The sequence below is a fragment of the Bacillus sp. BC08 genome (genome assembly GCF_054326875.1).
The window spans coordinates 173,014-230,346 of record NZ_JBTGPA010000027.1 but is presented as its reverse complement, the minus strand read 5'-3'; the positions used below and the strand labels follow the sequence as shown (position 1 = coordinate 230,346).

Here is a 57,333-nt window from a genome sequence, read left to right as displayed (position 1 = left end):
TTAGAAATTAGTAGTTATATTAAAAATCAAGTAGGGATGTTTTCGTACTTAAAGTCTTATCATCGCTTTGTGGTGGCCGCAACATTAGATATTCACTTTACAGATTATAAGAAAGCTTTTCGGAAGTTTTTAGATTTATATGAAAAATTGGTTGCTGGTGGTTTTAGCCGAAGTATATTTACTTATCTCGCAGCAGCTGTCCTTTTAACAGAAGAGAATGAACAGCATGGCACGCACATTCAGCGTTCGATGCAAGTATATAAACGTATGAAAGAGGATCACCTTTTTCTTACAAGTGCAAATGATTATCCACTCGCGGTTTTACTAGCAGGACAATCAGAGAATGTAGAAACACTTATGGATCGTGTAGAACGTCTGTATCAGAAACTAGCGAAAGCTGGTTTGCGCAAAGGGAATGATCTTCAGTTTTTAAGTCATATCCTTTCACTAAAGAGAGATGTCCGTGAAGAAATGTTAGTTGCAACATGCACAAATATATGGAATTTGTTAAAACAAGAAAAGGTAAAAGTGAAACAGATGCATTATCCAGCAATCGGGTTACTAGCGTTACTTGAGGATGGAGAAAAAGAGGTTCATGCTATTAAAGCATTGATTGAAAAGTTGCAGGGGGAGAAATTATTCCGTTGGCATACAGATGCGAATATTCTTATTGCTATTCAATTGTTCGTAAGTCAGAAAGGTGAGGAAAGTAAAGCTACCAACACAGGTTTACAAACTATGATAGAAGTCCTCATACAAGCACAACAGGCAGCTATGATGGCAACGATTGCCGCTTCGTCTGCAGCAACCTCTTCTGCTAGTAGTAGTTCATAATGTGTAACTGCTTTAATAAGTAAGGTGAAAAAGCCCATCACTTTCTAATGAGTGATGGGCTAACTATTTTTACATAATCAGTATTATCTTTTCGACGCCTTCATATGTTTAAGTTGTGTAACAATCATAATGCTAATAACAACGAGTAAAAACCATGAGCTAATTTTGCTTAAGTGAACGAGATTCCATGCTTCCCGTTGATTTGGATATTGCCATGCCCCGAAAAATGTTGCGATGTTCTCTGCAATCCAAATAAAGAAACCGATAAGGAAAAAGGAGAGAACGAGTGGCATTTTATATGTAACGCCTCGTAATGAAAATGCCACAAATGTGCGAAAGAAAACGATGAATAATAGTAAAGTTAATACACATCTAAAGTCATATAGAAAATGATGGGTGAAAAAATTGAAGTAAATCATTGCTCCTAGCGGTACGGCAAAAATAGCCCTCGGCCAATGGTGCATTTGTAAATGCAATCTTCTCCACGCTTGGCATATGTAACTGGCAACACTTGCATACATAAAACCACTGTAAAGCGGAACTCCAAAAACTTTTGAATATGCTTCTTCCGGATAACTCCATGAACCGAAATGTACTTTATATATTTCTAGTAGAAGGCCGATGAGATGGAAGACAGTAATTACTTTTAATTCGTCTTTCGTTTCAAGTCCAGTTTTGTACATAATCCACTGCATAAGAAGACATACAATGAGTATGAAATCGTAGCGGTATAACCCTGGAATCGATATGATTTTTGAAAGGGCTAGTGTTAAAAAAATAACGATAGGGAATAAACAGGATAATGCTTGTTCATAAGTAAAATAGAGTAGTTGTTTTACATAAAACATGTTTTCACCTTCTAGGATTTCTTATTTTGATTGAATAATCTGAAGAATAATTAAGTATACTATAGTTCTAAATGATAGAAAACTATAATTAGTTTGTTTGAAAAAACAAAAAAATGTAAAATGAAGTTAACTTAATGCAGAGGAGATGTGCCAATGTCAGCGCTTATTGTATGTATCCCGTTTATAACGCAGTTTATGGAACAAGGGGATAAATAGGCTAAAATAAGTATCCCCGTTATTAAAAAAGGGGGAGTTTGAAATGACAATGAAACTTTTTCAAAATAAAACGATGAAATTAACAGCTATGAGAGAAAACGATGCTGAAGTAATGGCCAAATGGCAAGAAGATAGTGAGTATTTAAGAAATGTCGATACAGATATAGCATTCCCGCAATCTTTACAGGAAATAGCAAGTGATGGTCTATTAAAGGGACGGAGATCGAATAGTGTTTCTTTCATGGTAAGGACAGCTCAAGAAGATCGCTTAATTGGTTTTGTTGCAATTCATGGCATAGAGTGGAATAACAGGACGGGTTTATTAGCAATTGGTATAGGAGATGCAAATGATAGAGGGAAGGGATATGGAAGAGAAGCGATCTACCTTATCTTAAAATATGCTTTCTATGAATTGAATTTACACCGCGTCGGTCTGGATGTTATTTCTTATAATAAAGCTGCTATTGAGTTGTATAAAAAAATGGGTTTTCAGATGGAAGGCTGTATGAGAGAAGCAGTTCAAAGGGATGGGAAGAGTTTTGATCGTATCATTATGGGGATATTAAGGGATGAATGGATCGAGCTGCAAGGTTAAAAAGTACATTCGAAATTATATATGTAGTATGCAGGAGATATAATGATAATTGGCGAAAATTTACAGTGTACTGATTGAATTTATAAGGAGTTATGCAAAATGAATTTAGAAAAAGCAAAACCAGTAAATGAAGAGGTCGCTGAATTAAAGGAACTAATTAAAGAATTACACGGAAGTGTACATCAATTGCAAAGTGAAGTGCAGCAACTAAGGCACGAAAGACCGGTTGTTGAAGTGAGAAAAGGTGTTCAATTATCGCCAGCAATCGTTGGACAAATTGGCGGTATGATTTTAGGTGGTTTAGCAATTATCGGTATATTTTGGTGATGAAAAAAAGGTATGCAGCATAGTGCTGCATACCTTTTGTATTTGACGATATAATTTCACGCACTACAACTTTTACATTAAATAACGTAAATAAATATAAGCGTGTGATAATAGTAATGCAATGATAGTTAACGGTAAACCAATTTTTAAGAAATCCATATAAGAGAAAGCATGTCCTTCACGTTTTGCAATACCAGCAACGACTACGTTTGCGGATGCTCCGATTAATGTTCCGTTTCCTCCTAAGCAAGCTCCAAGTGATAACGCCCACCATAGTACTTCGATTTGCGGAGAATCGACAGATAATCCAAGTCCTGTAGCTAAGTCTTGAATAAGTGGGATCATCGTTGCGACAAAGGGGATATTGTCAATTGTCGCAGATGCGATGCCTGATACCCACAAGATAAGTATCGCAGCGAAACCGATATCGCCATTTGTTACGTCGAGTACTTCTGTTGCAAGTGAAGAAATAAGTCCGATATCAATTAACCCGCCAACGAGAATGAATAGTCCAGCGAAGAAGAAAATGGTTACCCATTCAACGTGGGCAAATACATCTTCAATATCATGTTCTTTTACTCCGATTAGCATAAGAAGTGTAGCGCCTGTCATCGCGACAACCGCAGCGTCTACATGAATAACAGAATGAAGTATAAAGCCTAAAATAGTTAGTCCCAAAATCGTAATTGATTTTAAAAGGAGGCTTTGATCTTTAATGTAATCTTTTTCGTTTAATACCATAAGTTTTTCGATTTGCTCAGGTGTTGTTTTTAGTTTATTGCGATACATAAAGTAAATAATGCCAAGTGTAACAATAGAGATAATAATTACGATTGGAGCTAAGTTCAGTAAAAAGGCATTAAAATCTAAATGCTTATTTGCTGATCCAATCATAATGTTCGGTGGGTCACCAATTAATGTTGCTGTTCCGCCTATATTTGAAAATAGCACTTCTGAAATCAAATAAGGAACAGGATTTACTTTTAAAATACGTGTAATGGATAGTGTAACAGGTACGATTAATAAGACGGTCGTTACGTTGTCCAAAAATGCTGATCCGACAGCAGTTAATAGGGATAGCAATAATAAAATGCGGATTGGTTTTCCGCCAGCTGCTTTTGCCGCTTTAATGGCCACAAATTCAAATACGCCTGATTGACTCGTAATATGTACGAGAATCATCATCCCAATTAAAAGGGTGATCGTTTCCCATTGAATATGTGATGTGAAAGCAGTATGTAAATCTACAACTCCAAAAATAATCATAATAGCAGCACCGAATAGTGCGATTACAGCACGATTCAATTTCTCAGAAATAATAAATCCGTACGTGATTAAAAATACGGCAATTGCAAAATAATATTGCCAATTTGCTACTTCATGTGCTGATTGTTCCAATCATGTCACCTTCTTTAAAGTATGTATTCAATTGTTGAAATGTATCTCGCTGTATTAATACGGGATAAAATATATTGTAGCAAATTCAAAAAAGAAAGAAAACTATTTAACGAAGTGAAGGAAAAAATGATGATTTTACATATGATATAAAGTGAAACTTTAATCAGTGGGGTTTTTGTTCATCCCCACTGATTATTAGTTGAACCAATCGGGCATTTAGGGATAGTTGATTTTCCACATAGCTGACGTGCATTTGCTGGATTTTAAGGTGGAAATCTTACTATCCGTTAATGCGGGGTAAAAAAATAAAGAAACACAGTGCAAATTATTAGGAAAAGTGGGCGCTGTCCTCTAATATAGAGATAGCAATTTACATTATTTTTGCGTAAAATGGTTTAAAGAGGTGAATTCCGATGGAAATAGTAAAAGATAGTTCTCTTATTCAAAATGAAATTGAACGTTTTGTAAATAAAGATGTATATATTCATTTAGAAACAACGAACGGAGCGTATGCGTCACACTTTAATGAAAAGATGATGACAGTTGGAGCATTCATTCGAAATGCAATTATTCGCTTTGAGCGTGGGAAGATTACTGGAACGAATCCATACCGAGTTGGTTTGAAAATGGATCATGGCTGGGTATATGCAGAAGGTATTACGCACTGGGAAGTAGACGATAAAGAGCGTTTATTACTTGCAGGGCACGATAATCAAGGTCGCTTAGCAGTTGCACTTGAGTTAAGCTTAACACCATTTAAGTAAGAAGGAGGGAAACTTATGGAGAGACATGTACTTGTTGTATTTCCGCATCCAGATGATGAAGCATTTGCGGCGGGAGGAACAATTCGCTTATTAACAGATCAAGGAGTACCTGTAACGTATGCGTGTGGTACTTTAGGACAAATGGGACGTAACATGGGGAAAAATGTATTTGCTAACCGTGAAACGATTCCAAATATCCGTGAAAAAGAATTAAAAGATGCATGTGAAGCGATGGGAATTCAAGATTTAAGAATGCTTGGTTTCCATGATAAAACGTTAGAATTTGAAGATGTTGATTTCGTTGCAGATAAAATTGAAGCAATCATTCAAGAAGTAAATCCATCTCGAATTATTACATTTTATCCAGAGCACGGCGTACATCCAGATCATGATGCATTTGGCCGCGCAGTTGTTCGCGCTGTATCACGTATGCAAAAAGAAGAACGTCCAGTCATTCATGCAGTTGCAATTACGAGAAATCGCGAAGCTGTATTAGGTGAGCCGGATGTTGTAAATAATATTAGTGAAGTATTCGAGCATAAATTAGCTGCACTAGGTGCGCATCGTTCACAAACAGAAGCGATGTTAGAAGAAACACATGCAAAAATCAAAAACAAAGATGCAGCAACATTAAAATGGCTGCAACTTGAACAATTTTGGACTTATAAATGGGAGTAGGCTAGAAGGGAACCTTCTAGTAGCTCTTACATAGAAAAAGCACCGTCATTTGTGACGGTGCTTTTTTAGTGAATCATTTTTATTCTTCCGCTATTTGCGAGTAGCCTTCACTTTATCCCGCATTAACGGGCAGTAAGCCTACCACCTGGAAATTCAAAAAAAGCAAAGAAGATAGGTGGAGGCGGACTGCCCGTAAAAGCCCAATTGGTGAGGGCTGATAATCAGTGGGGATGAACAAAACCCACACTGATTAAAGTTTCACTTTATCTCGTACTCCATTCTTTTGCGAATTCATCATGATATGCTTCGCTCCAATGGTATGGCTGCAACTCTTTTAACGGTTTAAAAATAACATCTTGTTTAGAATTTGTAATGGCGCATAGTACTTCTGGTCCCCAATAAAATAAACGTTCTTGGCATACACCACAAGGTGATAATACTTTTAACTCAGAATGCTCATTTTCTCTTGCAAGACAAATCGAATGTGTAACTTTCTTATGGAATTTATGTGCTTCTAAAATAGCACCTGTTTCCATACAAAGTTCTGTTGAAGCGTTTATTACGTCTGGGGCAACACTTGTATAAATGGATCCATCTTCTACACGAATTGCTGCAGCTCCGCCCCAATTATGCGGATACCTTTGTTCAATTAAATTTTTCACTGCATCATATAATTGTTGTTCAATGCTCAATTGTAGTCCTCATTTCTGCTTAAATTTTGATTCAATGACAGTTATTTTTTTAGTTACACGGCTAAAAAAGAATAGACACTCAATTTCAAACTATAAATGCAAGAATTATTTTTCATCTGCATACTTTTCCTCTAAGGCAATTAATAGAGGAATTGATATAGTTACAAGAATGATTAAAGTGGTTATAAAAGATTTAGAAAGAGAAAAAGAACCTTCAATTAAAGGTGATAAAAACTTGAATGAAAGTATACTTGTTATTAAGGAAACTACTAAAAAGCTAAAAAGAGACACATTTTTATTTTTGATAGATGTTTCTATAAAATCTTTAAGACAGCTTATGACGACAAATATAGTTAATATAATAAGAGAAATAAAATAATGTGTTACATTTGTCATACTAATAGTAGGATTGTCTATTATGTAAGCAAGTAATTTAGATACTAACATACCTCCAAATAATAAAATAATAAAAGCAAGTAATCCTTCCGACGTATAAGTGCTGAAATTATCTTTCTTGTTAAAGAGTTTATAATTCAGAGTAGATTGGCTTATTTGAATTAGGAATAGGGTAATAATCCACACATAATATACAATTGGTAATTCTCCTGAGAATAGAGCAATTAGGAAATTTATTACTGTCCTTAAAATTTCAATCATTACAAAAATCCTCCTGTTTGTAAGCTTTGCGAAATTAGAAATATGCTAGTCTATCGTTTAATAATTAGATCTATTAATTCAAACTATTTCTAATTATTCCACAAAAAGGTGGTTGCTTCAAGTTATCCTTTTAACAAATTCTTCAAGGCTCCACACTAGAAAAAGAAACACAATATGTAATATAATTGAAAAAGTATATATTAAAATCAATGTTAATATTACCCTCCTATAAGTATTAACATACGTAATTGAGGTGTTTTCTTTGTTATTTTATGATCGTATTTCTATAATGGCCCCTCCTGTTCCGTAGCTAAGGAAAGTCTTTTTATTTCTGAGATTTTCAAAGTTATAGGAGGGTATGAAAAATGAAAAAAGTCTCAGTACCATCACTTTTGTTAATGATCATTCTTGTCGCATTTCCGCAAATTAGTGAAACGATTTACACACCGTCTTTACCTGATATTTCAAAGGCGTTACACGTAAGTAATAATGAGGTGCAGTTAACACTTAGTGTGTATTTTGCTGGATTTGCTTTAGGTGTATTTTTTATTGGATGGTTATCAGATATAGTTGGTCGTCGACCGGCAATGTTATTTGGAATTGTAATATATGGCGCTGGAAGTTTCTTATGCTTTATTGCAAATTCCATTGAAGTTTTATTGCTAAGCCGTTTTATTCAAGCGTTTGGAGCAAGTGCTGGCTCTGTTGTGACACAAACGATTCTTCGTGAAAGTGTAGAAGGGCATAAGAGGCATGTTATGTTTGCTCAAATCTCGGCAGTCATTGCTTTTACACCAGCGATAGGACCGTTAATTGGTGGCTTTCTTGATCAAATGTTTGGATTTAAAATCGTATTTTTAAGTTTAGTAGTTATGAGTATCGGGATTTTTCTGTATACGTTTGTTTCTCTTCCAGAAACAAAAACGGACTCAGTAACGAATAAAATAAATGTGTTTTCTGTTTTAAAACGGTTGGTTACAAATCCGAAAGTAGTAACATATGGGTTATTAATTGGGGGAGCGAATGGTGTTTTATTTAGCTATTATGCAGAAGCGCCGTTTATCTTTATTGAATACTTTCAGTTATCGCCTAGTATGTATGGGTTTTTAGGAATTGTTGTTGCTTCTGCTTCTATTATTGGAGCGAAAGTTTCAAAACGATTGCTTGCTACTTATAAACCAGAGAAGATTATATATATCGGTTGTCTCATAATGACGGGGGGAGCTATCCTTTTATCTGTTATTACTTCATTTGGATCAAATCCAAACATAATATATATGATAGGATTTTTAATAGCGATGTTTATATTGCTATTAGGAATTGGAGTAGCGTTACCTAACTGTTTAAGTTTAGCATTAGTAGATTTTCAAGAGGTTATTGGTACAGCAGGAGCATTGTTTAGCTTAGGGTACTATGTAATTGTAACGATGACAATTTGGGGAATGAGCCAGCTTCATACGGGATCGTTACTCGTGATGCCACTTTATTTTCTAGCTATAGTAGTTATCATGATGGTGTTTACTAAAGTGTTTATTTTAGGGAAACAAACTTCAAAAATGATTTAAATATGAAATGGTAAAAGAGTCTCATTTTTTAATGAGACTCTTTTATATGTTATGAAAATGATTAGTGGATATACGAACAAAAATTAAAGGTATTGTTGATTGATTTAAGTGTAATTATATTTTTCTTAAAGTAGGAGATGGAATAAATAAGAGATGTAGAAGCCAGTGACTTTGTAGTTCTATTAATATATTAAATTTCTGCGTGGTTCGTTAATTGCATGTGTAAGCAATTACAGTACAAACTATAATTAGTGAAATAACCGAGGAGGATAGGATATCCTCGGTTATTTATATTGTAATAATATTCATGACGGAATCATATTGAATAGATGTATTTTATTGTTAATTTAGTTAAAAATTAATCAGACTTATGTATAATAATTTATCGAAAAAATAATTGAACTTTTCAGATAAATGAATTAATATAAGGTAAGTAATTTTAAGATTTATAGAATATTGGAAGGTGAAAGGTTTTGAGAATTTTGTAAGAGGCAAAAAACGATTTTAGGATAGCTTTAAAGCTAGTGTAAAATGACGTTTGCTTCATCATTTTCAGGGCCGAAAGGAATTAGGGGAAAGCATCTTGTTTTAAAATGCGGCTATGAATCATCTAAGAGGGGGAAGTGAAGTGGCAAACAAAGAATTGAAAAGAGGCTTAGAAGCACGTCATATTCAAATGATCGCTTTAGGTGGAACGATTGGTGTTGGTTTGTTTATGGGGTCAGCCAGCACAATTAAATGGACAGGTCCGTCAGTAATGCTTGCGTATGCAATTGCAGGTATTTTTATTTTCTTTATTATGCGTGCGATGGGTGAAATGTTGTATATGGAACCAAGTACAGGTTCATTTGCGACGTTCGGTCATAAGTATATTCATCCGTTAGCTGGTTATATGACAGCGTGGAGTAACTGGTTCCAGTGGGTTATCGTTGGGATGTCAGAAATTATTGCAGTTGGAGCGTATATGCAATATTGGTTCCCAGACTTACCAGCTTGGATACCAGGTGTAATCGCGATGGTTATTCTTGGCGCAGCTAACTTAATTTCTGTTAAGTCATTTGGTGAATTTGAATTTTGGTTTGCGATGATTAAAATCGTTACAATTCTATTAATGATTATTGCGGGATTTGGACTTATTTTCTTTGGAATTGGTAACGGCGGAGAAGCGATTGGCATATCTAATCTTTGGTCAAATGGCGGTTTCTTTACAGGTGGTTTTTCAGGATTCTTCTTTGCATTATCACTTGTAGTTGGTGCATACCAAGGTGTGGAATTAATTGGTATTACTGCTGGTGAAGCGAAAAATCCGAAGAAGACACTTACAAGAGCAATTCAAAGTACAATTTGGCGTATTTTAATTTTCTATATTGGTGCTATTTTCGTTATTGTAACTGTGTATCCGTGGGATCAATTAAGTACAATTGGTAGTCCGTTCGTAGCAACTTTTGCGAAGGTTGGTATTACGGCAGCAGCTGGACTTATTAACTTCGTTGTTATTACAGCGGCGATGTCTGGTTGTAATAGTGGTATTTATAGTGCGGGGCGTATGCTGTATACGTTAGGTGTAAATGGACAAGCACCGAAATATTTCACGAAACTTTCTGGAAATGGTGTACCTTTATTCGGTACAGTTGGTGTAATTATCGGTTTAGCGGTTGGTGTTGTATTAAGTTATATTGCACCGAAAAACTTATTCGTATATGTATATAGTGCGAGTGTACTTCCTGGTATGGTGCCATGGTTCGTCATTTTAATTAGCCAAATTAATTTTAGAAAAGCAAAAGGGGCAGAGATGAAAGATCATCCGTTCAAAATGCCATTTGCTCCTGTTACAAACTATTTAACAATTGCCTTTTTAATTATGGTATTAATCGGAATGTGGTTTAACGATGATACGCGTATTTCACTAGTTGTAGGTATTGCTTTCTTAGCTATCGTAACAATTAGTTTCTATGCTTTCGGAATAGGGAAACGACCTCCGTTAGATATTCCAAATGATCAAGAGATTTCAAGTAAATAAAGATAGTAAAAAGTCCGATTTCTCATTTGGAAATCGGACTTTTTATTATTAAAACTTTTCTAAAACGATTTTCCCAATTGTACTTCCGCTTTCAAGCAGGGCATGTGCTTTTTTTATATTTTCAGCGTTAATTGGTGTTAATGTTTCATTTAATGTAGTTTTTAAAATGGCTTCATCTAATAGTTCGCTTACTTTATTTAATAGTTCATGCTGCGTGATCATATCGCCAGTTTCATACATCGCTTTTGTGAACATAAACTCCCAAACGAATGTAGCACTTTTGCTTTTTAAAATACCCATCTCAAGAGGGTGCTCATTTTCTACGATAGAGCAAATTTTTCCTTGTGGTTTAATAAGCTCACATATTGCTTGCCAATGTTGATCTGTATTGTTTAAGCAGAAAATATAATCTACATCTTTTATCCCGAATTCTAATATTTGATCTTGTAAAGGTTGGTGATGGTTAATAATATAATCAGCACCGAATTTTTCAACCCAGTGTATCGTTTCAGTGCGGGATGCAGTTGTAATTACATTCAGTCCAGCCCATTTTGCAAGTTGAATGGCAATCGAGCCAACACCACCAGCTCCGCCAATAATTAAAATGTTTTTGAATGTATTCTCATCTCTTTTATTATAATCAATACCTAAGCGTTCAAATAAACCTTCCCAAGCCGTAATAGCTGTTAAAGGAAGTGCTGCAGCTTCAGCATCACTTAACGTTTTAGGTTTCTTGCCAACGATTCTTTCGTCAACTAGGTGGTATTCACTATATGTACCTTGTCTCGTAATACTTCCAGCGTAAAATACTTCGTCGCCTTCTTTAAATAACGTACAACCTTCGCCAGTTTGCACGACAACACCACTAGCATCCCAGCCAAGTATTTTCGCTACATCTTCTTTTTTATCTTTCGGAGAGCGGACTTTGGTATCGACTGGGTTAACGGAAATAGCGTTAATTTTAACGAGTATATCTCTTCCTGTAGCAACAGGTCTTTCAACTTCAATATCAATTAAACTGTTTTCTTCTTCAATAGGTAAGTATTCATGTAAACCAATTGCTTTCATTTCTATTCCCTCCATTAAAGTAAGAGTTTTTCTCTTTTATTATAGTAGGTAAAGTGTCATTATGTAAAAAAGTTGAGTCATTTCCATTTTGAAAAAGACCTGTTTCTGTCTCATTTAGAACTTTGTAACTGGAGAGGGTCAGCCATCGTTTTGATTTAAAAAACAGAAAGATATATTTATCCCGCTTTAATGGGCAGTAAGGCCCCCACCTCAAAATTCAGCGAAAGCAAAGAAGTTAGGTGGGGGTCGGGCTGCCCATAAAAGTCCGATTGGTGAGGGCTGATAATCAGTGGAGGATGAAGAAAACCCCCACTGATTAAAGTTTCACTTTATTTTTTTAGTGTACCTTGCAATGAACAATACTAAGTGTTATGTTATACTTGTAGTTACTTATTATAAAACAGTACTGAATAGTAAACAGTAGTTGATGTCAATTAGGATAGGGTGAATGAATATTGAATGTACAATTTAAAAAAGGAGTTTTAGAACTTTGTGTTCTTGTCTTACTGGATAAGCAAGACCGTTATGGATATGAATTAGTTCGAAGTATATCCAATCAAATTGAAATATCAGAAGGATCTGTTTATCCTCTTCTTCGAAGGCTAACTAAGGAAGAATATTTTACAACGTATTTACAGGAGTCTTCAGAAGGGCCTTCAAGAAAGTACTATACACTGACGGATAAAGGTAGAACGTATTTGTATCAACTTTTGGAGGAATGGAATGAGTTTTCACAAGGTGTCAATCAATTAATTAAAGAAGGTGTACGTAATGACGAAAGATAAATTTTTACAACAATTAAATGTATCTCTAAAAAGGTTATCTGATAAAGAGCGTGCAGATATTTTAAAAGATTATGAAGAACATTTTACTTTCGGATTAGAGGAAGGGAAAGGCGAAGAAGAAATTGCAGCTTCATTAGGTTCTCCATCTCAAATTGCCAAAGAGTTATTAGCAGATTATCATATTGAGAAAGTAACAACAAGTGCGACAACAGGAAATGTTTTCCGGGCAATTTGGGCAGTAATTGGATTAGGTTTTTTCAATTTGTTAATCGTGCTTGCACCTGCAATTACATTAGCGGCATTGATTTGTTCAGGATGGGTTCTAGGTATCTCATTTTTAGGCGCACCATTACTTGTTTTAGTTGATACTATTATACATCCAAATGCATTCTTGCTATTTAATCTTTTTGTTTCTTTAGCACTTTGTGGACTTGGATATTTCATTGTTATTGCTATGTTATTTTTAACGAAGCTAGCAAAGAATGGATTTGTTCGTTATTTAAAGTTCAATATAGCATTAGTAAAAGGTGGTTTGAAGCATGATAAATAAAAAGAGTCTTTCAATCATTGCAGGTATTATTTTCATTATTGGTATTATCGGAAGTTTATTCACGTATCGTTCAATTGCTGCAGTACCAATTTCAGAAGAAAAGGTCATTAATAATAATGTGTCAAGCGTCATTATTGATACGACTAACGTTCGTGTTAACATCAATCCTACAACAGATAGTAACGTGAAAGTAAAGTTGGATGGCGAGGTTAACCCTAACGTAAAAAGAACATTAGCAACGGATGAGAAAGATTCAACGCTTCTCATTTCTTACAAGGAAAAGCAACCGAGCTGGTTCAATTTTAATATTTCTGAAGTATTGGCGCCATTAACATTAAATGTGTATTTACCCGAAAAACAGTATGATTCATTAAAAGTGTCCAATAATAATGGCTACGTTGCTGCTAAAAAACTAAACGCAACACATTTTAATATCAATACAAGCAATGGACGTGTTGAATTAAGAGAAATCGATTCACCAAAAATTATCGCAGAAACAAACAATGGAATTATGGATTTCAAAGATATATTGGCACAAAATATTCATGTGAAATCGAACAACGGACGAATAATGCTAGACCATGTTGAAGGTGAAATAGAGGGGCAAACTAAAAATGGAAGTCTTACTCTGAAAACGAATGAACTGGATCGAAATCTCAATTTTACGACTCACAATGGAAGAATTAATATTGAAACTGAAAAAGAACCAACTGATGTTCAATTTAATGTTTCTGTTGACAATGGCAGAGCGAATATCCTTGATAAATATAATGGAAATACGGTTATTGGAAAAGGAGAAAATGTAATTAAATTAAACACACATAACGGAAATATTACAGTGAAAAAACAATAGCATATTACCTTTTATAATCTCAGCTCGCCGCACATAAAGAGCAATAATAAATAAAAGAAGAACCGACTCCTTTTCTCAATATATAGGAAGTCGGTTCTTTTATATGTAACATTCGTTTAAGGGTGTATGTATTCTTTTCATATTTCAAAATACAAACAGTTGTTTTCTTACTCTCGATTTTTAGGGGAATAACGAATAGAAATTAATAATGTAAGGAGAATTTGTGAATGACTCAAAAATAATAGTTGAAACAGTGAAAGAAGAGAAGGAGTTTATTTCTAACAGGAGGAATTTTTTTAATGTAAACTTTATCCAAAATTAAATGTAAAGGTGGATACATAATGACAGTAAAGAAGCTTTATTTCATTCCAGCAGGTCGTTGTATGTTAGATCATTCTTCTGTTAATAGTACGCTCACACCAGGGAATTTATTGAACTTACCTGTATGGTGTTATCTTTTGGAGACAGAAGAGGGGCCTATTTTAATAGATACAGGTATGCCAGAAAGTGCGGTCAATAATGAAGGACTTTTTAACGGTACATTTGTTGAAGGGCAGATTTTACCGAAAATGACTGAAGAAGATAGAATCGTAACTATTTTAAAACGTGTAGGGTATAAGCCGGAAGACCTTCTATATATTATTAGTTCTCACTTGCATTTTGATCATGCTGGAGGAAACGGTTCTTTTTCGAATACGCCAATCGTTATACAGCGTGCTGAATATGAGGCGGCACAGTATAGAGAGGAATATTTGAAAGAGTGTATACTGCCGAATTTAAACTACAAAATTATTGAAGGTGATTATGAAGTGGTACCTGGTGTTCAGTTATTGTATACACCAGGACATTCTCCAGGGCATCAGTCATTATTAATTGAGACGGAAAAATCCGGTCCTGTATTATTAACGATTGATGCATCTTATACGAAAGAGAATTTTGAAGATGAAGTGCCGTTTGCTGGATTTGATCCAGAATTAGCTTTATCTTCAATTAAACGTTTAAAAGAAGTTGTGATAAAAGAGAAGCCAATTGTTTTCTTTGGGCATGATATAGAGCAGGAAAAGGGATGTAAAGTGTTCCCTGAATATATATAGTGCAAAAAGTCATGAGCTTACGTGCTCATGACTTTTTCGTTTAAATGATTTTTTTGAATAAGTTATAAACTTTTTTAGAACTATCTTCATTTAATTGATAGTACGTAAGGCTTACATCATCAGGAGTATCTTGCTGAGCAATCATCACTTCGTTATTGTGATGGTCAACTACCCATATGAAATATTTTTTATAAGTTCCATCTTCAAAAGTAATCCACATGTCACAATCTATTAAATCTGATCCTTCTTCATCTAATATTAATTTTCCTTTTTTGGCTGTATCCATACTGTTAATGAATGTTTTTAATTCATCTGTTTTTGTGAGAAAGATATCCTTTTTTGTTTTAATTGACTCGACATGTATATCTTTTATTTCCTGTTTTCCTAAAAAGACAGGGGGCTCATTTGGATCTCTTTGAGTTGAAATGATAGTAGCTTTCTTCTTTGGCTTATTTGCTGTATAGAAGTCTTGAATAGATTTTCCAGAGTTAAAAAACCATACGATTCCAAAAATAATCAATGCGCTACCGAGCAGTAAAATGATCTTCTTAATAGAATATTCTCCTCTCTATTACTTCGAATGAAGAGCTTTTCTATTAATATATGATAGGGAAGCGTAAAGTATTATAGTTGAACTTGGTTATGCTTCACAGTTTTTACAGGGCGATCTACGAGTAAATTGTAAGTGAGCCCGATTAGTACGAAAATGCCGCCAACAACTTTGCCCATTGAAAGTTCGTGTGACAGGATGAAATCAATGATAGTCCCCGCAAATAATTGTCCAATAAAGATGAGTAACGTTAAATAAAATGCTGATATTTTAGGAGTAATATAGTTCGATAAAGAGATGACGATAACGCCTACTAATCCGCCTAAGTACACAGCGATAGGAATAGATTGTAACGTTTGCATTGGAATATAAAATGAATCTGAACTGAAAATTAAAAATAATGTAGAGAAAAATAATCCAGTAATATAATTAAAAAACGTGCCTTCCCAATTTCCAATTTCCGCTGCTAAATTCGCGTTTATAATTCTAGCAACAACGATAGAAACACCAGCTAAAATAGCGATCGTAATATATAACATTTTTCTGCCCCCCATTAATAAATTGTCATGATTATAATTCCGGAAGAGATGAAACATAATCCGATTAGTTTTTTCTTTTCAAACTTTGCAACTTTCATTCCTAATAAGCCGAAATGATCAATAACGATGGAAGCAATAGATTGACCAAGTAAACTTAATGCGATCGTAATAGAGGCACCAAGGACGGAGAAACTTATATTATTAAAAAGAACAGTGAATACCCCAATCGCTCCAGCACTATATAGAAAAAGTGGAATACCTTTATCGAAACGAATTTTATTTTTGTTTATGATTAAAATGAAGATAACTGCAATTAAACCGACAAGGTGAATGACAACGCTCGCTGTGTACTTGCCAATTAACTCAGATAAAATCCCATTCAATGGCAGCATAACGGCGATGAGCACACCAATAAAGACAGAAAGAAAGTTATACAATGTAATATCCCCTTTAATTTTCATATTTGTAATGACTGTATCATGCTGAAATTGTGTATTACTATGACATATGTCATAGTAGAGAAAGAAAATTTTGATTACAATGGGGATGAGTTGTAAAGGCGGGGGAACTATGAAGAAAGTATGTAATTCAATTAAATTAGCAAATTATATGAAACAAAATAATATTGGCTCTTTTTTTAGTAATGATATGAAACCGTATATGGAACTCATATTTTTTAAAAAGAATGAGTTTATTTGTAGAGAAAATGAAGAGATAGATTATTTATTTTTCTTCGTTGAAGGAAAAGCGAAAGCGTTTAATACATTAAGTAACGGGAAATCTGTATTGTTATGTTTTTATGATAGCTTGCAGCTGTTAGGGGATGTGGAGTTAATTCATTCTCAAAAGACAGCTTCAAACGTACAAGTGATGGCAGATTCATATTGTGTTGCTTTACCTTTAGGAAAAGTGAGAAATCAACTATTTCATGATGCGAAATTTTTACGATGTATTTGCGGATCATTAGCACATAAATTAAATAGACTTTCAAAAAATAGTACAATTAATTTACTATATCCACTTGAAAATAGACTTGCGAGTTACATGTTAGCAGCAGGAGAACGAGCGGTGCAGCATGGAAATAGAATTGTGTTTAGTGGGAATTTAACGGAAACAGCTGAATTGTTAGGAACGAGTTATCGGCACCTTTTACGTACATTGAATATTTTTTGTGATAAAGAGATTATAAAAAAGAACAATGGTTGCTTTGAAGTAGTGAATGTGGATGTTTTGAGGGAATTGGCGGCAGATGTTTATAAGTAGGAGAGGATTATAAATGATTACACCTATATTTAGAATTTTTGATATTGAAAAAGCAAGGCTATTTTACATAGATTTTTTAGGGTTTAAACTGGATTGGGAACATCGGTATGAGGAACATATGCCATTATATATGCAAATTTCGTTACATGATGCTGTAATACATTTATCAGAGCATCATGGGGATGCTTCGCCAGGTGGTGCGATTCGGGTCAAAATAGATAATGTAGAGGATTATCATTCTATATTATTGAATAAAGAATATGCGTATTCAAAACCTGATATAGAGAGAACACCGTGGGATACAATGGAATTAACTGTGATTGATCCGTTTTCAAATAGAATTATATTTTATGAGGAGAGGGCTTAGGCTTACCAAGCAATCCTTTATTAGATCGGACTGTTGAGTTAATGACTTGGCGAATAAAATAAAGAACTATCATTGAAGATATGGAGCAAAAAAATAGATCAGTAGCAGCGACTACTGATCATCCATATGTACATGAATTAGGAGAGGTCAAACATTTATTAACTTTATTATAATTGATTTTCACAAGAATAAAAACTGAAAATTCTAATTTTATGTTGAGAAAGTTTTTTTATCGAAATATATAAAAGAATAGGGGTTTTTAGGAAAAAGAAATATGATATTTATATTTTAATAAATTGTGATATAGTTTATAAAGAGTAGATTACATAAAATGTTATTTTATTACATATAAAGGGAAGAGGGGATGGTTGTGAAGTTTGATGATCAACGCCTACTAGGAGTACGATTAGGTTCTGTACTTGTAACAGAGGAAAATCAATATTTAGTAATAAAGAAAAAAGATCATTATGCACTATTAAATATACAAAATTTAGAATGCACACATGTTGAAGTGCAGCTAGAACATATTGAAGAAATGTTGCAGGAAGATTTCCAAGAAAATATAACGGAGATTATTGCACCAGAACATATAAAAATTGTTGCGAAAAATGTAATATAAAGAAAGAAGCTGGAAGGAACAGCTTCTTTCTTTTCATTATAAGGATAACGTTTTTAAGACGTCACCAATAATCCCTTCCATTTGGTGAACACCTAAGTCAGTGTTCGTCATAATAACAGCACCATTACCTCGGTATGGATAGCATGCTAGCATACATTGAAATCCCACGCCCCATCCAAGTGAATGCATTTGTAAGTCTTCGTTAGAATCATCTAGAAAGATACCTAATCCAGTCCATTTTGAGCAACCTTGAGGAGAAAGCATATCTTGTATTAATTTTTGAGAAAGTTTTAGTTTGCCCTTTCCTTGTAAGGAATGAATGATTTCGATAACTAAAGCTGATAAGTCTGTTGGTGTTGTCCAAATACCTGAAGCAGCTGCGAATGGATAAAATGGATATTTTTCATCTGTGACAATCCCATCCTTATTATGCCCACAAGCAAAGGCCTCCATTTTATTTATATCTGCAGTAGAGAATAGCATGCTATTTTTCAGTTGGAGTGGCTGAAAGATATATTCCTCAAGTAAAAGATTGAAGGGTTTTCCAGTTATATCTTCAAGTAGTAGTTCGATAATACAAAAGTTTGCATCAGAGTAGTGAAATTCACTTTCTGGTTTATAGGTCACTTCAATAGGTACGGAGCAATATGATGTTTTACCAGCAAGGATTTCGGACATGTTTGGTCGTCCTTGTGCAAGTGTATAATGCTCAAAACTATTAGGAGGATCAGTAATTCCAGATTGGTGACTTAATAAATTTCGTAATGTAACTTTTTTCTGTGAGGTAAATAGAGTGGTAGGTATGTTCCAAGATGTAAGTCTATCATTTACATCTTCATCTAAATGTATGATTTCTTGATCTGATAACGTTAGTACGAGCATTGTAGTGATGAATTTACTAATTGAACAAGAGTTGAATATAGAATTCGTAGTGACAGTTCTAGTTGTTCCAGATTCAAGTGTTCCGAAAGCAGCGACTTCGTCTAGTATACCATCACGTATAGCGGCAAGGCTTAAACCTGCAACGGAATATTGGTTCATTTTTTCGTATATATTGTTACTTTTTAAGTTCATAGTGACTCCTTTCTTAAAAAGACAGAATGTTAGTTCTATTATACAGTAGTAAATAGAGAGAAAAAGAAAAAACTTCATCTTTTATCGATGAAGTTTTTTTAGTTAATTTGAAGTGAATATTTTAAAAAATTTATCTCGGTACATGTACATAAGCCATGAAGTTGTTAGTAAGGAAATGATAACTTGTTTGTTTTGAATTGGCGCATTGAAAACAAGCCAGCCAACGATATCAAATAATAAATGTAGTGCAATTGAAAGAACTACAAATTGTAGTAACGTCTTAAAAAATCTTTTCATAATGTGTCCCCCTAAAATAAAAGGTTTTATCAACATTGTTGTATATTACTATTATACATTAAATGTGTTTCATGGTAAAATTTACATAAGTTAGTGGAATAAAACAAATGAAAGCTAATAGGAGGGATAGTCATGGAATTTTGGATGATCATACCGATAGCGGTCTTTGGGTTTATTTATATTGCTGAAAAATTGAATAGAATTGAAAAGAAAACGGATGCACGTTTAAAGAGGATGGAAGATAGATTACAGCTAATTACGAAAGAAATGGGAATTATAGATAGAGAACCTGAAATTAATAAAGAGTTACGCCAGCTTATGGAAGAAGGAAAAACAGTTACAGCAGTTAAAAGAGTAAGAGAGGCTTTTGGTTTTTCTTTACTAGAAGCGAAGCAATATGTTGATAAATTATAAAAAGATCATCCATTTGGGTGATCTTTTTTCACTGTACCATACGTGTATTTACATAGGCAGCGATTATAACGTGGCCAATTATAATGATAGGAAATAAGATTTTTGCATTAGGAGTAGTGAAGACACTGCCAATTGTGGCAATAGCACCAGCAGTTAAATTATAAAGACCAACTATTTTTGATAACTTAACTTTATCTGATACACGGCGTTCATTGAATCCTGATAAGAGCCAAGTGTATTGTTTTACTCCGATGAAATAGGCTAGTGTAAATGAAATGATTGCTAGTATGAATAAGGATGGAGAAGCGAAGAGAGTCATTGAAAACACCTCCGTTAAAGGGCTATAAATAAATTATAGTATGAATGTTATAATTTAACAAAATAGATTTTAAGTGTAATAGAAAAATGGAGTATTTATCATGAAGGGAGATTAAGTATGGATATTGTGGAATTCCAGAGATATGTATTAAATTTCAGTAAAGAAAAAGGATTTCAAGATACAACAATTGAAGAGCGTACATGGAACAAACATTTGAAATGAACTGTCTATTATAGGTAATAACTATTTCGTTTGAACGAAAGGGTGGGGAAAATGAAAAAGAATACATTATTAAAAGTAGGGGTATGTGTAAGTTTATTAGGATTAACTCAATTTGGTAGTACAATTTCTTCTGTACAAGCGGAACAAAATTTAGAGCAAAAAGTAATAAAAAATGAGTCAGGAACTATTTCAATTTCTCAGTTAAATAAAAATGTATGGGTTCATACGGAGTTAGGTTATTTTAACGGAGAAGCAGTTCCTTCGAACGGTCTAGTTCTTACTACTTCTAAAGGGGTAGTACTTGTCGATTCTTCTTGGGATGATAAACTAACGAAGGAATTAATAGAGATGGTAGAAAAGAAATTTAAGAAGCGCGTAACGGATGTCATTATTACACATGCGCACGCTGATCGAATTGGCGGAATAAAAACTTTGAAAGAAAGAGGCATTAAAGCGCATAGTACGACATTGACTGCAGAACTAGCGAAGAAAAATGGATATGAAGAACCACTTGGAGACTTACAGACCATTACAAATTTGAAGTTTGGAAATATGAAAGTAGAAACGTTCTATCCAGGGAAAGGACATACAGAAGATAATATTGTCGTATGGTTACCGCAATACAATATTTTAGCTGGAGGCTGTTTAGTGAAATCAGCGTCCGCTAAAGATTTAGGAAACGTCGCTGATGCTTATGTAAATGAATGGTCTACATCGATTGAGAATGTGCTGAAGCGATATGGAAATATAAATGCAGTAGTGCCTGGTCATGGGGAAGTAGGGGATAGGGGACTACTTTTACATACATTGGATTTGTTGAAATGAGAAACTATGGGAATATAAAAGCGAGGAGAAATAAATTTCTCCTCGCTTTCTTCTAACTATATTTAAATGCAAAGTCTGCATACGTTACTGAGATTTTAATTCCAAGTATACAAATACCAGTACTGTCATAATTGCTATAACAACGTAAGTAGCATCAAGCATTATAAGTGTTTTTAAAGTTTCAGTCATCCTAATTCACCCCTGGTATGAAAATATAAAATAATCTCTTATCAATTAAATCAGAGATTATAAAGATAACAATGTACATGAAATTTCTGAAGTAGTTCTATATAAATATATCATATAAATAATGTAAGTAATGTTAAGATAATGTAAATGTATTGTAAATAAAGTGATTTTTCATAAAATCTTTAATCAAAAAATTGATAGTTCTTCAAAATGAAAAAAAGCTATTCTTTCTGTTGAATAATAGAAAGAATAGCTTTTTTTGTATGACTAGTAGTTCCTAAATTAATTATATACATACTTCTATATGATTTTTTTAGTGTCAATAAAAATATTATGTCAACAAAATGAACTGTCACAAATTTATACTAAGTATTGTGATTGATATCACATCCTTTTTTTCTAATGGGTATTATGCTTGATTTGTAAGGAATGATTGGGAGAGGGTGGGATGATCATGTTTTGTTATCAATGTGAACAAACGCCAACAGGCGGATGTAAAGTAATAGGTGTTTGCGGTAAAAATGAAACAATTGCAAGTTTACAAGATACGATCGTGTTTGGATTAAAAGGAATTGCTGCTTATCGTACGCATGCTGCTCAGCTAGGGTATACGGATGCTTTTGTAGATGCTACGACGCAAGAAGCATTGTATATGACATTAACCAATTCTAACTTTAATGAACAAGAACATATTGATATGGCTATGAAAGTAGGGCGATCAGCCTTAAGAGTAATGGAGTTGTTAGATGAAGCACATACGAATCACTTTGGTGTTCCAGAGCCTGTTCAAATTACACAAAACCATGTAGAAGGTAAAGCAATTGTAGTTACTGGTCATAATTTATTTGCGTTAGAAGAATTATTAAAGCAAACAGAAGGAAAAGAAATTAATATTTATACGCATTCTGAAATGTTACCAGCACACGGGTATCCGCAGCTGAAAAAATATAAGCATTTAAAAGGAAACATCGGTAAGGCATGGTATGATCAACGACGTCTTTTTGAAAAATTTACAGGTGCCATATTAGCGACAACGAACTGTGTTATGCCAATTAAAGGATCATACTCTGATCGATTCTTTTCGTATGATATTGCAGGTTTAGAAGGTGTACAAAAAATTGAAAATGATGATTTTGCACCGTTGATTCAAAAAGCGCTAGAACTTCCAGAAGTACATATGGAGTCGGATGAACAGTTAGTAACAGGATTCCATCATAATACAGTATTATCATTAGCTCCAGAAATTATTGAGGCCGTAAAAGAAGGAAAGATTAAGCGATTCTTTGTCATCGCAGGTTGTGATGCACCAGGAAAAGGCGGAGAATATTATCGTGAATTAGCAACGTCACTTCCGCCAGAAACAGTTATTTTAACGACTTCTTGCGGGAAATTCCGCTTTAATGATGTGGATTACGGTGTTGTACCTGGTACAGAAATTCCGCGTTATATTGATTTAGGGCAATGCAATAATTCAATTTCTACAGTGAAAATAGCAGCCGCTTTAGCAGATGCATTTGAATGCGAAGTGAACGAATTGCCAGTTAGTATTGTTCTATCATGGTTTGAACAAAAAGCGGTTGCTATTTTACTTGGGCTATTTAGTCTTGGAATTCAAGATATTCGTATCGGTCCAAAGGCGCCTGAATTTATTTCACCTGGCGTGCTTGATGTATTACAGGAAACATTCGGTTTAAAACTAATTACAACTGCAGCGGAAGATATGGATATGATGTTATCGTAACAAAATGATGATTTGTCTTATTAAAAAGAAGAACTAGCCTATAGCACCCCGAAATAAAAATGTAGAATTTTTGTTTCGGGGTATTTTCTTTTCTTAGCGGGATAGGTAATAGTTGATTTTAGAAAAATATAAAAATCAAGTTGACATTTACAACTACTCAGTCATACAATGTAGAAGTAATAGGTGATACTGAGTAGTGTTGTTTCTTAAAATGTTTTTAGTAAACGATAGGGAATAGCGGATTTTAGAAAAAATTTGAAAATTAGTTGACATTCATCGCTACTTAGTCATACAATGTAGTTGTAATAAGTAATACTGAATAGTGTAGTTTTACTCAAAAGCTATTCAGTAAAAATTCGCCTTAGTACTCTGTGATACTGAATATAAGTCAGACAGAATAGGGGGTAAAGGAGGATCAGGACATGGAAAATTTAACTGAAATGCTGAAAGGCTCACTGGAAGGGTGTGTACTGGAAATCATTAGCCGCCGTGAAACATACGGCTATGAGATTACCCGCCACCTGAATGATCTTGGATTTACCGAAGTCGTGGAAGGGACTGTTTATACCATCCTCGTACGATTAGAAAAGAAAAAGCTTGTGAATATTGAAAAGAAACCATCAGATATGGGACCGCCTCGTAAGTTTTATTCATTAAATGATGATGGCCGTCAGGAGCTTGAATTGTTTTGGGAAAAATGGGATTTTGTATCTTCAAAAATTAACGTCTTGAAGTCAAACTAGCCTCATAATATAAAATGTTGCGGCTCATATTTGGAGAGTTTCTTGTTCTGCTTTATAAAAAAGGAGGAAAATAAGATGTTGGAAATGTTTAAAAAATTAATTGGTGATAAAAAAGAGTACAAAATGATGATGGCACGTGTTGGAGCACTGCCAGAGGACTATCAGTTTGTGTTTAAGAAAATTCAAAACTACATGTGGAATTTCTCAGCGGGTAATGGGATGGATATGCTGCACATACAGTATGAATTAATCGATTTGTTTGAAGCTGGTGCAGCGGAAGGCAGACAAGTGCTTGATATTACTGGGGAGGACGTAGCATCTTTTGCTGATGAACTAGTGGCAAATGCGAAAACATATGTCTCCAAGTATCGTGAAGATTTTAATGAAAGCATCATGAAGAAATTGAGAAAAAAATAAATGCAATTAGTAATACCGACTGATTAGCTGGTTACAAATGTGAATTGCCGCCATCGCTATTCAGTTCTATTTTTACACCACTACTAAGTAATACAGATTATCGGTGATACTAAATAGAGGGTGTAGGTAATTAATTTTATAAGGGGGAAAAAGTATGAGTAATGCAGTGATTTCTGTAAAAGGAATAAAAAAATCTTTTAAAGACAACGAGGTCTTAAAGGGAGTGGATTTTGAAGTGCAGCGTGGTGAAATTTTCGCGCTGCTAGGCTCAAATGGAGCGGGAAAGACGACAACGGTCAATATCCTTTCGACACTAATGAAACAAGATGATGGTGAGGTGAGTATTTGCGGATTTGATATTCAGCGTCAATCAGATTATGTTCGGCAAAGCATCAGTTTGACAGGACAGTTCGCAGCTTTAGACGGCATGCTTACTGGGAGGGAAAACTTGATAATGATTGCCAAGTTACGTGGTGTTTCTAGTCCCGCCCAAGTCGCTGACAATCTACTTACAAAATTTAGCCTGACAGATGCGGCCAACCAGAGGGCAGATCAGTATTCAGGCGGGATGAAGCGCCGGCTTGATATCGCGATGAGTTTGATTGGGGCGCCAGCAGTTATTTTTCTAGACGAACCAACGACTGGACTTGATCCGGAAGCGCGGATTGAAGTGTGGGATACTGTCAAGGAACTTGCTGGTAGCGGCACAACGATTTTGCTCACGACTCAGTACTTGGAAGAAGCGGAACAACTAGCTGATCGTATCGCAATTTTGCATAGCGGAAAAATTATTACGACAGGTACTCTTACTGAACTGAAAGAGATGTTCCCGCCAGCTAAGGTGGAGTATATCGAGAAGCAGCCGACATTGGAAGAAATTTTCCTTGCGATTATCGGTAAAAAGGGGGAGATGTAAATGAAAAGCAAAACAGGGGTATTACTAGGGCGCTTAATGCGCAATATTATGCGTAGTCCAGATACAATTATTACTGTAGCGATTACACCGATTATGATGATGCTATTGTTTGTTTACGTATTTGGCGGGGCTATAAAGACAGGAACGGATAACTACGTCAATTATTTATTGCCGGGAATTTTGCTAATGGCCATCGCATCCGGTGTGGCTTACACTTCTGTGCGATTATTTACGGATGTAAAGAGTGGGCTGATGGCACGTTTTATTACGATGCCTATTAAGCGCTCATCGATATTGTGGGCTCACGTTTTAACCTCTCTTGTTGCTAATGTACTTACTATCGTGGTTGTCATGCTTGTTGCGCTCTTAATGGGCTTTCGTTCTAGTGCTAATATGCTAGATTGGCTTGCAGTAGCTGGAATACTGGGGATGTTTACGTTAGCACTAACATGGCTAGCTATCATTCCAGGGCTGACAGCGAAGTCTATGGAAGGGGCGACAGCATACTCATACCCACTCGTTTTTCTTCCATTTATTAGTTCAGCCTTCGTACCTACCGAAACGATGCCAAAAATTATTCGTGCGTTTGCCGAGAATCAGCCTGTAACTTCAATTGTGAATGCGATTCGTGCCCTTTTATATGAAGGTACTGTTGGTAACGATATATGGATTGCACTCATTTGGTGTGTAGGCATCATGATTATCTCTTACTTTTTCGCTAGTAAAGCATTTAAACGTCAGTTAGGATAAGTGAATTTAGTCATCCGAAATAATATATATATTTGAAAAAGCACGGAAGATTTTCCGTGCTTTTATTATTTGCTGTGCACTCATGGTAGAAAATACGCATTATCGCTCAAGGGCAATATAAGGATAGTCGCTCTTGTAAAACTTTTAATACTTCTTCAGGCATTTCCATGATTGTAATATCCTTTCCTAGGAAAAGCAGCCAATTTGTTATCTCTGTCACTTCATCAGAATTATTAACATCGATAAATGTTTTTAAAATGGCTGTAGATTGGTAAGGATTTGTGTAAGATATTGAAACTTTAAAAGGGTGGTATTTTTTGAACTGGACAATTGCTTTCGGTCCTAATTCAAGTACGAGATTGATTATTTTGTCCTTTTTACTAAGTTTTTCTAAGATCTTTTTCTTACTTAACCTTTTTTTCGTCGTGTACGGTTCAATATTGATGAGGTCATCGACAGGAAAAATCAGCTTCTTTTCTTCTTTTAAGTCAAACCCTTCAATGATCCAATGGCTTTTTTCTTGATAAAGGTGTAATAGATAAATTGGATAAGACTTGATTTTCTCTTCTTTTTTGATGGTAATCAATAAATGTCTATCGGAAAGAAGGATTTGGATGAGTTTTTCTAACATAGGGTGGGGGAGGTCAGAAAGCTCAAGTAGGTCGGGATTATGAGGGTTAGTCCCTTCAAAAAGAAAAAGTTGATTTAAAAGAACAAGGTCATCTTGCTGGGTTTCTGAAATGAGACCTAGTAGTTTTTCGGCTAAAGATTGGCGACTTTTTAGATAGGGAAGTTGTTGGTTTCTTGTAGCCATAAAGGCAATAAAAAGAGCTTTGACTTCGTTATCAGTAAAGCGAACAACGGGCAGGATAGAATTATGCATGACAAAATATCCACCAGTTCTCCCAACTTCAGCGACAAGTGGCATGCCCATAGCTTCAATTTCTCTAATGTCTCTAATAGCTGTCGATCGTGATATGTTAAATTCTCGTATGATTTCAGTAATTGTAAAGTGCGAACGATTGTTGATATACCGCATAATTGTATTAATCCGTTCAACTTTTTTCATTGGAGTCTCCTAAACAGTATCATTTTTTGACATGATTTAAAGTTATTATAAACTCATCAGATGAAAAGATAAATCGTTTGATTCATTTTAAAAAAAGGAAGGTATTGAAAATGAAAAATTATACGATAGAAGAAAAAGATAGCTTTATTGTGTTAGGTATTGGAACTGAAATTAAGAGTGACTATACAGACTTTGCTGGAATAAATAAAGAAAAGGAAGACTTTTGGTCAGCTGTTAAAGAAGATGGAAGGTTGGATACTTTAAAAAAACTAGCTACAAACGAATACATTTTTTCTGTGAGCGAAGCGGTGAATAACAAGATGATGTATTATGCTGGTGTCATGACAGAAGCACAAATAGAAGAAGAGTCTAGAGTGATCCAGTTTCCGAAGGGAGAATACTTAGTAGTGAAAGGGGAAGACAAAACGGCTGAAGAGTTAAGTAATAAGCTTACTGGCATGGCTTTCGGTCAAGCTTTACGAGAAGCAACAGATTTTGCTTATGTTGGTGGGCCAAATACAACAGTTGAGATGGGGCAAAGAGACGGCTTAGTATTTGGTGAAATGTGGATCCCGGTTGTTAGGAAATAAAGTGATAAAAGGTGCGAATATGGAAAGTAGAGGCTAACAATCTTGAATTGTTAGCCTTTTTGACATGAATATAATATTCATATGCTACTACACATTATGTTCTGATAAAATGGAATAAAAGGGAATTAATGTAAGGTGGTGACAGAGTGAATAAAAGACGGATATTTGAGCTATTCATAGTAGTGTTTGTTTTTCTATTCCTTCATGTAAGCACATATACTAATGAAAAATTCAACGATAAATTGGGGTCATTTACTTTCGTTGTTCTATTTCTTATCGTTTATATCAACGCTATATTTATAGGACGGTATTTTGAGGATATACAAAAGTGGGTTCGAAATATAACAATTTGTTTTGCTTTGTTAGTAGTTGCTGTAGTATCACTATGGATAGGTTATTTTTAAATCTCTCTTTAAGAGAAGGAGAAGTATATGATTACCATACATTCGATCCGATCATATTACTTAGCTGCATCGGCTTATATTAATCTTTGGTCTCCTTAATCATGATAAAATGTACAATAGGAAATTTTATGTAACATAAAGGGGGAAGGTTTATGGTTAGCTTTAGTACTTTGTTAGCCTTTGCAATTGTTTCGCTTAGTATGGTTTGTTCACCAGGGCCTAATATGATTTATCTCATTTCTCGTTCCATTACGCAAGGACGTATGGCAGGATTTATTTCTCTCTTAGGCATTATGCTCGGATTTGTAATTTATATAATCGCAACAATGTTCGGACTTACAGTGCTATTCCTTGCAGTACCCGCTGTCTACGAAGCAGTCAAATGGGCAGGTGCTGCTTATTTGCTTTGGCTCGCCTGGAATTCGATAAAACCGGGTGCTACTTCTATTATGGAACCTCGTACTATTTCTAATGAGCCACCACGGAAATTATTTTTGATGGGGCTTATGACTAACCTTCTAAATCCAAAGATTGCTATTTTGTATGTGTCACTGTTACCTCAATTTGAAGATCCTGAGAAGGGATCGTTGCTTATACAAGGTGCAGTTTTAGGCCTTACGCAAATCACTGTTAGTTTTATAGTCAACCTTCTAATTGTGTTTACAGCAAGTAAAATTGCTACATGGTTTGGCACACGCCCAACGTGGCTGAGAGTACAACGTTGGCTTATGGCAAGTGTGTTGACGGGTCTTGCTGTACGTCTTGCTTTTGAACGCCGACAGTAAGCGTATTAAAAAATTTGAAGATTTTTTATGATACGGTAGGTATACCGTATTTTTTTATTTTAAGGGTAGGATAAAAGGAGAGGTATGTGAAGAATATACAATGATAAATGAAATTCCTACTTACTAGTGATGAGTAAGTTTTTATATAAATATATGAATAACCCCCTCTCATAAACAGAAGATACTTTTTATGAGAGGGGGTTATTCAATTTAAGGCTATTAAAAATGGAATAAAAGCAATGCAAGTTCTCACTTATCTAGAATAAGTGAAAAGATGATGTTTTATTTGTTCAATAAAATACTGATGGTGTATATTATCGTTCGATACTCGACTTGCCATAATAGCGCCCTCCATTGAAGATGCAAGAAAAGAAGCAAGCGATCTAATGTCTATATCTTCTTTAAGTTCATGTTTCTCTATTCCTTCTTTTATGAGAGAAGCCATTAACATTACTGTATCATCATAACCTTTTGCTGCTGCTGTTTGTAATTCTGGGAATACTCCAGTACTTTCAATTGCGCTATTAAGCAATGGACAGCCTCCAGCAATAGGGGGATTATTAGCTGCATCTTGATATACAAGGAAAATGGCAAGGATTTTATCAATTGCTGTCTTTTTATTTTCCATTGCTTTATGAAAATGCCCCCACATAATCTCACCACTTTTGTCGTAGGCAGCAAGGACAATTTCTTCTTTATTTTTGAATCTACGATAAATAGACCCTTTAGGTAGTTCAGTAGCTGTCATTATATCCTGGATGGATGTGCGAGTTATCCCATTAGTATTAAATAAATATAAAGATGTTTCAATAATTTTTTCCTTTACCGTATCAACTTTAGTCATGCTTTGTAGTCCTCCTAATAAAAATGAGTTTAATATTCCAGTTAATGTTTATCCTTTGTTTTTGTGTAAGTATAGATAAGTGTGAAGCAAAAATATATTATCAATCCCTATCTTATGGAAACCTCAAACAATACAGTTTGAACAGAGGTTAATCTAATTGTATTATTTATATTTTTTAAATGAATTTTCTGTCAAAAATAACATGATCAATTGTTTAAATTAGTCATGTTAGACAACTAATTTTACCTAAAATCGTAGAAGATGTAAAAATATATAGTTAATTTTAGTGCATAGACATATGAGTATTATATATAATCTTTATCAATATGTTTAGCTAAAGTGTTTGAACTACTCCCACTTTCACTTCTTATATAATATTACCTCTCGCAGTTCTTGTGGGTAAAAGCCTGATCACTTCATTCTATAAAAAAATAATTAATGAGTACTGGAATTTGATTGTAAATAAGAAACCGAATTATAAATATATTTGCTTTTTTCTATTTTGTTAATCATTTGTAAAAAGGGTTTAAAAAACTAGAAACTTATAGTATCATTAGACTCCGGACCGGACCGTTCGGTCTATCGACTTATATAAATATATGTAGAAGGAGAACTTTATGCAGAAAGAAAAATCAAAGATTGTAGGTAATTTAATTAGGAGGATAACAAAATGAACTTTATAAAAATGAATAAAAAAGAACTTAATATGCTAGTAATCTTTACACTGTTTGTGCCATTTCAAATTGGCTTGTACATATTATTTGGCATATCACTTTTAGCTAATGTCAATTTAGTTGAATCAGAATTTTTTCTTAGTGCCATCGGTTTTACTGTACCTGCTATTGTAGGAATAATTTTCTTTAGGAAAGAAATCATTCAAAGTTTTACTTATTTTAAAGAGAAAACAATTTTGAAAATAGTAAGTATTCCTATGGTAGTTTTACTTATGGTAATTATTGAAAATTCTATTATGCACTTCCTAGCAACTGGTCAGCCAGAGAACCAAGAACAGCTCCTTGAAAGGGGAACGGAGGTACCTCTTATCTTTACATTGCTTGTATTTGGTATTCTGGGTCCAATACTTGAAGAAATAGTGTTTCGTTATATTTTAATAAATCGCTTTTCGCATTATATTGGTACTGCTATTGCATCTATCATTTCGATTCTAATCTTTACATTTCTTCATACGAACCAGCTTTCGGATTATGCTATCTATTTACCAGGCGCGGTGATACTTACTATTGCGTATCTGATTTCTAAAAGATCCCTTGCATATGTCATAGCGATACATATGTTAAACAATTGCCTTGGTTTCATATTGTAAGAAATTAGCCTTGCATCTGTTACAGAGTTAAAAAACTAGAAACAGATATTGATAAATCATTAGACAGTCAACTAATGATTTATGTAATTCCTTGTACGTCGAAAAACCGTACTTCGTGAAGAAAATTTGATACATATGGGGACTGGGCCTTACTTAAAAATCCCAAAGTAATATTAGCTTATCTAAAAGGAAATGATCAAAAGTATGCAGATAAGACATATTATGATAATCAAGAAAGATAACAATAGAGAAAATTGGCAGGAAATAGTGAGAACAGCAGATATTCTTATATATAATGAGAGCCCAACTTAATTTAATAGATATTATAAGAAAACCATTGATTAGCCTTTTTCAAATCAATGGTTTTTATTTTTGAAATAAATATATATTTTTTATAAAAAATATTTTTTGACCCCCATAAAACTTTGTATTCCTCCGAATATATATTAGTGAAGAAAATTAATAGAAGAAAAATGATGATGAAAGAATATTGAAGTGTTAATAAATTACTAGATTAAGTGGGCATCCGAAAAAAAAGGATGAAATTACCAATGGTATAGAGAAGAGTTATTCAAGTATTGCAGATAAAATAGAAAAAGAGCAAGCAAAACAAGCGGAAGAAAATAAGAAAGTACATTAAAATATAGGCTTAACTATAGTGCCGAGAGAAAAGAGCAATCATTAGGAAAACGGTGAAAAAAGTTAGTCTCGAAAAATATAAGTAACAGCAAGAAGACAAACCTCAAGAAAAGTACTAACAAAATGTGGTTGAATGGTCACTTGTTTAGTGACCTTTTTGCTATGTGAAGGAGGCTGGGAGATTACAAGTGTTGAGTTTAGTAATGAAGATCTTAAAAAAACCAAAAATAGAAGATATCATATGTAACATACAAAACAACAGTGAAGATAAAGAAGCTTTTATCGTACAGTATCAGCCGTTTATTAGAAAATCAATCTCGTCTGTCTGCCGCCGATATATTACAGAACAGGATGATGAATATAGTATTGGGTTGTTTGCGTTTAATGAAGCAATTGAACAATATTCATATAAAAAAGGGAAATCTTTTCTAGCGTTTGCTGATCTTCTTATAAAAAGAGATGTAATTGACTATATACGCAAGGAGTCTAAGCATAACTTTGTCTTTTTAAAAGAAGATGAGCAAGAGGAAATGTTAGAAATGCAAGTATCGCTTACAGAGTATATGAAAGAGATGGACAATAGTAATCGTAAGGAGGAAATTCTTCATTTTCAAAGTGTGTTAGCTGAGTTTAAAATCACATTTTCAGAGCTTGCTAAAGAATCTCCTAAGCATCGTGACACTCGTGAGCACTTAATAGAAATTGTAAAGATGATTATAAAAGAAGAGGAAATGATGGAGGAGCTGTTCCGAAAGAAAAAGTTACCGCTTAAACATATTGAACCGCGTGTTAGGGTAAGTCGTAAAACGTTGGAGCGGCATAGAAAATATATCATTGCAATGTGTATTATCTTCGCAAACAACTATACATACATTCTTGATTATATAAGGGGAGGGAAGCATGATGAATAAAGGAATTGTGATGGATATAAAAAAACATAGCGTAGTTGTTTTAACACCAAATGGAGAGTTTATTACGTGTAAAAGAAAAGGGGATTCTTGCATGATTGGAGAGGAAATCTCGTTTGAAGAACAAGAACAAAAAGCATCACGTTTTTCAATCCCTTATTTCTTAAAGCCGGCATCATTCCTTGTCGCTTGTTTTCTATGTGCGTTGTTATTTTTCTACAACCAACCGGAAGAAAAAGTATTTGCTTACGTCTCAGTTGATATAAATCCAAGTTTAGAGGTGAGCGTAACAAAAGATCTCCGTGTTATAGATTTGGAAGCTTGTAATGATGATGGAAGGCGTATTTTAAAAGAATTGAAGCAATGGGAAAATAAACCATTGCAAGACGTAATACGTACGATTATTAAGCAAAGTCAAGAGGACAAGTATTTAACGAATGATAAGCAAGTTATGCTAACGGCTGTTGCAAAGGATAAGTTGCTAGAACCACAGTTGGTAAAGGCAATGAAAGAATTAAAGAAAGAATATGAGCTAAAACATATTACAGTCGAATATCAAAATAGTACGATGCAAGTACGAGAGAATGCTAGAAAAGCTGGAATTGGGACAGGGGTTTATATAAAGCAAGAGAATGAGAAGAACAAATCGCTTACTCCACCTGCCACGCCGTCTAATCCGGTGGAAATCGAAGAAGAGGTGCAATCGCAGCAGGAGTCAGCTCCTGATTCATCACCAGATTTGTCTCCTGAAAAAGAAAAAAAATATGAGAAGCCAGAGCATAAAGAACAAAAGAAAACAGAGGAACAGCCATCGAAGCAAATAATAGAAAACAATGGAAGAGGATCTCAGCAAGAAAATAGAGGGAATCAACAAGAGAATAACGGTAGAGGGTCTCAACAAGGGAGTAATGGAAGTCAGCAAGGAAACAACGGAAGGGGACCCCAACAAGGGAATAATGGAAATCAGCAAGGGAACAACGGAAGAGGTCCGCAACAAGGAATTAATGGAAATCAGCAAGGGAACAACGGAAGAGGATCTCAACAAGGAAATAATGGGAATCAGCAAGGGAACAACGGTAGAGGATCTCAACAAGGAAATAATGGGAATCAGCAAGGGAACAACGGAAGAGGTCCGCAACAAGGGAATAATGGAAACGAGCAAGGGAACAACGGAAGAGGTCCGCAACAAGGGAATAATGGAAACCAGCAAGGGGACAATGGTAGAGGATCCCAGAAAGAAAATGATGAAAATCAACAAGGGAACAATGGTAGGGGGTCTCAACAAGAAAATAGAGGTCACCAGCAAGGGAATGAAAAGAAGAATCAATAGAATATTGAGAGATTCATTTCAAAGCTAAAAGGACTTATCTCGCTATTGCGGGCAGTAAAACTCCCATCTCAAAATTTGGCTGGGAGTTGGGCTGCTTAAAGTTGCACTTTATTATTCTATAGTTCTAATAAGAAGGAGTATGTGAAAAATATAATGGTGAAAAACATTCAACAAGAGAAAGATAAAGCAAAATCTGTTTTTTATGATCCGAAAGGAAGGAGAAACATAGCTTTTATTTGGTTTTTATGTATCTCAATAGTTAGCGTAAGTATTGTATTTTATTTTTTCTTTCAAAGTATTTTTTCAACACCAGAAATTCCAAATATGAATACCGCTGTACAACAAGATAATAAACTTGTACCAATTAATCAAAAACTTAGTGATCAGCAGTTAAAGAAGGAAGAATTTAAACCAAATACCGAAACGAAGGATAATAAAAATTTGGTGAATTCGACGAACGATAGTAAACAACGTAAAGAAGTGTATGGCTTTTATGTAAACTGGGATGAAAATAGTACCGCTTCTTTGAAAGAAAATATCGATTCATTAACCACGCTAGTACCAGAGTGGTATCATTTAAAAGCAGATTTAACGATTAGAAGTGAGATAAAACCTGAGATAGTAAAGTTAGCAGAAAAAAATCAAGTGAAAATTATGCCTTTACTTACTAACTATACTGAGGAAGCTTCTGGTCCTGATAGTGGGCTAATTCATAAGTTACTGAATTCCTCAAATGATGTAAAGACAAAGTTTATAAATGATTTAGTAAAGCAAGTTGAAAAGAATCGATTTGCGGGTATTAATATTGACTTTGAGGTCGTACCTGAAAGCGATAGAGAAAACTTAACAAATTTCATGAAAGAAATTACTACGGTCTTTCATAAACATGATTTGCTCGTCACACAAGATGTTCCAGCTAATGATAAAGCTTTTGATTATGGTGCGTTAGCAAAAGTAATAGATCGAATGATTGTAATGATGTACGATGAGCATTATGGAGCGGGGGAACCAGGCCCAATTGCTTCAAATAAATGGTTCCAACATACATTGAAAGAACTGAATATTCCGTCTAATAAACTTGTAGTTGCTTTCGGTAACTATGGATATGATTGGGAAATAAATAGTAAAAAACCTGCGAAGTCTTTAACTTTTTCAGAAGTTATGGCAATGGCTAATGATTCCAATATGAAAATTCAATGGGATAACATGAGTGGAAATCCTTATTTTAGATATAAAACAGGAGAGAAAGAACATACTGCTTGGTTCTTAGATAGTGTTACTCTCTATAATCAAGTGAAAATCGCAATGGACAACAATGCAAAGGGGTTTGCTTTATGGAGGTTAGGAGCAGAAGACCCTACAATATGGAAAGTTTTAAAAAATCCAATTGAGGCCCAAAAAAATCCTAATGCATTACATAAAATTACTAGTTTAGATGAAGTGAATTATGCTGGCCAAGGTGAAATTTTACAGATTGAGAATGAAAGAAAAAATGGGTTGAGAGATTTCAAAGTAGGAAAAGATGGGTATCTTACAGATGAAGTATATGAATCCTTACCATCTGCATACGAAGTGCAACGACATGGGAAACCAAATGGGAAACAAGTAGTATTAACATTTGATGATGGGCCAGATCCGAAATATACACCGGAAATTTTAGATATATTAAAAGAGAATAAAATAAATGCTGCTTTTTTTGTACTTGGTGAAAACGCGCAACTACATCCTAATATTGTGGAAAGAATATACGATGAAGGGCATGAAATTGGCAATCATACTTTCAAGCATCCTAACGTCGCTGATACGTCTTTACTACGAACAAAATTAGAGCTTAATACGACGCAACGTTTAATTCAAGAAATAACTGGACATTCTACTGTTTTATTTAGACCACCATATGAAGCCGATGCTAGCCCGGATTCGTCAAATGAAATATTGCCTATTTTGCGTGCACAAAATATGAACTATACAATGGTGGGGGAAGAAGTTGATCCTGAAGACTGGGCAACACCATCAACAAATGAATTAGTAAAGCGTACTCTTACTCCCATTTATAGGGGAGAGGGACATGTTATTCTTCTCCATGATGCGGGAGGGAATCGTACCCATACGGTAGAAGCGCTCCCTATTATTATTAAAGAACTTAAAAAAAACGGATATAGTTTTGTAACAATTTCAGATTTAATGAATAAAGAACGAGATGAAATTATGCCTCCTGTTTCTTCTGAGGGTGAGCAATATTTACTTTACAATAAAGCTGTCTTTTCAGGGGCGGGATACTTTAAACATATATTAACAACTATTTTTTATATTGCTATTGGATTAGGTATTTTTCGCTTCTTATTCTTAATTTATTTTGCATGGAGGCAGAAAAGAAAAACGCTATCTCGCTATATTAATACGTCCTATCAACCTTTTGTTAGTGTTGTCATAGCAGCATATAATGAAGAAAAGGTGATAGCCAAGACGATTCGCTCAATTTTGGATAGTAATTATAGTGAGTTTGAAGTTATTGTTGTGGATGACGGATCGACAGATAATACATCAAAAGTAATGCAAGAAACATTTTATAAACACCCTAAAGTTCGTTTCATTCAGAAAGAAAACGGCGGGAAATCATCGGCAATGAACCTAGGGTTTCAACAATCTCGAGGAGAGATTATTGTCACTTTAGATGCGGATACTATTATTGCACAAGACGCTATTTCTCTCATGATTAGACACTTTGAAGATCAGAATGTAGCGGCAGTTTCAGGTAATGTCAAAGTGGGAAATAGACGAAACTTGTTAACTACTTGGCAACATGTTGAGTATATTACCGGGTTTAATTTAGAACGTAGAGCTTTTGATGAGTTAAATTGTATTACAGTAGTTCCAGGAGCTATTGGGGCATGGCGTAAAAAGAATGTAGTTGAATCTGGATATTTAAGTGAGGATACTTTAGCAGAAGATACGGATCTTACTATTACATTTTTACGTCAAGGATATAGAATTGTATATGAAGAAAAGGCCTATGCTTTTACGGAATCACCTGAAGATGTGAAAAGTCTCATTAAACAGCGATACCGTTGGTCATATGGTACACTCCAATGTCTTTGGAAACATCGAAAAGCAGTGTTTCATACAAAACATAAAACGTTAGGATTTATTGCATTGCCTAACATGTGGTTATTCCAATATATTTTGCAATTCATTGCTCCTTTTGCAGATATTTTAATGATTATGGGGCTGTTTGGTAGCAATCCGCTAAAAGTGTTAGGGTTTTACCTTGCATTCTTTTTATTGGACCTTCTCGCATCTCTCTTTGCATTTAAATTAGAGAAAGAGGATCCTAAACCGTTAGTGTGGTTAATTTTACAACGCTTTATTTATCGTCAATTTATGACTTATGTTGTTATTAAATCTATATTCTCATCTATTCGAGGTGTAGCGGTAGGATGGAATAAATTAAAGAGAATGGGGAGTGTTCAGCATTCCACAGAACATAAGGAGGCATCTTAAGAGAGCAGGTTATCTGCTCTCTTTTTCATTAGTTTTAGTAAGTTGAGTGTAGAGTAGATACGTCTGTATCTATAAGGAGATTTTTATTGATTACTGATAGTGAGACAGTATGTTAAGGTACTCCTTTAGTTTCGGAAAAAAGTTTTTTTATATTTTTTTAAAATGACGGACATAAAATCATATATACCTTCGAATTATATATATGGATAACATAAATATTTATATAAAAGGGGAGAAAAATATGAAAGAAATGTATGAAGAAATCACTGAAGTATTAAAGGTGTTAGCACATCCGGTCCGTTTATCATTAGTAAAAATAATGCTTGCAAAAGGTCCTATTAACGTAACGACAATGTATGAAATGTTACAAATGCCTCAAAGCACAATTAGTCAACATTTATCAAAACTCAAAGCTACGAAAGTCGTTACAGGTACTCGGAAAGGGTTAGAAATTTATTATGAGGTAACTGATAAGCGTACAAAATCAATATTAGCATGTTTAGTTTAAATGCTGATTGTTTAGACATTAAGAAGAGGATGCTAAAGTAATTCTGTGACTACAATTTTTAAGATTTTATACAAAAGTAATATGTATAAGTGTATGTGATTTTCTTATTAACATAAGTTGTATGTAGACTGGTTATTAATTTGTTATACTTCTAGATTATTTTATTTAATAATATTGTATGATCTTCACCTTGTTAAATTTAATATTATTTAATTAAAAATTAGTAAGGTGAAGGATTATTTATGTACACATGAAATATTTTATAAAGAGTACGACTTTGCTCCAAAGTTACATTTTTAGTTTTTTGTCTATAGATCTAATACTAAAGGGAAAATAACTGAAATATAAATGTAATTGAAAGGAGTGGAGTAACAATGGAGGTAAGCCTTTTTTTAGGTTTTTTTTGGGGGTGGATAACGGTTATCATCTCAGGAATACTTTTTGTGCGACCATCTATACTACGTGAACTGAAAAAATTAGTGGTAGAAGACAGAGGATTTGGAATTATGTATGGATTTCTATCAATTTTCCTTGGGTTAGGTACTGTAATCCTACATAATGTTTGGACACTTAATTGGCAGGGACTCATTACACTTATTGCATGGCTTGCACTATTAAAAGGGATTTATGTAATTGCATATCCTGAACCATCCAAGAAAACCGATTTTGAAGTAAGAGTGCTATCTACTCGTATAGTGCTTGCTATCCTTGGTGCTTTATCTTTATGGATGCTTATCATACTTTATATGAAATAGAGACAAATATTTTTGATTATGAGAGTATGTAGGTGGGGAGTTTTGGATAGTCCTTTGGAACGGGATTTTATAGTTAACTGTAAATGTAGTGTTTCTTTCCTTGTAGATATGTTTTTATAAATAGTGAGATGGGTAAAACGAAGAGAGTCCTAAATAAATAGGATTCTTTTCGTTTTATAAAAGTGAATTTATCTTGTATCACTAATACAATTGATATTCATTTTTTTGGACTATTCGCAATTATCTACCTTGTTATACTCAATGTCGGCTATGTGACCATCCGGTCGAATCAAAACGGTATCTATATTTTTTAACTTGGAATCTTGTATTTCTCCTATTATCACCTTTATGTGTGAATCAATATTTATTTTATTTATCTTATCTATATAAGAAGGGTGTATTAATAAGATAAATTTACCATCCTGCATTAATTCAAAGAGTTTATAACTTTTCTTATTTAGAGAAGAAATAGTGAGATTTGTACATCTTTTTCCTATCAATGGATGCCTTTCTGTATCGTGCATCGACGAATACATTATCCCTAAGCCACTTACTCTTTCGGATAAATCGTGATTTATCTCGGGGTATGTAAGTAGGTGCGAAAATAAATCCCTTAATTCCATTCCTGCATTTGAAAAGTTTATCATTAATTGTTCTTGGGCTTGTACTTCCTTGAAAAATTGTTTTCCTACAGCATGTCTTTCAATATGATAACTTTCTAATAGGCTTTCATATTTTTTTTGTTTTATTGCGAGCCCTAATTTCCAGCCTATATTAAAAGCATCTTGTAGACCTACATTCAAACCTTGTCCTCCAGCAGGGAAGTGAATATGTGCTGCATCCCCCGCTAAGAATACACGCTTATGTTGATAAGTATTTGCTAGTTTGGTTGCATTGCCAAAACGAGAAAGCCATATTGTGCTTTTAATTTGAAGATGTTCACCTGTAATACTATAAATACTATCTATAAACTCTTTTTCTGTAACAGTAACATGAACGGGTATTGTCTGATTCTTAGGATCAACAATTGCAAAACGAAATACATCAGGTGCAATAGGTACCATCATTAATATCCCATTTATATTAGAAGTAGATAAAAATGGAGTATCTGATATATCTTCTAAAATAACATCACCTAATATAGCAGTAGTTGTAGTGTTTGTTCCATTAAACGGTATATTTGATAATTCACGAACTATACTTCTTGCTCCATCAGCTCCTATTACATATGGAACTTCTATTTTATATATTGTTTCTCTTTGTTCTATTTCTAGTTGTACGAATGTTTCATATTGTTTTAAGTCTTTCAGAGTATGCCCGCGTTTAATGACTACACCTAATTCTAATGCACGTTCTTCTAATATTTCTTCTGTAATAGATTGGGGAATAAAAAGTGTATACGGAAAATCAGTATTTAAATTTTTAAAGTTTAATCTTGTATCTAAGGCAGCAAAATGACTTGTATTTAATTTCTTTCCTCTAGCTAAAAATCGATCTGCAATACCTCTCATAGCCATCAATTCTAAGGAGCGAGGGTGTAGTGTGAGTGCCCTAGAATTTCGTACCCGGTCTAATCTTCTCTCTAAAACAACAACTTTTACGCCTTGAATAGCTAATTCACATGCTGCCATCAGTCCAACTGGACCACCACCAACTACCGCTATATCATAATAATTGTTCATATCATGCCCTCCATTTATTTAATTGTTTAAGAGCTAATGTTAACAAGTGTAAATAGATGTATAAATGCTATCTATTGTACATATATAATTATAATTCATTTTAGTTTCCTTGGAAACTAAAATGAAGTTCCTAGGAGAAATCTACATAGTAAGTGTGTAGTTAAAGCTATATAGCGTGTCTTCAGCAGTAGCCATTGGGTAGCATTGATATGTAATGGGGTTTGCATTAAAGGCTGCAGCTTCTTCTGCTTGTGCTATTTTTGCTAAAAATGCTACTGCTGTAGTTCCATGTGAGTTGTAAAGGTCTTTCCGCTATTCGTAGCTTTAATGAAGTAGTAGTGGTTTTAACTCGACTTCAAATAATTCGCTTTCCATTTCATTAAGTGCATACATTGATACAGGATGTGGAGAGCTATTAGATAAGACTTGTGATGAAAGAAGTTCTCCTAATGATGAGTAAAATGTAACAAACACTTGTGAAAATGGAGGGACCATAATGATTACACGGTCAGTTTTGTGTAACGTATTAACCAACTCCAAAATAATATAGTTTTATAAAAATCAAAAAACAATAGATAAATATAAAGATATTATTATGGGTACTTTTCCGATAGTGAATTAAGAAAATTAATAAACTCTTTATTTTATTGTAAATAATTTAAGAGCACACAAATATGCGTGCTCTTAGAATAGAAAGGTAGTTTTCTATGAGTAGGGAGTCCCCATACAATAAAATATGCTTGTCCAATTTAAATGTGAGAAGTTTTTTAATAAAAACGCTATTTGGTAAGTCTATGTAAAAAAACGCCTTGTACAGGAACTCTTTGCAAAGTATTTTGTCTGCAGTCATGATTATTAAAGTTGATGAGAACGGTTATCCGACTAATAAAACCACATCTCAAATTGTTGACTGTATGTCTAACAACTAGGATGCGGTTCAATTAATAAAAAGTGTCCGAGTTAAATATAAGGTAAAAAGTATAGGATACTTTTGTTATAAAGAGTATTTATAGATGAATGTTATTGTTTTTTACTTCTGGAAGATTTGAGGTTCTAAATTACGAGTTGTTGGAGTACCTCTACTATAACGTTTCAATAGAAATATTGAACTACTAATATGAATGTATCAGATTTAATAAAGATGGTAATGTTCTGTTAGTCATGTAATCTTTTCATTTGATGATCTTTTCCCCATTCACATAGTTCATCCATAATCTGCATTAAAGATTTCCCGTACACGCTTATTGTGTATTCAACCTTTGGTGGTACTTCTTGATATACAGTACGATGGATAATCCCATCAGCTTCAAGTTGCCGAAGTTGTTGTGTAAGAACTTTTTGCGTAATATTTGGGATTTCTCGTCGTATTTCATTTGTTCGCATTTTTCCATCCATCAAAACACATAAAATATGAACTTTCCATTTCCCGCCAATAACATCGAGTGTCGTTGCAATTGGGCAGTCTTCATTTTGATTCATATAACACCTCCACAGGTACTTTAAGGTTCCTATAGCACTTTAAAGTACGTACTTTTCAATTATATGTGACTCATTCATACTAATACGTAAAGGGTTGAATAATTTATAAAGGGGATGGGAAATAATGAAAACACTTGTAATTGTAGCACATCCTGATATTGAAAAATCAAAAATTAATAAAAGATGGATTGAAGAACTTGAGAAATATTCGGATGAAATTACGGTGCATGAATTATATAAAGTTGCACCGAATTGGGAGTTTAATGTGGAAGAGGAACAAAAGCTGTTAGTAGAACACGACCGATATATATTTCAATTTCCGCTATACTGGTACAGCTCACCACCATTATTAAAAAAATGGTTTGACGATGTATTAACATATGGATTTGCTTACGGATCAAAAGGAGATAAAGTGAAGGGGAAAGAGTTTGGCGTAGCTATTTCTATAGGTGGATTAGAAAAAGACTATGAAAATAGTGGAATCACGATGGATGAGTTAACAAAACCATTTCAAGCTACGTGCTTATATACAGACATGAAATTTATACCTTCATTTTATTTATATGGTGCCGAATATAAATTAAGTGATGAAGAGATTGATAAAAGTGCGCCTGAGTATGTACGATATGTGATGAATAAGGAGTATTCTAATATATAAGAAGGAATAGCCATTTACTTGTTAAGTAGATGGCTATTTTTATCCCGCGTTAACGGACAGTAAAAATCCCACCTCAAAATTCAGTTGGAGCAAAGAAGTTGGGTGGGAGTCGGGCTGTCCGTAAATGTCCGATTGGTGAGGGCTGATTAAAGTTTCACTTTATAAAATTTATATTCACTAAGTGTAATCTTTAGTAAATTAATAGTTAATCTGGTAAAATAAAAAACCTAACATATATAAAGGGGAGTTTTACTTGAGAACGATGCAAAAATTATTACAAAAAAGAGCAATGCAATCACCAAATTTGGAAGCGCTTGTAGGCGGAGAGAAAAGGTATTCGTTTCAGCAGTATAATGAACGAGTAAATCAGCTTGCACACTATTTGTTACAGAACGGTGTACAAAGAGGAGATCGCATTGGAATACTATGCAAAAATAATCATCCGTTTCCAAGCGTTATGATGGCAAGTTTGAAAATTGGAGTGGTATGTATTCCGTTAAATCATCAGCTTACTGTTTTTGAATTAGAAGCGATTGTAAAAGAGGCAAAATTAAAAGTGTTAGTTATTGATGAAGAATTTAAAGAAGTTTTATTAAAGATTGATGCTGTTAAAGAAATTCCTTATGTAATTAAAACGACAGAAGAAGGCTTTGGTTCATTTGAATTAACATTACAAGAACAGCCAAGTACAGAGCCGAACGTAGAAGTTCATGAAGATGATGATGCGATTTACTTATTTACTTCAGGAACGACTGGACAGGCAAAAGCATGTGTAATCGGGCATAAAAACTTACATCATTATTTTACTGAAATTGCGGGCCAAAGAGAAATTCCTGCAGGTGAGCGCTTTTTATCCGTGCATCCATTGTTCCATATGAGTGGCGTGCTTTCTATTTTAAATTGTATTTATCACGGTGTTACGATGATCTTCTTAGCTGATTCGAATCCTACTCTTATTTGGGATAAGATTGAAGGAGAGAAAATTACGACGATGCTTGCGTTCCCAGCTGTTTATAGCTACATGCTTGATGAGCTAAATAAAAAAGAACGTAACATTTCAACTTTTAAAGTAGCGCAAAGTGGTGGTACAAAAGTGCCAGAAACACTTATTCAAAAATATATGGAAAAAGGAATATATATGGTACAAGGATATGGGAGTACAGAAGGTTGGGTTGTCACTTCATGGCATCCAATGATGGGAAAAGAAAAGATGTCTTCTGTAGGAAAAACTCTTAAACATGTAGAGCTGAAAATCGTCCATCCAGAAACAGGTGATGAACTAACTACAAATGAAGTTGGCGAGATTCATGTAAGAAGTCCATACATGTTTAAAGGGTATTGGAATAATGAAAAGGCGACAAACAAGGTAGTAAAAGATAATTGGTTTAACATGGGCGATGCTGGCATGATAGATGATGACGGATTCCTGCATATTATGGGAAGATATAAAGACGTTATCATACGCGGTGGTGACAACGTATATCCAGATCAAGTAGAAGATATTATTCATGAAATACATGGTGTTTTAGAAGTTGCAGTAGTTGGCGTTTCAGATGACTTTTGGGGAGAGATTCCGACAGCGTACATTGTAAAGGACACGCAAACGTCTTTAACGGAAGAAGCAATTATACAGCATTGTAAAGAGAAACTAGCAAGTTATAAAATACCCGAAGTTGTATTTATGGAAACATTACCGAAAAATGCTTTAGGGAAAGTGTTGAAGAGGGAATTAAGAGAAGGTGTAGTTGTAAAATAAAAAACGATTAGATGATAAGGAATCCAGTTATGCAGTGAGCATGACTGGATTTTTTGTTTAGAACATAATAATTTACTAGATTTTGTATTTCTTGTAAGATAATAAAGAATATTCAATTATTAATCAAAGGAAGAGATATAAATGAAGCTGCCGCTATTGCAAATAGAGACAGAGAGACTTATGATCCGTCCGTTCCAAAATGATGATTATGAAAGTTGGTTCGATGGCTTTCAGAAGAGGTTACCATCGCAGTATAAATATGACGATGGCTATCAAGTTATGGCATCCTCAACAAAAGAATGGTTCACGGAATGGATAAGAGGATTTGATGAAGCAGCACATCGAGATGAGATGTATGTATTAGGTATTTTTCGTAAAGAAGACGGAGCTAATATTGGAAAGCTAGAGCTTATAAAAATTTTACGTATGGACTATCAGTGGGCAATGATGGGGTATTCCATACATAATCAATACTGGAAAAATGGATATGGCATGGAAAGTGTGAAAGCCGCATTATCGTTATTTTTTGATAGTCTTCATTTTCATAGAATTGAATTACATATACGTGTTGATAATGTGCCATCCATTCGTCTTGCGGAAAGAGCGGGTTTTTCTTTTGAATGCAAGAGAAAGGCATTTTCTTTAGAGAATGGTAAGTGGATGGATTTTCTTATTTATTATAAAAATAAGGAGATGGATATATGAGAGTGTTTATTACAGGTGGAAATCGTGGATTAGGGTTACAGTTAGTAAAAGTATTTCATGAAAATGGGCATATTGTGTATCCGTTAGTTAGAACGGAGGCTGCGGTAACGCAATTGAAGCAAATGTTTAGTCGTAGATGTTTTCCTATATTGGCAGACTTATCGACTGATGAGAGTACGGAACAAATTAAGAAACAACTTGCGGAATATACAGAGTGTTTGGATGTAGTTATAAATAACGCCGGAATTACTGGAAAGGAGACTGAAGTTTTACATACGAATTCAGAAGAGTTAACGGACTTATTTAATATTCATTGCTTAGGTGTAGTTCGAGCTGTAAAAGGTACATATGTAGCTTTAGAGAAATCGGATCATCCGAGAATAATAAATGTGTCCTCTCGCTTAGGGTCATTACATAAAATGGCGAACAAAGAGTTTCCGCAAGGTCAGTTTTCCTATTCCTATCGAATTGCTAAAGCTGCACAAAATATGTTAACGCTTTGTCTGCAACAAGAGTTTGAAGATAAAGGAATTCGTGTAACTGCCATTCACCCTGGAAAATTAAAGACTGACATTGGTGCTTTTGATGCGAATATGACTCCGGCTGAAGGAGCTAAAAATATATATGATTGGTTAATAGATTCAAATGAGGATGCTTCAGGGAAGTTTATTGAGCCGGGTGTGGGGGAATTGAAATGGTAAAGTATGATTTTATAAGTATTCAATAACTATTTGGATTTTCATGGAGAATATGAAATAGTTTGCTACACATAAGTACAATTGGATAAAAAAAGAAAGTCCAGAATACATCCGGACTTTCATTATCTGTTCAACACTTCAATATACGAAGCATCTCCAGTTGTTCTTAAAGCAGAGCGGAAATTGTTGTTTTCTAATGTTTTAGCGACTTGTTGTAATTGCTGTGCATCATCATGATGAATAAGTAAGCTGTCAGCACCGCTTTCTTCTATATGAATGTGTTCGACATTGCCAATGGCATCATGTACCGCTTTTAAAAATTCAGGTTTCATATTGTCCTCCTATATGTATGTAACGTTGTTGTTAGTATTTCCTTATTTTTGAAATATAAAAGTAAATGAATTTTTGTTATATTAAGATTTTGGAAGGGGTTTCCTAATTGCTTGTCAAATAATAGTAAAGTTGTCTTTTAAATTGAGGGAATCTTCGGAATTGAAGGGTGAGGGAATGAGAATTTCAACAATTGCTGCACACCTCGTCAAGGAGAAAGTTATTTCGCGTTATCCAAATAGCGTAAAAGCGTTGAACGGAGGAACGACAAGTACTGTTTATTTGTTGGACGAAAAATATGTTGTAAAGCTGAATGAAGCGGAAGTAATACGTGAAGAAGCTCATTTTCTTTCTTTTTATGAGGGGAATACTTTATTTTCGAAGCTTTTGTATAAGGGAGCTTTACATACATATATTGTGTATTCTTTCCTTGAAGGTAATACTTCGTGTGAACAAGGATATAAACGAAGTACGCTTCGTACACTTGTAAAAGAAGTGATCAATAAGTATAAAATTGTTCCAGAGGCAGGTGGCTGGGGGTGGAAAGAAAATCCGGTTCAATCTTGGAATGAATTTTTAACGACAAATGTGATGGAAGCTTATGAAAATGTAAAACATTACATAAGTGAGGAAGAGTATAGAACGGTTCTTAAACTAGCAAATAGGGATGCCGGAGTAAATCAGCCGTTTTTATTACATGGTGATTTTGGATTTCATAATTTTATATTTCGGCAAAATAGGATACATGGAGTAATTGATCCGTTACCAGTCCTTGGAGATCCTTTATATGACTTAATTTATGCGTTCTGTTCAACTCCGGAAGATTTAACGAAAGAAACGATTAATTATGTGATGAAAGAATGTGTATTTCATAAAAAAGATCGAGGTCTATACAAGGAAATAGTCATAGGATTGTATTTGCGTATAGATACATGTTTAAGACACCACCCGAAAGATTTAGAAGATTACTTAGTAGCTTGGCGTTATTGGATGGGTGAAATTGAGCCGGCTTTATAGTACAAATAGTTTGGGGGAGATAGTGAAATGAACATAGCAGAAGCAAAAAAAGATTTAGCACAAAAAACGAAGAAGGGAGTTCCTGTTATAATAGCTGGTATTTTATTTTGGATTGTAGCGAGTGTAACGGGGATTCTTCTTTCAGAAAAGCAAGTTGTGTGGGTGTATTTAATTGGTATGGGTTGTGTGTTTCCTTTAGGTTTAATGATAGCTGCCATATTAAAAATTGATATGTTTGCGAAAGGAAATCCGCTAGGGACTTTAGCTGGATTAATTGGCGGGATAAATGTATTAAATATTCCGTTTGTATTACTTGCCTATTTTCAATTTCCAGAGTGGTTACCTTTTGTAGTAGCGATGTTAATAGGTGTTCATTTTGTACCGTACGTATGGATTTATGAAAGTAAAAGTTATGGTGTATTGTCAGTAGGGACTGTATTCGTAACTTCAGTTTGCGGGATTCTTTTTGCAGACAATGGATTTACTGTAGTTCCATTGTCAGTTACAGTGGTCTACTTACTGACTTTAATAGGTTTATTGATTGAAAATAAAAAACTAGATCATTATCAGCAAAAATCAGCTTAATAAAGTGAAACTTTAATCAGTGGGGATTCTTCATCCCCAACTGATTATCAGCCCTCACCAATCGGGCTTTTAGGGGCAGTTGATGCCCCACCTAACTTCTTTGCTTTTGCTGAATTTTGAGATGGGGGTCTTACTGCCCATTAATGCGGGATAAAAATATAGGGATAGGGGGAATTATTATGAAAAATTTCGTTTGTACAACGTGTGGCGTACAGTATGCAGCGAGTGTGGAAGAACCGGTAAGTTGTGTTATTTGCGATGAGGAGAGACAATATGTGAATCCGAAAGGGCAGTCTTGGACGACTTTAGAAAACTTGCGAACGAGTGATACATATAAAAATGAAATGATAGAAGAAGAGCATGGACTTTATAGTATTACGACAAAACCAAAATTTGCAATCGGTCAAACGGCATTTGTCGTAAAGACGGATTCCTATCGTTTATTATGGGATTGTATTACGTATTTAGATGAAACGACAATTGAGAAGATAAAAGAGTGGGGCGGGTTAGATGCGATTGCACTATCTCATCCTCATTATTATTCAACACAAGTAGAATGGGCAGAAACGTTTGATGTACCAATTTATATACATGAAGATGATAAAGAGTGGGTAGTACGCCCGAGTAGTCGTATTATTTACTGGTCTGGGGAGTCTTTACAATTAGTGGATGGACTTACTATTCATCGTCTCGGAGGACATTTTAGCGGCGGTTCTGTATTACATTGGGAAGAAGGAAATGACGGGAAAGGTATTTTATTAACAGGTGATATTATTCAAGTCGTAGCGGATCAGCAGTGGGTGAGCTTCATGTACAGCTATCCAAACTTAATTCCATTACCGGCGAGAAAAGTGGAGGAAATGGCGAATCGAGTGAAGCCTTTACAATTTAATCGTTTATATAATGCATTTCACGGAGTAGTGAAAGAAAATGCAAATGAAGCAGTGGAACGTTCTGCTGAAAGATATATTAAGGCGGTAGAAGGAAAGTTATTTCGTACGTAAAAGGAGAGTTAGTTTTTATGAATAAGTTAGTATGCTTCGGTGATAGTATTACAGCTGATGAAACGTTTTTTGATGGAACACCGAGGTTAACACCGCGTCTGCAAGAGATGTTTCCAAATTGGAAAGTAGTAAATGCGGGGGTTCCGGGTGATAATACGTTCGATGCGTTACATAGGATTGAAGATGATGTATTATTACATAAACCAGACTTTGTAACAGTTTTTCTTGGTACGAATGATTCGGTATTATTTGATCCAGTACCATTACAAGTATACAAAGACAATTTAGAGAAGATTGTAAGTATGATTTCACCAGAAAAAGTATTACTTATTAGTCCTGCACCAGTTGATGAAGAACGCCAGCGTAATAGAAACAACAAAGTACTTGGTCAGTATGCAGACGTAGTAGAGGAAGTGGCGAAGGAAACAGGAAGTTATTTTCTAAACTTATATGCTGAGATGATTCAAGAACAGAATTATAAAAGATTTGTAGAAGATGATGAAAAAGACGGTTTACATTTTGGCCGACAAGGTTATGAATATGTAGCGGAGTTAATTGGTAAAAATTTAAAAGGGATTTTGTAAGAAGCAAAGTGTGCGCGCTTTGCTTTTTTGTTCGCGTATTTCCTCCTGCAATGCTGCTGTGTTCAATGCAGTAGCTTTAATTAAGCTAAACATGTAGGGAAGAAATGAATAAAGTGGAATATAATTTGTTCCCCTAATGGAATGCATCCAAGACTTAACAGTTGATTAATTGAACTGTAAAGTTTAAAATTACAGTATAGTTTTTAGAAGTGAGTTTCCATCGTTTGTAAAAAACAGATAAATTAAATATTCTCGAATAAATAATATAACGTTTATTTCATTCTAAACTGTAATTTTTTTTAATACATTTCAATAATCTATATAATAATTTTAAAAAGTAAAGGAGTGTGTAAAATATGGTGATTTTATATACGACAGCAAGCTGTAGTTCATGCCGAAAAGCAAAAGCATGGCTTGAAGAACATCAAATTGATTATACCGAAAAAAATATCGTATCAAATGCGCTTACAGTTGATGAACTTAAATCCATTCTTCGTTTAACTGAAGATGGTGCTACTGAAATTATTTCAACTAGATCTAAAACTTTTCAGGAATTAAATATAAATATTGAGGCGCTTTCGCTTAATGAGTTTTATAAATTAATAATTGAGTATCCTCAAATGTTACGTCGTCCAATTATGCTGGATGAAAAAAGATTACAGGTTGGTTTTAATGAGGAAGAAATTCGCAAATTTTTACCGCGTAGCGTTCGAACATTTTTGAATATTGAATTGCAAAAAATGGCTAATTAATAAGTAATATTTTGAAAGGAGGAAACAGAAGTGATTGAAGTATGTGTTACAGTTAATTATAAAGATAGAAACTATCACACAAATGTTATTGTGAGTAAAGATACGATTTGGACAAAAATTAAACAATTGGCAGAAGAACAAGTTAAGAAACAGTGGACTGTTTAAATTTATTTGCAACTTAATAAGTTAAATGAAGTTAGGAGATATAGGGGAGTTCTGATAGAATATAAAGGGATTAATTTTTTTATGCTAAGCATGCTTCTTATATATTTTAACGTTTGACTAACCTATCTGTAATATTTATGGCTACAGTATGTTACTAAGCGAGAAATCATATTTTTTATCGTAGGAGGACAATAATGAACAGCGACTTTACTTTGGCCATTCACAGTTTAACTTATTTAGCTTTACAGCCAGATCGGATGTCAACAAGTAATGCTATTTCAGAAAGTGCAGGTGTTCATCCAGTACGCATTCGCAAAGTGCTAAGTTTGTTAAAAAAACATAAGTTTATACAATCAAAAGAGGGAACTGGTGGAGGTTTTATTTTTGCCCGTGATTTAAGTGAAATTAATCTTTGGAATATGTATCAAATAACCTCTGAAGGTGCATTGCAGCCGAAGTGTCCAGAATCAAATGATCAGTGTATTGTAGGTTCGAACATGCGGAAAGTTCTTTTTGCTATTTTCTTAGGCGCGGAAGAACATCTAGGTGAATATTTAAAGAATTATACAATGAAAGAAGTTGTTGACCTTATTAATCGAGAACGTTAAGCGGCTTAATTATTATGTAGCCGTGAGTTCCTCAAAAAAACTGTAATGAAAATAATTACAGTTTGAGTTAGTTTTTATCGTCACCAATAATAATTATAAGAAGGTGAAAAGGTATGGTGTCAAATAATAATCATGTTTTAAAAGTGGGAGATTGGGTTCGTGGAATATCAAATGAGGGTGAATTCATAGTTGGTTACATTGTATCACTTGATGAAGTGGAAGATGTAGTTACAGTTAGCATTGTGAAACGCGACGACAAGTACACAATGAACGAAGCGATTTTACTCTTTAGTAAACACGTTAACAAACTCCCTGAATCAAAGGTAATAAATAAGGAGCAAATCCTTTATCTTATAGACCTTGCATTATTAACAGGGGATGAAGAATGGTTTATTGAGCTCTCTGCGAAATTAAACTCGATAAGAGAGCTAGTTAATGAGGGATTTTAAAAATTATATTATTCGTTTTGAATAGGTTGAATCGTGTAATAATCAATAATATCATCTCTTTTGTTGCATTTTAACAAAAGAGGTGATTGATGGTATGAAAATAAAAATCATTAGCATCATATGTCTTTTGATTTTTTTATTACCCTGTATTTCTGCTCAAGCAATTGTAAAAAATGAAAATGAAATCAAAGAATATTTTGATATAGATTTAACCGGTTATGAACTTTATTCATTTGGTGACTTTAATCAAACAGGTTATAAGATAACGCCACTTACTCAACTGTTTTTAGACATAGTTCAAACAGAAGGTGAATGGATTGATGAACCACGATTATATATCAAGAGAAATAAAGGTTATTTTCATCTTTGGAAAAAGGATGGTACGAATGTTCTTTATACCGTTGAACAGAAAAGTGGTTTTTGGAAAATTATAAATGTAAATAGAAAAAGGATTAACAGAATACCTGTACCAAAAAAACTTTTAAAAGAAGTAGTAATTAATCTTTTATTAGAACCAATAAGCAAAGAGGTTGAAAAATATTATAAGGAACCGAAGCTTTGGTTCCGAGGTTCTGAAAAAATTGTTGAAATAACAAAAGACGAAGCAAATTATATTTTCTATGTAACTGTGCAAATTCAAACTTTTGAAGGGGCACACAATCCGCCTTATGGGGAGGACACAATTACTTTTCGGATAAAAGGAAATGAAATAAAACCCATTCATTACAAACATAGAAATATCCCTGAAGAAGAGTTGAAAAAACTAAAATTAAAATGACATTGAAGTGATCTGTTTGTCCACTCCTAATAATGATGTAAATAAGCTGTCCGTATGGGCAGCTTATTTACTTTTTCGTTTAGCGAAATGTTAGCGGTTTTCTCGTTACCATTAAGTTGAAAATGTATATGAATGCAATATATGTAATGTATATCCTGAAAATCAGTTTATGCATTTGAGGAGATATTTCTTTTTAACTACATTAATTATTTACTAGAATATCTTTTTTAAATCGAAATAAAATTTTTCGGTAAAGAAATATAGAAGTGTTTTTAAAATGAGTAACTTAGATAAATAATATTTTACTGTGTTTTTTGCTGAACAATTCCGTTTTAAGTGATAGGAACAAGGGTTTCGTAATAACTGTAAAATATTATCCATGTAAAATTATATCCAATTAATATTTCTGAAAATATAAAAATATTAATTTTATAAATATACACGTTATAATGAGGGCGTCGAGAGAAATTTCATTATCTCTGGAGAAAATATAAAAAATGCGATTACTAGTAAGAAAGGTGTGTGGTTAGAGGCGAAATGTATGTAAAGTGCTTCAGTGGCTTGTGTAATCAATACCATAAATGCTGCCGAAGCTATTAAAGTGATGTATAGAATTGAGAAAGAAATGCCTCACAAATGATGAGAGGCTGGTTTAGCTAAAATTACTGTTAAAAGTAAAAAAGAGAAACCATTAAAGTAATACACTGTTATTAAAAATGTTGCAACGTATTATATGAAGTCTATTCTATATTGTTCTCTTAAGCGGTCTTATATAATGGGCGGATATTACGAGTAAACAATTTTGTGAACGCTAACAATTATATTAGGACGCTAACTAGCGAGTGTTTCAATTTGGATTCATTTTGATGAAGGACATACAATGTAGGGCAACTTGTAAGGAATTCATTTTCCGAAAAAAGGAAATGTTCGTTGGCGATAAAAAGAGACGCGAGAATAGAATACAAGGGGGAGCTATTATATGAACGGGAATACTGCAAAGAAAATAGAAGTTCAAGCTGAAAATACCGCACTAAAAAATGAGCAATATGCAGATCCGAAAAAGTGGCATAAGCAGGATACTACATGGGCATTGAGCCTATTTGGAACTGCAATTGGAGCAGGGGTGCTCTTTTTACCGATTAATGCAGGTTCAGGTGGATTATTATCATTACTACTAATTACATTGCTTGCATATCCAGTTATGTATTACTCACATAGGGCACTTGCTAAAATGATATACGCTTCTAATTCTGCTGATGAGGGGATCACAGGTACAATTAGAGAGTATTTCGGAAATAAAGCAAGTATCATTTTTAACATCGTATATTTCGGTTCAATTTATACAATCGTACTAATGTATTCGGTTGCGCTTACAAATACTGCAAGTAGTTTTATCGTACATCAATTGCACTTGCCAGAACCTCCAAGAGCTATTTTATCACTTGTATTAGTTCTTGGTCTTATCGCTATACTGAATTTTGGTCAAGATATTACTGTAAAGATCATGAGTATGCTAGTGTATCCATTCATAGCTTCTCTACTGTTTATCGCAATATCTTTAATTCCACAGTGGAATACGTCAATGCTGAGCTTCTCAGCTGTTTCTACTGCTTCAACAGGAACAGGATATTTTGGAACGATATTGTTGGTTCTACCAATCATCGTATTCTCATTTAATCATTCACCTATGATTTCATCATTTGTTGTGAAGCAGAGAGCTACGTATGGTATAGAAGCTACTGATGCTAAATGTGCGCAAATTCAAAAAGTTTGTTATATCATGACATTCGCTGTAGTTATGTTCTTCGTTTGGAGTAGTACATTAAGCTTGACTCCAGAGGATTTAAAAATGGCGAAAGAGCAAAACTTATCAATCCTTTCATACCTTGCTAATGAGCTTAATTCACCTGTAATCACGATTGCAGCTCCAATCATTGCTTTTGTGGCTATTACAAAGTCTTTCCTTGGCCATTATATCGGAGCATTTGAAGTAATGCGTGACATGATTATTAAGTTCGGTAAATCACGTGGAAAAGTAATTGAAGAAAAAACAATTAAGACAATCGTCCTTACTTTTGTTGTATTATCATGCTGGTTTGTTGCTTATACAAACCCAAGTATTCTTGGACTTATTGATTCTCTAAGTGGTCCATTAGTTGCTGCTATCTTATGTCTATTACCGATGTATGCAATCAATAAAGTACCAGTACTAGCTAAATACAAAGGGAAAATGAGTAACGTATTTGTTATTATTGTAGGTGTACTTACTGTTTTAGCAAGTATTAAATCATTATTCTAATTCACGATTGTTAGTTCTAATGCAAAATAAAATAGAACGATTTTGGGACAGGCTTCTCCGTTTGGAGAGTCTGTCCCTTTTTAATACGTTACAATTTTATCTGATTGATTTTATGAGGAATTTCTGCATAATTGTAGCTAAGGGAGATGATTCTAGGTTGAGTAAACTGAATATTAGTACAACGGTCTCGGGAGATATAATTGTTACCCGTCTTATCGGCAAGATTAAAATAGATGATGTGTATGAATGGTTTAATTGCTTCGAGCAAGTTTGTCAGCAATTCATTTCCGAGGGACGGAAATACAAAGTGTTGGTGGATAGAAAAGGATATACGCCAGATCATTTTTCTGTTCAAAAAGCATGGAAAGATAAGTTTTTCAATGAAATGATTTTGAAACACAGTAAGGCAATTGCTTTTCTTCTTAAAGAAGGGGAGATACTGAATTATTTACAACAATCCAATACAAAAGAATCTGTAAAATTTTTCGATGATTATGAACAAGCATTCCTTTGGTTGAATGAATATCCCATATGAAATTGCTAGCGAACCAGTTGCTTAAGTAACTGGTTTTTTTATGCTTGTATGTAGTAGCAGGAAGAAAATTTCTATACGAAATGTTTAGCACTAGAGGACATACATTTTTAATGCGTTAAATATAATTCATAATAGCACCAAAAAGAAAAGAGTACGCTTTAAATTATTAGTTATATTGAAAGGTCGTACGATAGAGTTACATAAATTCTAAAAAATCAATGCGGCATAAAGTGAGTAAGGGGGATAAACATATGAGCGCTTCAAATTTGAACGAAATTAGTAAGCAAATATTAATAGAGGAGGAAACACTTCAATTTTCCTCTTTTACAAATGAAGATGCACTGCAAATAGGTTTATTTATCGTGGAAACAGCGAAAAAGGAAGGGAAATTGATCGCTGTTGATATAGCGAAAAATGGTGTGCAACTATTTCATTTCAAGATGACAGGGACAACTGCGGAAAATACGCAGTGGATTGAGCGTAAAAAACGAGTTGTTTCTTTGCATAATCATAGCTCGTATTATATGCAAATACAAAGTGAAATAACGGGTGTTCCATATAATGAAAAGTATCTTTTAGATAGGTCGGATTATGCTGCGTTTGGTGGATGTTTTCCGGTCCAAATAAAAGATGTAGGGGTTATTGGAATGATAACAGTTTCAGGATTACCACCAGAAGAGGATCATGAATTAGTTATAAGGGCAGTTAAAAATCATTTAAAGCAATAATAAAAAGGCAAGGCCGAACAAGAATATGTTCGGCCTTGCCTTTTTATTATTCAGTTCAACATATTTCTAATAAGATGTTACGGAATTAAAATCTTTAATTCGAGACACTTTTCTTGACGATAATAATCTATGTAGTTAATATGTAAGACATAACATAATTAAATTACTAAAAGTAATTAAGTTATTTTATATAAGTTAAAGTAAGTAAGTAGGATCTATTAAAAATGCTTTGAATTGCCACTATTAATATTGGGGACAATTAGAAAGCGACAAATATAAAAAATTAGAAGTTAAGAATTAAGAGTGGATCAACAATAATAGTAGCTTCTGTACAATGCATTTTTATTATAGTGACAATGACTATACATCACGAGGGGGACTGAAATTGGAATCAATGACCTTTGTTTTATTTGGAGCAACGGGGGATTTAGCTAAAAGAAAAATTTACCCTGCGCTATATAATTTATATAGAGATCAAAAGCTTCCAAAGCAAATATCCGTTATTGGGCTTGGAAGACGTGAAGTATCTCATTTAGATTTTCAAAAAAGAGTAAAAGAATCCATAGAAACTTTTTCTCGTCGCAGGGAAGAAGGTACTCCGGAAGTAGAAGATTTTTTAGAGTATTTTCGTTATTGTCCGTTAGATGTGAATAAGCCGGAAGACTATAAAAGGCTATTACAAGTAGTTCGTGAAAGGGAAGAAGAACAAAATATACAAGGGAATAGAATGTTCTACCTTTCAGTTACTCCTGACTTTTTTGAGACCATTGCTTTAAATATTAAGGAAAGTGGACTCGATGAAACGGATGGCTGGAAGCGCCTAATGATTGAGAAACCGTTTGGTCATGATCTTCCATCTGCTCGAGAGCTGAATGATAAGCTTAGCCGAACGTTTGAAGAAGACGAAATATATCGTATTGATCATTATTTAGGTAAGCCAATGGTTCAAAATATTGAAGCACTTGAATTTGCAAACCCTGTTCTCCAATCGATTTGGAATAAAGAACATATTGCGAATGTACAAATAACAGCGAGTGAAACGGTTGGGGTAGAAGAAAGGGCAGGATATTATGATCATGCAGGAGCTATTCGCGATATGGTTCAAAATCATATGTTGCAAATATTAATGATGACTGCAATGAATCTGCCGGAAAAGATAAACGCATGTGAAGTTCGTGAGGAAAAACGAAAGGTAATGGAGACTCTTCGTAAAGTGAAAAAAGAAGACGTTCAGAACCATATCATTCGCGGGCAATATGCTTCAGGTGAGATAAAAGGACAACAAGTTGCAGCGTATAGAGAGGAGCCAGGAGTAAATCCTTCTTCTCAAACAGACACATTTGTTGCGGCACGCCTATGGATTGATAACCCATTTTGGACGGGCGTTCCTTTTTATATACGAACAGGAAAAAGAATGAAAGAAAAATCTACTCGTATTGTAATTGAATTTAAAAATACATTAAAACAGCAATATCAAGATAGTAATCCTAATGCAGAGCCTAATTTGTTAATCATTGAAATTAGCCCAAATGAAAATGTTTCACTCCAATTAAATAGTAAAAATCCATTGAACAATGGCGAGCTTGAACCGATCCGTATTCATTTCACTTGTGAGCAAACAGGAGTGGGAATACCTGAAGCTTATGAAAGACTTATCTATGATGCTGTATGTGGA

63 protein-coding genes and 2 pseudogenes (2 of these 65 cut by a window edge) are annotated in these 57,333 nt (G+C 34.2%); 49 read left to right on the top strand and 16 right to left on the bottom strand.

Annotated features, from left to right (window positions below):
* Positions 1-834, top strand: the 3' portion of a protein-coding gene (locus ACXVYO_RS07465) for a DUF4003 domain-containing protein (protein WP_458466504.1). 204 nt of this gene lie to the left of the window's left edge; only the last 834 of its 1,038 coding nucleotides appear in the window; its start codon lies beyond the left edge, outside the window; its stop codon occupies positions 832-834.
* 83 nt (positions 835-917) lie between these two features.
* Here the strand turns inward: ACXVYO_RS07465 and ACXVYO_RS07460 are convergent, their stop codons facing one another.
* The gene (locus ACXVYO_RS07460; RefSeq protein WP_458466503.1) at positions 918-1,682 is read right to left on the bottom strand and encodes a DUF817 domain-containing protein; all 765 of its coding nucleotides are present in this window, start codon (positions 1,680-1,682) and stop codon (positions 918-920) included.
* Positions 1,683-1,941: 259 nt separating this feature from the next.
* Between ACXVYO_RS07460 and ACXVYO_RS07455 the strand changes: the two genes are divergently transcribed.
* On the top strand, positions 1,942-2,493 hold the full coding sequence (locus ACXVYO_RS07455; protein ID WP_458466502.1) for a GNAT family N-acetyltransferase: 552 nt from the start codon (positions 1,942-1,944) through the stop codon (positions 2,491-2,493).
* A gap of 99 nt (positions 2,494-2,592) precedes the next feature.
* Positions 2,593-2,820: a coiled-coil domain-containing protein gene (locus ACXVYO_RS07450; RefSeq protein ID WP_001047302.1), complete on the top strand. Its 228-nt coding sequence runs from the start codon at positions 2,593-2,595 to the stop codon at positions 2,818-2,820.
* 72 nt (positions 2,821-2,892) lie between these two features.
* On the opposite strand, the gene ACXVYO_RS07445 is transcribed toward ACXVYO_RS07450, so the two are convergent.
* Positions 2,893-4,218: an ArsB/NhaD family transporter gene (locus tag ACXVYO_RS07445; RefSeq protein WP_458466501.1), complete on the bottom strand. Its 1,326-nt coding sequence runs from the start codon at positions 4,216-4,218 to the stop codon at positions 2,893-2,895.
* A gap of 413 nt (positions 4,219-4,631) precedes the next feature.
* Here ACXVYO_RS07445 and ACXVYO_RS07440 point away from each other — a divergent pair, with 413 nt between their 5' ends.
* Both ACXVYO_RS07440 and bshB2 read left to right on the top strand, forming a co-directional pair.
* On the top strand, positions 4,632-4,982 hold the full coding sequence (locus tag ACXVYO_RS07440) for a YojF family protein (protein ID WP_000407039.1): 351 nt from the start codon (positions 4,632-4,634) through the stop codon (positions 4,980-4,982).
* A 15-nt stretch (positions 4,983-4,997) separates the two neighbouring features.
* Positions 4,998-5,660, top strand: coding sequence for a bacillithiol biosynthesis deacetylase BshB2 (bshB2, locus tag ACXVYO_RS07435; protein ID WP_000439468.1), 663 nt, complete (start codon positions 4,998-5,000; stop codon positions 5,658-5,660).
* A 263-nt stretch (positions 5,661-5,923) separates the two neighbouring features.
* On the opposite strand, the gene ACXVYO_RS07430 is transcribed toward bshB2, so the two are convergent.
* Positions 5,924-6,352 (bottom strand): cytidine deaminase, encoded by a 429-nt coding sequence (locus ACXVYO_RS07430; protein ID WP_073515779.1) that lies wholly within the window; start codon positions 6,350-6,352, stop codon positions 5,924-5,926.
* 105 nt (positions 6,353-6,457) lie between these two features.
* Complete coding sequence (locus ACXVYO_RS07425) at positions 6,458-7,009, bottom strand: DUF5823 family protein (RefSeq protein ID WP_458466500.1); 552 nt, start codon at positions 7,007-7,009, stop codon at positions 6,458-6,460.
* Positions 7,010-7,374: 365 nt separating this feature from the next.
* On the opposite strand from ACXVYO_RS07425, the gene ACXVYO_RS07420 reads away from it, so the two are divergent.
* Together ACXVYO_RS07420 and ACXVYO_RS07415 are read left to right on the top strand one after the other, a co-directional pair.
* Positions 7,375-8,574, top strand: coding sequence for a multidrug effflux MFS transporter (locus ACXVYO_RS07420; RefSeq protein WP_458466499.1), 1,200 nt, complete (start codon positions 7,375-7,377; stop codon positions 8,572-8,574).
* 628 nt (positions 8,575-9,202) lie between these two features.
* Positions 9,203-10,594, top strand: a complete 1,392-nt coding sequence (locus ACXVYO_RS07415) for an amino acid permease (RefSeq protein ID WP_458466498.1) — start codon at positions 9,203-9,205, stop codon at positions 10,592-10,594.
* 48 nt (positions 10,595-10,642) lie between these two features.
* Here ACXVYO_RS07415 and ACXVYO_RS07410 read toward each other — a convergent pair whose 3' ends face one another.
* A complete protein-coding gene (locus ACXVYO_RS07410; protein ID WP_458466497.1) occupies positions 10,643-11,662 on the bottom strand; it encodes a zinc-binding alcohol dehydrogenase family protein in 1,020 nt (339 codons plus the stop codon).
* 455 nt (positions 11,663-12,117) lie between these two features.
* Between ACXVYO_RS07410 and ACXVYO_RS07405 the strand changes: the two genes are divergently transcribed.
* The 4 genes from ACXVYO_RS07405 to aiiA all read left to right on the top strand — a co-directional run bounded on the left by ACXVYO_RS07405 (position 12,118) and on the right by aiiA (position 14,944).
* Positions 12,118-12,447 carry a PadR family transcriptional regulator gene (locus tag ACXVYO_RS07405; RefSeq protein ID WP_073515771.1) on the top strand — a complete coding sequence of 110 codons (330 nt, stop codon included), beginning with the start codon at positions 12,118-12,120 and terminating at the stop codon, positions 12,445-12,447.
* On the top strand, positions 12,434-12,997 hold the full coding sequence (locus tag ACXVYO_RS07400) for an HAAS signaling domain-containing protein (RefSeq protein WP_458466496.1): 564 nt from the start codon (positions 12,434-12,436) through the stop codon (positions 12,995-12,997). The genes ACXVYO_RS07405 and ACXVYO_RS07400 overlap by 14 nt, the downstream gene beginning before the upstream one ends.
* Complete coding sequence (locus ACXVYO_RS07395) at positions 12,987-13,850, top strand: DUF4097 family beta strand repeat-containing protein (protein WP_458466495.1); 864 nt, start codon at positions 12,987-12,989, stop codon at positions 13,848-13,850. Before ACXVYO_RS07400 ends, ACXVYO_RS07395 begins: the two co-directional genes overlap by 11 nt.
* A 341-nt stretch (positions 13,851-14,191) precedes the next feature.
* Positions 14,192-14,944: a quorum-quenching N-acyl homoserine lactonase AiiA gene (aiiA, locus tag ACXVYO_RS07390; RefSeq protein ID WP_458466494.1), complete on the top strand. Its 753-nt coding sequence runs from the start codon at positions 14,192-14,194 to the stop codon at positions 14,942-14,944.
* Positions 14,945-14,984: 40 nt separating this feature from the next.
* Here the strand turns inward: aiiA and ACXVYO_RS07385 are convergent, their stop codons facing one another.
* From ACXVYO_RS07385 to ACXVYO_RS07375, 3 genes are all read right to left on the bottom strand, one after another.
* Entirely contained in the window at positions 14,985-15,479 is a 495-nt protein-coding gene (locus ACXVYO_RS07385) for a hypothetical protein (protein ID WP_458466709.1), read from the bottom strand.
* Positions 15,480-15,568: 89 nt separating this feature from the next.
* Positions 15,569-16,033, bottom strand: a complete 465-nt coding sequence (locus tag ACXVYO_RS07380) for a DMT family transporter (protein WP_458466493.1) — start codon at positions 16,031-16,033, stop codon at positions 15,569-15,571.
* A 14-nt stretch (positions 16,034-16,047) separates the two neighbouring features.
* Positions 16,048-16,494 (bottom strand): DMT family transporter, encoded by a 447-nt coding sequence (locus ACXVYO_RS07375; RefSeq protein WP_458466492.1) that lies wholly within the window; start codon positions 16,492-16,494, stop codon positions 16,048-16,050.
* 109 nt (positions 16,495-16,603) lie between these two features.
* Between ACXVYO_RS07375 and yeiL the strand changes: the two genes are divergently transcribed.
* The 3 genes from yeiL (at position 16,604) to ACXVYO_RS07360 (ending at position 18,282) form a co-directional block, all read left to right on the top strand.
* Entirely contained in the window at positions 16,604-17,296 is a 693-nt protein-coding gene (gene yeiL / locus ACXVYO_RS07370) for a transcriptional regulator YeiL (RefSeq protein ID WP_458466491.1), read from the top strand.
* A 13-nt stretch (positions 17,297-17,309) separates the two neighbouring features.
* Complete coding sequence (locus tag ACXVYO_RS07365) at positions 17,310-17,663, top strand: glyoxalase superfamily protein (RefSeq protein WP_458466490.1); 354 nt, start codon at positions 17,310-17,312, stop codon at positions 17,661-17,663.
* Positions 17,664-18,033: 370 nt separating this feature from the next.
* Complete coding sequence (locus ACXVYO_RS07360) at positions 18,034-18,282, top strand: hypothetical protein (RefSeq protein ID WP_458466489.1); 249 nt, start codon at positions 18,034-18,036, stop codon at positions 18,280-18,282.
* 36 nt (positions 18,283-18,318) lie between these two features.
* On the opposite strand, the gene ACXVYO_RS07355 is transcribed toward ACXVYO_RS07360, so the two are convergent.
* Entirely contained in the window at positions 18,319-19,356 is a 1,038-nt protein-coding gene (locus ACXVYO_RS07355) for a serine hydrolase domain-containing protein (protein ID WP_458466488.1), read from the bottom strand.
* A gap of 102 nt (positions 19,357-19,458) precedes the next feature.
* Complete coding sequence (locus ACXVYO_RS07350; protein ID WP_458466487.1) at positions 19,459-19,653, bottom strand: hypothetical protein; 195 nt, start codon at positions 19,651-19,653, stop codon at positions 19,459-19,461.
* 132 nt (positions 19,654-19,785) lie between these two features.
* Between ACXVYO_RS07350 and ACXVYO_RS07345 the strand changes: the two genes are divergently transcribed.
* Positions 19,786-20,067 carry a hypothetical protein gene (locus ACXVYO_RS07345; protein WP_061677629.1) on the top strand — a complete coding sequence of 94 codons (282 nt, stop codon included), beginning with the start codon at positions 19,786-19,788 and terminating at the stop codon, positions 20,065-20,067.
* 28 nt (positions 20,068-20,095) lie between these two features.
* Here the strand turns inward: ACXVYO_RS07345 and ACXVYO_RS07340 are convergent, their stop codons facing one another.
* Positions 20,096-20,386, bottom strand: coding sequence for a DUF3784 domain-containing protein (locus ACXVYO_RS07340; RefSeq protein ID WP_458466486.1), 291 nt, complete (start codon positions 20,384-20,386; stop codon positions 20,096-20,098).
* A 93-nt stretch (positions 20,387-20,479) separates the two neighbouring features.
* Here ACXVYO_RS07340 and ACXVYO_RS07335 point away from each other — a divergent pair.
* From ACXVYO_RS07335 to ACXVYO_RS07305, 7 genes and pseudogenes are all read left to right on the top strand, one after another.
* Positions 20,480-20,587 (top strand): annotated as a pseudogene (locus tag ACXVYO_RS07335) (MazG nucleotide pyrophosphohydrolase domain-containing protein); the annotation flags it as partial.
* A 72-nt stretch (positions 20,588-20,659) separates the two neighbouring features.
* Positions 20,660-21,433 carry a BcII family subclass B1 metallo-beta-lactamase gene (gene bla2, locus ACXVYO_RS07330; protein ID WP_458466485.1) on the top strand — a complete coding sequence of 258 codons (774 nt, stop codon included), beginning with the start codon at positions 20,660-20,662 and terminating at the stop codon, positions 21,431-21,433.
* Between the two features lie 643 nt (positions 21,434-22,076).
* Positions 22,077-23,363: a hydroxylamine reductase gene (gene hcp, locus ACXVYO_RS07325; RefSeq protein WP_458466484.1), complete on the top strand. Its 1,287-nt coding sequence runs from the start codon at positions 22,077-22,079 to the stop codon at positions 23,361-23,363.
* A 422-nt stretch (positions 23,364-23,785) separates the two neighbouring features.
* Entirely contained in the window at positions 23,786-24,106 is a 321-nt protein-coding gene (locus ACXVYO_RS07320; protein WP_064475931.1) for a PadR family transcriptional regulator, read from the top strand.
* A gap of 75 nt (positions 24,107-24,181) precedes the next feature.
* Positions 24,182-24,523 (top strand): DUF1048 domain-containing protein, encoded by a 342-nt coding sequence (locus tag ACXVYO_RS07315; protein WP_458466483.1) that lies wholly within the window; start codon positions 24,182-24,184, stop codon positions 24,521-24,523.
* Positions 24,524-24,677: 154 nt separating this feature from the next.
* The gene (locus tag ACXVYO_RS07310; protein WP_458466482.1) at positions 24,678-25,439 is read left to right on the top strand and encodes an ABC transporter ATP-binding protein; all 762 of its coding nucleotides are present in this window, start codon (positions 24,678-24,680) and stop codon (positions 25,437-25,439) included.
* Complete coding sequence (locus ACXVYO_RS07305; protein ID WP_458466481.1) at positions 25,440-26,189, top strand: ABC transporter permease; 750 nt, start codon at positions 25,440-25,442, stop codon at positions 26,187-26,189. It abuts the gene before it with no gap.
* Between the two features lie 106 nt (positions 26,190-26,295).
* On the opposite strand, the gene ACXVYO_RS07300 is transcribed toward ACXVYO_RS07305, so the two are convergent.
* Entirely contained in the window at positions 26,296-27,258 is a 963-nt protein-coding gene (locus ACXVYO_RS07300) for a helix-turn-helix transcriptional regulator (RefSeq protein WP_458466480.1), read from the bottom strand.
* Positions 27,259-27,368: 110 nt separating this feature from the next.
* On the opposite strand from ACXVYO_RS07300, the gene ACXVYO_RS07295 reads away from it, so the two are divergent.
* The 3 genes from ACXVYO_RS07295 to ACXVYO_RS07285 all read left to right on the top strand — a co-directional run bounded on the left by ACXVYO_RS07295 (position 27,369) and on the right by ACXVYO_RS07285 (position 29,037).
* Positions 27,369-27,848 (top strand): GyrI-like domain-containing protein, encoded by a 480-nt coding sequence (locus ACXVYO_RS07295; protein WP_458466479.1) that lies wholly within the window; start codon positions 27,369-27,371, stop codon positions 27,846-27,848.
* A gap of 146 nt (positions 27,849-27,994) precedes the next feature.
* Positions 27,995-28,252, top strand: a complete 258-nt coding sequence (locus ACXVYO_RS07290; protein WP_458466478.1) for a DUF3963 domain-containing protein — start codon at positions 27,995-27,997, stop codon at positions 28,250-28,252.
* Positions 28,253-28,404: 152 nt separating this feature from the next.
* Positions 28,405-29,037, top strand: coding sequence for a LysE family translocator (locus tag ACXVYO_RS07285; RefSeq protein WP_087958887.1), 633 nt, complete (start codon positions 28,405-28,407; stop codon positions 29,035-29,037).
* A gap of 253 nt (positions 29,038-29,290) precedes the next feature.
* Here ACXVYO_RS07285 and ACXVYO_RS07280 read toward each other — a convergent pair whose 3' ends face one another.
* Positions 29,291-29,881, bottom strand: a complete 591-nt coding sequence (locus tag ACXVYO_RS07280; protein ID WP_088029449.1) for a TetR/AcrR family transcriptional regulator — start codon at positions 29,879-29,881, stop codon at positions 29,291-29,293.
* A 670-nt stretch (positions 29,882-30,551) separates the two neighbouring features.
* On the opposite strand from ACXVYO_RS07280, the gene ACXVYO_RS07275 reads away from it, so the two are divergent.
* The 7 genes and pseudogenes from ACXVYO_RS07275 (at position 30,552) to ACXVYO_RS07245 (ending at position 38,846) form a co-directional block, all read left to right on the top strand.
* A complete protein-coding gene (locus tag ACXVYO_RS07275) occupies positions 30,552-31,205 on the top strand; it encodes a CPBP family intramembrane glutamic endopeptidase (RefSeq protein ID WP_097908015.1) in 654 nt (217 codons plus the stop codon).
* Between the two features lie 119 nt (positions 31,206-31,324).
* Positions 31,325-31,447 (top strand): annotated as a pseudogene (locus ACXVYO_RS07270) (glycosyl transferase family 2); the annotation flags it as partial.
* A 585-nt stretch (positions 31,448-32,032) separates the two neighbouring features.
* Entirely contained in the window at positions 32,033-32,755 is a 723-nt protein-coding gene (sigI, locus tag ACXVYO_RS07265; RefSeq protein ID WP_458466477.1) for an RNA polymerase sigma factor SigI, read from the top strand.
* Positions 32,745-34,082, top strand: a complete 1,338-nt coding sequence (locus ACXVYO_RS07260; RefSeq protein WP_458466476.1) for an anti-sigma factor domain-containing protein — start codon at positions 32,745-32,747, stop codon at positions 34,080-34,082. Before sigI ends, ACXVYO_RS07260 begins: the two co-directional genes overlap by 11 nt.
* Before the next feature lie 153 nt (positions 34,083-34,235).
* Positions 34,236-37,583: a glycosyltransferase gene (locus tag ACXVYO_RS07255; RefSeq protein WP_458466708.1), complete on the top strand. Its 3,348-nt coding sequence runs from the start codon at positions 34,236-34,238 to the stop codon at positions 37,581-37,583.
* A gap of 241 nt (positions 37,584-37,824) precedes the next feature.
* Positions 37,825-38,091: an ArsR/SmtB family transcription factor gene (locus ACXVYO_RS07250; protein ID WP_075309502.1), complete on the top strand. Its 267-nt coding sequence runs from the start codon at positions 37,825-37,827 to the stop codon at positions 38,089-38,091.
* Between the two features lie 374 nt (positions 38,092-38,465).
* Positions 38,466-38,846 (top strand): hypothetical protein, encoded by a 381-nt coding sequence (locus ACXVYO_RS07245; protein WP_048525572.1) that lies wholly within the window; start codon positions 38,466-38,468, stop codon positions 38,844-38,846.
* Between the two features lie 230 nt (positions 38,847-39,076).
* Here the strand turns inward: ACXVYO_RS07245 and ACXVYO_RS07240 are convergent, their stop codons facing one another.
* Together ACXVYO_RS07240 and ACXVYO_RS07235 are read right to left on the bottom strand one after the other, a co-directional pair.
* Complete coding sequence (locus ACXVYO_RS07240) at positions 39,077-40,528, bottom strand: FAD-dependent monooxygenase (RefSeq protein ID WP_458466475.1); 1,452 nt, start codon at positions 40,526-40,528, stop codon at positions 39,077-39,079.
* Between the two features lie 1,155 nt (positions 40,529-41,683).
* Positions 41,684-42,007: a winged helix-turn-helix transcriptional regulator gene (locus ACXVYO_RS07235; RefSeq protein ID WP_458466474.1), complete on the bottom strand. Its 324-nt coding sequence runs from the start codon at positions 42,005-42,007 to the stop codon at positions 41,684-41,686.
* A 124-nt stretch (positions 42,008-42,131) separates the two neighbouring features.
* Here ACXVYO_RS07235 and ACXVYO_RS07230 point away from each other — a divergent pair, with 124 nt between their 5' ends.
* From ACXVYO_RS07230 to ACXVYO_RS07215, 4 genes are all read left to right on the top strand, one after another.
* Complete coding sequence (locus tag ACXVYO_RS07230) at positions 42,132-42,665, top strand: NAD(P)H-dependent oxidoreductase (protein ID WP_141539405.1); 534 nt, start codon at positions 42,132-42,134, stop codon at positions 42,663-42,665.
* 253 nt (positions 42,666-42,918) lie between these two features.
* On the top strand, positions 42,919-44,421 hold the full coding sequence (locus tag ACXVYO_RS07225; RefSeq protein WP_458466473.1) for a class I adenylate-forming enzyme family protein: 1,503 nt from the start codon (positions 42,919-42,921) through the stop codon (positions 44,419-44,421).
* 141 nt (positions 44,422-44,562) lie between these two features.
* The gene (locus ACXVYO_RS07220) at positions 44,563-45,126 is read left to right on the top strand and encodes a GNAT family N-acetyltransferase (protein ID WP_458466472.1); all 564 of its coding nucleotides are present in this window, start codon (positions 44,563-44,565) and stop codon (positions 45,124-45,126) included.
* A complete protein-coding gene (locus ACXVYO_RS07215; protein ID WP_458466471.1) occupies positions 45,123-45,827 on the top strand; it encodes an SDR family NAD(P)-dependent oxidoreductase in 705 nt (234 codons plus the stop codon). Before ACXVYO_RS07220 ends, ACXVYO_RS07215 begins: the two co-directional genes overlap by 4 nt.
* Positions 45,828-45,946: 119 nt before the next feature.
* Here the strand turns inward: ACXVYO_RS07215 and ACXVYO_RS07210 are convergent, their stop codons facing one another.
* Positions 45,947-46,156, bottom strand: a complete 210-nt coding sequence (locus ACXVYO_RS07210) for a hypothetical protein (protein ID WP_000801653.1) — start codon at positions 46,154-46,156, stop codon at positions 45,947-45,949.
* A gap of 175 nt (positions 46,157-46,331) precedes the next feature.
* Between ACXVYO_RS07210 and ACXVYO_RS07205 the strand changes: the two genes are divergently transcribed.
* The 13 genes from ACXVYO_RS07205 to zwf all read left to right on the top strand — a co-directional run.
* Complete coding sequence (locus tag ACXVYO_RS07205; RefSeq protein ID WP_458466470.1) at positions 46,332-47,171, top strand: phosphotransferase family protein; 840 nt, start codon at positions 46,332-46,334, stop codon at positions 47,169-47,171.
* Positions 47,172-47,198: 27 nt separating this feature from the next.
* Complete coding sequence (locus ACXVYO_RS07200) at positions 47,199-47,756, top strand: DUF7010 family protein (RefSeq protein ID WP_458466469.1); 558 nt, start codon at positions 47,199-47,201, stop codon at positions 47,754-47,756.
* Between the two features lie 179 nt (positions 47,757-47,935).
* Positions 47,936-48,760, top strand: a complete 825-nt coding sequence (locus ACXVYO_RS07195; protein WP_458466468.1) for a hypothetical protein — start codon at positions 47,936-47,938, stop codon at positions 48,758-48,760.
* A gap of 17 nt (positions 48,761-48,777) precedes the next feature.
* Complete coding sequence (locus tag ACXVYO_RS07190) at positions 48,778-49,344, top strand: SGNH/GDSL hydrolase family protein (protein WP_458466467.1); 567 nt, start codon at positions 48,778-48,780, stop codon at positions 49,342-49,344.
* A 356-nt stretch (positions 49,345-49,700) separates the two neighbouring features.
* Positions 49,701-50,096, top strand: a complete 396-nt coding sequence (gene spxA / locus ACXVYO_RS07185) for a transcriptional regulator SpxA (protein ID WP_458466466.1) — start codon at positions 49,701-49,703, stop codon at positions 50,094-50,096.
* 30 nt (positions 50,097-50,126) lie between these two features.
* Positions 50,127-50,261, top strand: coding sequence for a BA3454 family stress response protein (locus ACXVYO_RS07180; RefSeq protein WP_000573513.1), 135 nt, complete (start codon positions 50,127-50,129; stop codon positions 50,259-50,261).
* A 194-nt stretch (positions 50,262-50,455) separates the two neighbouring features.
* Complete coding sequence (gene saiR, locus ACXVYO_RS07175; RefSeq protein WP_458466465.1) at positions 50,456-50,869, top strand: Rrf2-family transcriptional regulator SaiR; 414 nt, start codon at positions 50,456-50,458, stop codon at positions 50,867-50,869.
* Positions 50,870-50,982: 113 nt separating this feature from the next.
* A complete protein-coding gene (locus ACXVYO_RS07170; protein ID WP_242241971.1) occupies positions 50,983-51,318 on the top strand; it encodes an IDEAL domain-containing protein in 336 nt (111 codons plus the stop codon).
* A gap of 94 nt (positions 51,319-51,412) precedes the next feature.
* Positions 51,413-52,096, top strand: a complete 684-nt coding sequence (locus ACXVYO_RS07165) for a DUF3888 domain-containing protein (protein ID WP_458466464.1) — start codon at positions 51,413-51,415, stop codon at positions 52,094-52,096.
* A 979-nt stretch (positions 52,097-53,075) separates the two neighbouring features.
* On the top strand, positions 53,076-54,395 hold the full coding sequence (locus tag ACXVYO_RS07160; RefSeq protein WP_132133112.1) for an aromatic amino acid transport family protein: 1,320 nt from the start codon (positions 53,076-53,078) through the stop codon (positions 54,393-54,395).
* Between the two features lie 112 nt (positions 54,396-54,507).
* Positions 54,508-54,930 (top strand): STAS/SEC14 domain-containing protein, encoded by a 423-nt coding sequence (locus ACXVYO_RS07155; protein WP_458466707.1) that lies wholly within the window; start codon positions 54,508-54,510, stop codon positions 54,928-54,930.
* 218 nt (positions 54,931-55,148) lie between these two features.
* Entirely contained in the window at positions 55,149-55,658 is a 510-nt protein-coding gene (locus tag ACXVYO_RS07150) for a heme-degrading domain-containing protein (protein ID WP_458466463.1), read from the top strand.
* Positions 55,659-56,043: 385 nt separating this feature from the next.
* Positions 56,044-57,333: the 5' portion of a glucose-6-phosphate dehydrogenase gene (zwf, locus tag ACXVYO_RS07145; protein ID WP_458466462.1), read on the top strand. The gene runs 195 nt beyond the window's last position; the window shows 1,290 of its 1,485 coding nt (coding positions 1-1,290); the start codon lies at positions 56,044-56,046; the stop codon falls past the right edge of the window.

What these genes read in the sequence shown, in the direction of transcription:
- ACXVYO_RS07460 (WP_458466503.1), bottom strand. Translation starts at nt 1,682, where the DNA reads ATGTTTTATGTAAAACAACTACTCTATTTTACTTATGAACAAGCATTA.
- ACXVYO_RS07455 (WP_458466502.1), top strand. Translation starts at nt 1,942, where the DNA reads ATGACAATGAAACTTTTTCAAAATAAAACGATGAAATTAACAGCTATG.
- ACXVYO_RS07450 (WP_001047302.1), top strand. Translation starts at nt 2,593, where the DNA reads ATGAATTTAGAAAAAGCAAAACCAGTAAATGAAGAGGTCGCTGAATTA.
- ACXVYO_RS07440 (WP_000407039.1), top strand. Translation starts at nt 4,632, where the DNA reads ATGGAAATAGTAAAAGATAGTTCTCTTATTCAAAATGAAATTGAACGT.
- bshB2 (WP_000439468.1), top strand. Translation starts at nt 4,998, where the DNA reads ATGGAGAGACATGTACTTGTTGTATTTCCGCATCCAGATGATGAAGCA.
- ACXVYO_RS07425 (WP_458466500.1), bottom strand. Translation starts at nt 7,009, where the DNA reads ATGATTGAAATTTTAAGGACAGTAATAAATTTCCTAATTGCTCTATTC.
- ACXVYO_RS07420 (WP_458466499.1), top strand. Translation starts at nt 7,375, where the DNA reads ATGAAAAAAGTCTCAGTACCATCACTTTTGTTAATGATCATTCTTGTC.
- ACXVYO_RS07410 (WP_458466497.1), bottom strand. Translation starts at nt 11,662, where the DNA reads ATGAAAGCAATTGGTTTACATGAATACTTACCTATTGAAGAAGAAAAC.
- ACXVYO_RS07400 (WP_458466496.1), top strand. Translation starts at nt 12,434, where the DNA reads ATGACGAAAGATAAATTTTTACAACAATTAAATGTATCTCTAAAAAGG.
- ACXVYO_RS07395 (WP_458466495.1), top strand. Translation starts at nt 12,987, where the DNA reads ATGATAAATAAAAAGAGTCTTTCAATCATTGCAGGTATTATTTTCATT.
- aiiA (WP_458466494.1), top strand. Translation starts at nt 14,192, where the DNA reads ATGACAGTAAAGAAGCTTTATTTCATTCCAGCAGGTCGTTGTATGTTA.
- ACXVYO_RS07380 (WP_458466493.1), bottom strand. Translation starts at nt 16,033, where the DNA reads ATGTTATATATTACGATCGCTATTTTAGCTGGTGTTTCTATCGTTGTT.
- ACXVYO_RS07375 (WP_458466492.1), bottom strand. Translation starts at nt 16,494, where the DNA reads ATGAAAATTAAAGGGGATATTACATTGTATAACTTTCTTTCTGTCTTT.
- yeiL (WP_458466491.1), top strand. Translation starts at nt 16,604, where the DNA reads ATGAAGAAAGTATGTAATTCAATTAAATTAGCAAATTATATGAAACAA.
- ACXVYO_RS07365 (WP_458466490.1), top strand. Translation starts at nt 17,310, where the DNA reads ATGATTACACCTATATTTAGAATTTTTGATATTGAAAAAGCAAGGCTA.
- ACXVYO_RS07355 (WP_458466488.1), bottom strand. Translation starts at nt 19,356, where the DNA reads ATGAACTTAAAAAGTAACAATATATACGAAAAAATGAACCAATATTCC.
- ACXVYO_RS07350 (WP_458466487.1), bottom strand. Translation starts at nt 19,653, where the DNA reads ATGAAAAGATTTTTTAAGACGTTACTACAATTTGTAGTTCTTTCAATT.
- ACXVYO_RS07345 (WP_061677629.1), top strand. Translation starts at nt 19,786, where the DNA reads ATGGAATTTTGGATGATCATACCGATAGCGGTCTTTGGGTTTATTTAT.
- ACXVYO_RS07340 (WP_458466486.1), bottom strand. Translation starts at nt 20,386, where the DNA reads ATGACTCTCTTCGCTTCTCCATCCTTATTCATACTAGCAATCATTTCA.
- bla2 (WP_458466485.1), top strand. Translation starts at nt 20,660, where the DNA reads ATGAAAAAGAATACATTATTAAAAGTAGGGGTATGTGTAAGTTTATTA.
- hcp (WP_458466484.1), top strand. Translation starts at nt 22,077, where the DNA reads ATGTTTTGTTATCAATGTGAACAAACGCCAACAGGCGGATGTAAAGTA.
- ACXVYO_RS07320 (WP_064475931.1), top strand. Translation starts at nt 23,786, where the DNA reads ATGGAAAATTTAACTGAAATGCTGAAAGGCTCACTGGAAGGGTGTGTA.
- ACXVYO_RS07315 (WP_458466483.1), top strand. Translation starts at nt 24,182, where the DNA reads ATGTTGGAAATGTTTAAAAAATTAATTGGTGATAAAAAAGAGTACAAA.
- ACXVYO_RS07310 (WP_458466482.1), top strand. Translation starts at nt 24,678, where the DNA reads ATGAGTAATGCAGTGATTTCTGTAAAAGGAATAAAAAAATCTTTTAAA.
- ACXVYO_RS07305 (WP_458466481.1), top strand. Translation starts at nt 25,440, where the DNA reads ATGAAAAGCAAAACAGGGGTATTACTAGGGCGCTTAATGCGCAATATT.
- ACXVYO_RS07300 (WP_458466480.1), bottom strand. Translation starts at nt 27,258, where the DNA reads ATGAAAAAAGTTGAACGGATTAATACAATTATGCGGTATATCAACAAT.
- ACXVYO_RS07295 (WP_458466479.1), top strand. Translation starts at nt 27,369, where the DNA reads ATGAAAAATTATACGATAGAAGAAAAAGATAGCTTTATTGTGTTAGGT.
- ACXVYO_RS07285 (WP_087958887.1), top strand. Translation starts at nt 28,405, where the DNA reads ATGGTTAGCTTTAGTACTTTGTTAGCCTTTGCAATTGTTTCGCTTAGT.
- ACXVYO_RS07280 (WP_088029449.1), bottom strand. Translation starts at nt 29,881, where the DNA reads ATGACTAAAGTTGATACGGTAAAGGAAAAAATTATTGAAACATCTTTA.
- ACXVYO_RS07275 (WP_097908015.1), top strand. Translation starts at nt 30,552, where the DNA reads ATGAACTTTATAAAAATGAATAAAAAAGAACTTAATATGCTAGTAATC.
- ACXVYO_RS07260 (WP_458466476.1), top strand. Translation starts at nt 32,745, where the DNA reads ATGATGAATAAAGGAATTGTGATGGATATAAAAAAACATAGCGTAGTT.
- ACXVYO_RS07255 (WP_458466708.1), top strand. Translation starts at nt 34,236, where the DNA reads ATGGTGAAAAACATTCAACAAGAGAAAGATAAAGCAAAATCTGTTTTT.
- ACXVYO_RS07250 (WP_075309502.1), top strand. Translation starts at nt 37,825, where the DNA reads ATGAAAGAAATGTATGAAGAAATCACTGAAGTATTAAAGGTGTTAGCA.
- ACXVYO_RS07245 (WP_048525572.1), top strand. Translation starts at nt 38,466, where the DNA reads ATGGAGGTAAGCCTTTTTTTAGGTTTTTTTTGGGGGTGGATAACGGTT.
- ACXVYO_RS07240 (WP_458466475.1), bottom strand. Translation starts at nt 40,528, where the DNA reads ATGAACAATTATTATGATATAGCGGTAGTTGGTGGTGGTCCAGTTGGA.
- ACXVYO_RS07235 (WP_458466474.1), bottom strand. Translation starts at nt 42,007, where the DNA reads ATGAATCAAAATGAAGACTGCCCAATTGCAACGACACTCGATGTTATT.
- ACXVYO_RS07230 (WP_141539405.1), top strand. Translation starts at nt 42,132, where the DNA reads ATGAAAACACTTGTAATTGTAGCACATCCTGATATTGAAAAATCAAAA.
- ACXVYO_RS07220 (WP_458466472.1), top strand. Translation starts at nt 44,563, where the DNA reads ATGAAGCTGCCGCTATTGCAAATAGAGACAGAGAGACTTATGATCCGT.
- ACXVYO_RS07215 (WP_458466471.1), top strand. Translation starts at nt 45,123, where the DNA reads ATGAGAGTGTTTATTACAGGTGGAAATCGTGGATTAGGGTTACAGTTA.
- ACXVYO_RS07210 (WP_000801653.1), bottom strand. Translation starts at nt 46,156, where the DNA reads ATGAAACCTGAATTTTTAAAAGCGGTACATGATGCCATTGGCAATGTC.
- ACXVYO_RS07205 (WP_458466470.1), top strand. Translation starts at nt 46,332, where the DNA reads ATGAGAATTTCAACAATTGCTGCACACCTCGTCAAGGAGAAAGTTATT.
- ACXVYO_RS07200 (WP_458466469.1), top strand. Translation starts at nt 47,199, where the DNA reads ATGAACATAGCAGAAGCAAAAAAAGATTTAGCACAAAAAACGAAGAAG.
- ACXVYO_RS07195 (WP_458466468.1), top strand. Translation starts at nt 47,936, where the DNA reads ATGAAAAATTTCGTTTGTACAACGTGTGGCGTACAGTATGCAGCGAGT.
- ACXVYO_RS07190 (WP_458466467.1), top strand. Translation starts at nt 48,778, where the DNA reads ATGAATAAGTTAGTATGCTTCGGTGATAGTATTACAGCTGATGAAACG.
- spxA (WP_458466466.1), top strand. Translation starts at nt 49,701, where the DNA reads ATGGTGATTTTATATACGACAGCAAGCTGTAGTTCATGCCGAAAAGCA.
- saiR (WP_458466465.1), top strand. Translation starts at nt 50,456, where the DNA reads ATGAACAGCGACTTTACTTTGGCCATTCACAGTTTAACTTATTTAGCT.
- ACXVYO_RS07170 (WP_242241971.1), top strand. Translation starts at nt 50,983, where the DNA reads ATGGTGTCAAATAATAATCATGTTTTAAAAGTGGGAGATTGGGTTCGT.
- ACXVYO_RS07165 (WP_458466464.1), top strand. Translation starts at nt 51,413, where the DNA reads ATGAAAATAAAAATCATTAGCATCATATGTCTTTTGATTTTTTTATTA.
- ACXVYO_RS07160 (WP_132133112.1), top strand. Translation starts at nt 53,076, where the DNA reads ATGAACGGGAATACTGCAAAGAAAATAGAAGTTCAAGCTGAAAATACC.
- ACXVYO_RS07155 (WP_458466707.1), top strand. Translation starts at nt 54,508, where the DNA reads ATGAGGAATTTCTGCATAATTGTAGCTAAGGGAGATGATTCTAGGTTG.
- ACXVYO_RS07150 (WP_458466463.1), top strand. Translation starts at nt 55,149, where the DNA reads ATGCGGCATAAAGTGAGTAAGGGGGATAAACATATGAGCGCTTCAAAT.